At 65.4% G+C, this 55,786-nt stretch carries 55 protein-coding genes and 1 tRNA gene (1 of these 56 cut by a window edge); 21 read left to right on the top strand and 35 right to left on the bottom strand.

Annotation, left to right across the window (positions count from 1 at the left end; genetic code table 11):
- A protein-coding gene (locus tag CVO77_RS10465; protein WP_106000775.1) for an SDR family NAD(P)-dependent oxidoreductase crosses the window boundary here: on the bottom strand, positions 1-651 show its 5' portion. It extends 111 nt beyond the left edge of the window; 651 of the gene's 762 nt are visible here — the first part of the coding sequence; it begins with the start codon at positions 649-651; its stop codon lies beyond the left edge, outside the window.
- A 254-nt stretch (positions 652-905) separates the two neighbouring features.
- Here CVO77_RS10465 and CVO77_RS10460 point away from each other — a divergent pair, with 254 nt between their 5' ends.
- From CVO77_RS10460 to CVO77_RS10450, 3 genes are all read left to right on the top strand, one after another.
- Positions 906-1,670: an enoyl-CoA hydratase/isomerase family protein gene (locus tag CVO77_RS10460; RefSeq protein ID WP_105998999.1), complete on the top strand. Its 765-nt coding sequence runs from the start codon at positions 906-908 to the stop codon at positions 1,668-1,670.
- An 11-nt stretch (positions 1,671-1,681) separates the two neighbouring features.
- Positions 1,682-3,277 (top strand): AMP-binding protein, encoded by a 1,596-nt coding sequence (locus CVO77_RS10455; protein WP_105998998.1) that lies wholly within the window; start codon positions 1,682-1,684, stop codon positions 3,275-3,277.
- 87 nt (positions 3,278-3,364) lie between these two features.
- The gene (locus tag CVO77_RS10450; RefSeq protein WP_105998997.1) at positions 3,365-4,987 is read left to right on the top strand and encodes a flavin-containing monooxygenase; all 1,623 of its coding nucleotides are present in this window, start codon (positions 3,365-3,367) and stop codon (positions 4,985-4,987) included.
- Positions 4,988-5,628: 641 nt separating this feature from the next.
- Here the strand turns inward: CVO77_RS10450 and CVO77_RS10445 are convergent.
- A complete protein-coding gene (locus CVO77_RS10445) occupies positions 5,629-6,375 on the bottom strand; it encodes a TetR/AcrR family transcriptional regulator (RefSeq protein ID WP_105998996.1) in 747 nt (248 codons plus the stop codon).
- 226 nt (positions 6,376-6,601) lie between these two features.
- Here CVO77_RS10445 and CVO77_RS10440 point away from each other — a divergent pair, with 226 nt between their 5' ends.
- On the top strand, positions 6,602-7,561 hold the full coding sequence (locus CVO77_RS10440) for an MBL fold metallo-hydrolase (protein WP_105998995.1): 960 nt from the start codon (positions 6,602-6,604) through the stop codon (positions 7,559-7,561).
- Here the strand turns inward: CVO77_RS10440 and CVO77_RS21275 are convergent.
- On the bottom strand, positions 7,534-7,836 hold the full coding sequence (locus CVO77_RS21275) for a hypothetical protein (RefSeq protein WP_158258036.1): 303 nt from the start codon (positions 7,834-7,836) through the stop codon (positions 7,534-7,536). The two genes, CVO77_RS10440 and CVO77_RS21275, sit on opposite strands and share 28 nt — an antisense overlap.
- 42 nt (positions 7,837-7,878) lie before the next feature.
- Between CVO77_RS21275 and CVO77_RS10435 the strand changes: the two genes are divergently transcribed.
- The 4 genes from CVO77_RS10435 to CVO77_RS10420 are packed head-to-tail and all read left to right on the top strand — an operon-like array spanning position 7,879 to position 12,407.
- On the top strand, positions 7,879-8,499 hold the full coding sequence (locus CVO77_RS10435) for a fumarylacetoacetate hydrolase family protein (protein ID WP_158258035.1): 621 nt from the start codon (positions 7,879-7,881) through the stop codon (positions 8,497-8,499).
- Entirely contained in the window at positions 8,496-8,879 is a 384-nt protein-coding gene (locus tag CVO77_RS10430; protein ID WP_105998993.1) for a carboxymuconolactone decarboxylase family protein, read from the top strand. The genes CVO77_RS10435 and CVO77_RS10430 overlap by 4 nt, the downstream gene beginning before the upstream one ends.
- Positions 8,880-8,901: 22 nt before the next feature.
- Entirely contained in the window at positions 8,902-11,133 is a 2,232-nt protein-coding gene (locus CVO77_RS10425; protein WP_105998992.1) for a TonB-dependent receptor, read from the top strand.
- Positions 11,133-12,407: an MFS transporter gene (locus CVO77_RS10420; RefSeq protein WP_105998991.1), complete on the top strand. Its 1,275-nt coding sequence runs from the start codon at positions 11,133-11,135 to the stop codon at positions 12,405-12,407. The genes CVO77_RS10425 and CVO77_RS10420 overlap by 1 nt, the downstream gene beginning before the upstream one ends.
- Before the next feature lie 398 nt (positions 12,408-12,805).
- Here CVO77_RS10420 and CVO77_RS10415 read toward each other — a convergent pair whose 3' ends face one another.
- The gene (locus CVO77_RS10415) at positions 12,806-13,531 is read right to left on the bottom strand and encodes a DUF6118 family protein (protein WP_146130848.1); all 726 of its coding nucleotides are present in this window, start codon (positions 13,529-13,531) and stop codon (positions 12,806-12,808) included.
- A gap of 65 nt (positions 13,532-13,596) precedes the next feature.
- Entirely contained in the window at positions 13,597-16,584 is a 2,988-nt protein-coding gene (gene traA, locus CVO77_RS10410; protein WP_105998989.1) for a Ti-type conjugative transfer relaxase TraA, read from the bottom strand.
- Between the two features lie 173 nt (positions 16,585-16,757).
- On the opposite strand from traA, the gene CVO77_RS10405 reads away from it, so the two are divergent.
- Together CVO77_RS10405 and CVO77_RS21480 are read left to right on the top strand one after the other, a co-directional pair.
- Positions 16,758-17,063, top strand: a complete 306-nt coding sequence (locus CVO77_RS10405) for a conjugal transfer protein TraD (protein ID WP_105998988.1) — start codon at positions 16,758-16,760, stop codon at positions 17,061-17,063.
- A 37-nt stretch (positions 17,064-17,100) separates the two neighbouring features.
- Entirely contained in the window at positions 17,101-17,322 is a 222-nt protein-coding gene (locus tag CVO77_RS21480) for a conjugal transfer protein TraD (RefSeq protein WP_105998987.1), read from the top strand.
- 6 nt (positions 17,323-17,328) lie between these two features.
- Here CVO77_RS21480 and CVO77_RS10395 read toward each other — a convergent pair whose 3' ends face one another.
- From CVO77_RS10395 to CVO77_RS10385, 3 genes are read right to left on the bottom strand one after another with little or no spacing between them, the layout of a single operon-like run.
- Positions 17,329-18,234 (bottom strand): NYN domain-containing protein, encoded by a 906-nt coding sequence (locus CVO77_RS10395; RefSeq protein WP_242445891.1) that lies wholly within the window; start codon positions 18,232-18,234, stop codon positions 17,329-17,331.
- Positions 18,235-18,243: 9 nt separating this feature from the next.
- Positions 18,244-18,831: a hypothetical protein gene (locus CVO77_RS10390; protein WP_105998985.1), complete on the bottom strand. Its 588-nt coding sequence runs from the start codon at positions 18,829-18,831 to the stop codon at positions 18,244-18,246.
- A gap of 2 nt (positions 18,832-18,833) precedes the next feature.
- Positions 18,834-19,382, bottom strand: a complete 549-nt coding sequence (locus tag CVO77_RS10385; protein WP_242445890.1) for a hypothetical protein — start codon at positions 19,380-19,382, stop codon at positions 18,834-18,836.
- 205 nt (positions 19,383-19,587) lie between these two features.
- Here CVO77_RS10385 and CVO77_RS10380 point away from each other — a divergent pair, with 205 nt between their 5' ends.
- Entirely contained in the window at positions 19,588-19,833 is a 246-nt protein-coding gene (locus CVO77_RS10380) for a hypothetical protein (RefSeq protein ID WP_105998983.1), read from the top strand.
- A 27-nt stretch (positions 19,834-19,860) separates the two neighbouring features.
- Here the strand turns inward: CVO77_RS10380 and CVO77_RS10375 are convergent, their stop codons facing one another.
- On the bottom strand, positions 19,861-20,142 hold the full coding sequence (locus CVO77_RS10375) for a type II toxin-antitoxin system YafQ family toxin (protein WP_105998982.1): 282 nt from the start codon (positions 20,140-20,142) through the stop codon (positions 19,861-19,863).
- The gene (locus CVO77_RS10370) at positions 20,129-20,392 is read right to left on the bottom strand and encodes a type II toxin-antitoxin system RelB/DinJ family antitoxin (RefSeq protein WP_105998981.1); all 264 of its coding nucleotides are present in this window, start codon (positions 20,390-20,392) and stop codon (positions 20,129-20,131) included. The genes CVO77_RS10375 and CVO77_RS10370 overlap by 14 nt, the downstream gene beginning before the upstream one ends.
- A 524-nt stretch (positions 20,393-20,916) precedes the next feature.
- Between CVO77_RS10370 and CVO77_RS10365 the strand changes: the two genes are divergently transcribed.
- Complete coding sequence (locus CVO77_RS10365) at positions 20,917-21,120, top strand: helix-turn-helix transcriptional regulator (RefSeq protein WP_105998980.1); 204 nt, start codon at positions 20,917-20,919, stop codon at positions 21,118-21,120.
- 11 nt (positions 21,121-21,131) lie between these two features.
- Here CVO77_RS10365 and CVO77_RS10360 read toward each other — a convergent pair whose 3' ends face one another.
- The 4 genes from CVO77_RS10360 to gyrB form a co-directional block, all read right to left on the bottom strand.
- Positions 21,132-22,364 (bottom strand): tyrosine-type recombinase/integrase, encoded by a 1,233-nt coding sequence (locus tag CVO77_RS10360; protein ID WP_105998979.1) that lies wholly within the window; start codon positions 22,362-22,364, stop codon positions 21,132-21,134.
- Between the two features lie 164 nt (positions 22,365-22,528).
- A tRNA-Glu gene (locus CVO77_RS10355) sits at positions 22,529-22,603 on the bottom strand.
- 263 nt (positions 22,604-22,866) lie between these two features.
- Positions 22,867-23,271, bottom strand: coding sequence for a septal ring lytic transglycosylase RlpA family protein (locus CVO77_RS10350; RefSeq protein WP_105998978.1), 405 nt, complete (start codon positions 23,269-23,271; stop codon positions 22,867-22,869).
- Between the two features lie 193 nt (positions 23,272-23,464).
- Complete coding sequence (gene gyrB / locus CVO77_RS10345) at positions 23,465-26,005, bottom strand: DNA topoisomerase (ATP-hydrolyzing) subunit B (protein ID WP_105998977.1); 2,541 nt, start codon at positions 26,003-26,005, stop codon at positions 23,465-23,467.
- Positions 26,006-26,111: 106 nt separating this feature from the next.
- On the opposite strand from gyrB, the gene CVO77_RS10340 reads away from it, so the two are divergent.
- Positions 26,112-26,558, top strand: coding sequence for a hypothetical protein (locus tag CVO77_RS10340; RefSeq protein ID WP_105998976.1), 447 nt, complete (start codon positions 26,112-26,114; stop codon positions 26,556-26,558).
- A 196-nt stretch (positions 26,559-26,754) separates the two neighbouring features.
- On the opposite strand, the gene CVO77_RS10335 is transcribed toward CVO77_RS10340, so the two are convergent.
- The 8 genes from CVO77_RS10335 to CVO77_RS10300 form a co-directional block, all read right to left on the bottom strand.
- Entirely contained in the window at positions 26,755-27,258 is a 504-nt protein-coding gene (locus CVO77_RS10335) for a hypothetical protein (protein WP_242445889.1), read from the bottom strand.
- A gap of 26 nt (positions 27,259-27,284) precedes the next feature.
- Positions 27,285-27,977, bottom strand: a complete 693-nt coding sequence (locus tag CVO77_RS10330) for a nitroreductase (protein WP_105998975.1) — start codon at positions 27,975-27,977, stop codon at positions 27,285-27,287.
- Complete coding sequence (locus CVO77_RS10325; protein ID WP_105998974.1) at positions 27,964-28,830, bottom strand: RDD family protein; 867 nt, start codon at positions 28,828-28,830, stop codon at positions 27,964-27,966. Before CVO77_RS10325 ends, CVO77_RS10330 begins: the two co-directional genes overlap by 14 nt.
- Positions 28,827-29,849, bottom strand: coding sequence for a stage II sporulation protein M (locus CVO77_RS10320; protein ID WP_105998973.1), 1,023 nt, complete (start codon positions 29,847-29,849; stop codon positions 28,827-28,829). The genes CVO77_RS10325 and CVO77_RS10320 overlap by 4 nt, the downstream gene beginning before the upstream one ends.
- Positions 29,846-31,165: a DUF58 domain-containing protein gene (locus CVO77_RS10315; protein ID WP_105998972.1), complete on the bottom strand. Its 1,320-nt coding sequence runs from the start codon at positions 31,163-31,165 to the stop codon at positions 29,846-29,848. The genes CVO77_RS10320 and CVO77_RS10315 overlap by 4 nt, the downstream gene beginning before the upstream one ends.
- A 138-nt stretch (positions 31,166-31,303) precedes the next feature.
- Positions 31,304-32,266, bottom strand: coding sequence for an AAA family ATPase (locus CVO77_RS10310; RefSeq protein ID WP_105998971.1), 963 nt, complete (start codon positions 32,264-32,266; stop codon positions 31,304-31,306).
- Complete coding sequence (locus tag CVO77_RS10305) at positions 32,256-33,488, bottom strand: DUF4350 domain-containing protein (protein ID WP_105998970.1); 1,233 nt, start codon at positions 33,486-33,488, stop codon at positions 32,256-32,258. Before CVO77_RS10305 ends, CVO77_RS10310 begins: the two co-directional genes overlap by 11 nt.
- Complete coding sequence (locus tag CVO77_RS10300) at positions 33,485-34,186, bottom strand: DUF4129 domain-containing protein (protein WP_242445888.1); 702 nt, start codon at positions 34,184-34,186, stop codon at positions 33,485-33,487. The genes CVO77_RS10305 and CVO77_RS10300 overlap by 4 nt, the downstream gene beginning before the upstream one ends.
- A 166-nt stretch (positions 34,187-34,352) precedes the next feature.
- Between CVO77_RS10300 and CVO77_RS10295 the strand changes: the two genes are divergently transcribed.
- Complete coding sequence (locus CVO77_RS10295) at positions 34,353-36,563, top strand: dehydrogenase E1 component subunit alpha/beta (RefSeq protein WP_242445887.1); 2,211 nt, start codon at positions 34,353-34,355, stop codon at positions 36,561-36,563.
- A gap of 64 nt (positions 36,564-36,627) precedes the next feature.
- Positions 36,628-37,677 (top strand): acyl carrier protein, encoded by a 1,050-nt coding sequence (locus tag CVO77_RS10290; protein WP_105998968.1) that lies wholly within the window; start codon positions 36,628-36,630, stop codon positions 37,675-37,677.
- Positions 37,678-37,827: 150 nt separating this feature from the next.
- Here the strand turns inward: CVO77_RS10290 and CVO77_RS10285 are convergent, their stop codons facing one another.
- Genes CVO77_RS10285 through CVO77_RS10255 form a run of 7 tightly spaced genes read right to left on the bottom strand, consistent with a single transcriptional unit; the run spans position 37,828 to position 44,832 of the window.
- Positions 37,828-38,514 (bottom strand): response regulator transcription factor, encoded by a 687-nt coding sequence (locus CVO77_RS10285; protein WP_105998967.1) that lies wholly within the window; start codon positions 38,512-38,514, stop codon positions 37,828-37,830.
- A gap of 59 nt (positions 38,515-38,573) precedes the next feature.
- Positions 38,574-39,947, bottom strand: coding sequence for a sensor histidine kinase (locus CVO77_RS10280; RefSeq protein ID WP_105998966.1), 1,374 nt, complete (start codon positions 39,945-39,947; stop codon positions 38,574-38,576).
- 6 nt (positions 39,948-39,953) lie between these two features.
- Positions 39,954-40,640 carry a winged helix-turn-helix domain-containing protein gene (locus CVO77_RS10275; RefSeq protein WP_105998965.1) on the bottom strand — a complete coding sequence of 229 codons (687 nt, stop codon included), beginning with the start codon at positions 40,638-40,640 and terminating at the stop codon, positions 39,954-39,956.
- Entirely contained in the window at positions 40,609-41,007 is a 399-nt protein-coding gene (locus tag CVO77_RS10270; RefSeq protein ID WP_106000772.1) for a PDZ domain-containing protein, read from the bottom strand. The genes CVO77_RS10275 and CVO77_RS10270 overlap by 32 nt, the downstream gene beginning before the upstream one ends.
- Before the next feature lie 33 nt (positions 41,008-41,040).
- Positions 41,041-43,647: a bifunctional lysylphosphatidylglycerol flippase/synthetase MprF gene (mprF, locus tag CVO77_RS10265; RefSeq protein ID WP_105998964.1), complete on the bottom strand. Its 2,607-nt coding sequence runs from the start codon at positions 43,645-43,647 to the stop codon at positions 41,041-41,043.
- Positions 43,644-44,042 carry a DUF2147 domain-containing protein gene (locus tag CVO77_RS10260; protein WP_105998963.1) on the bottom strand — a complete coding sequence of 133 codons (399 nt, stop codon included), beginning with the start codon at positions 44,040-44,042 and terminating at the stop codon, positions 43,644-43,646. The genes mprF and CVO77_RS10260 overlap by 4 nt, the downstream gene beginning before the upstream one ends.
- 13 nt (positions 44,043-44,055) lie before the next feature.
- Positions 44,056-44,832, bottom strand: a complete 777-nt coding sequence (locus CVO77_RS10255) for an AcvB/VirJ family lysyl-phosphatidylglycerol hydrolase (protein ID WP_105998962.1) — start codon at positions 44,830-44,832, stop codon at positions 44,056-44,058.
- Between the two features lie 309 nt (positions 44,833-45,141).
- On the opposite strand from CVO77_RS10255, the gene CVO77_RS10250 reads away from it, so the two are divergent.
- Positions 45,142-47,430 carry an FdhF/YdeP family oxidoreductase gene (locus tag CVO77_RS10250; RefSeq protein ID WP_105998961.1) on the top strand — a complete coding sequence of 763 codons (2,289 nt, stop codon included), beginning with the start codon at positions 45,142-45,144 and terminating at the stop codon, positions 47,428-47,430.
- Positions 47,427-48,074 carry a DUF1345 domain-containing protein gene (locus CVO77_RS10245; RefSeq protein WP_105998960.1) on the top strand — a complete coding sequence of 216 codons (648 nt, stop codon included), beginning with the start codon at positions 47,427-47,429 and terminating at the stop codon, positions 48,072-48,074. The genes CVO77_RS10250 and CVO77_RS10245 overlap by 4 nt, the downstream gene beginning before the upstream one ends.
- A gap of 206 nt (positions 48,075-48,280) precedes the next feature.
- Here CVO77_RS10245 and fdhD read toward each other — a convergent pair whose 3' ends face one another.
- Complete coding sequence (gene fdhD / locus CVO77_RS10240; protein WP_420822545.1) at positions 48,281-49,144, bottom strand: formate dehydrogenase accessory sulfurtransferase FdhD; 864 nt, start codon at positions 49,142-49,144, stop codon at positions 48,281-48,283.
- 172 nt (positions 49,145-49,316) lie between these two features.
- Here fdhD and CVO77_RS10235 point away from each other — a divergent pair, with 172 nt between their 5' ends.
- Genes CVO77_RS10235 through CVO77_RS10220 form a run of 4 tightly spaced genes read left to right on the top strand, consistent with a single transcriptional unit; the run spans position 49,317 to position 51,175 of the window.
- Positions 49,317-49,796 carry a response regulator transcription factor gene (locus CVO77_RS10235; protein WP_242445886.1) on the top strand — a complete coding sequence of 160 codons (480 nt, stop codon included), beginning with the start codon at positions 49,317-49,319 and terminating at the stop codon, positions 49,794-49,796.
- Between the two features lie 48 nt (positions 49,797-49,844).
- A complete protein-coding gene (locus CVO77_RS10230) occupies positions 49,845-50,219 on the top strand; it encodes a hypothetical protein (RefSeq protein ID WP_105998957.1) in 375 nt (124 codons plus the stop codon).
- A gap of 20 nt (positions 50,220-50,239) precedes the next feature.
- A complete protein-coding gene (locus CVO77_RS10225; RefSeq protein WP_105998956.1) occupies positions 50,240-50,653 on the top strand; it encodes a hypothetical protein in 414 nt (137 codons plus the stop codon).
- A gap of 30 nt (positions 50,654-50,683) precedes the next feature.
- Positions 50,684-51,175 (top strand): MarR family winged helix-turn-helix transcriptional regulator, encoded by a 492-nt coding sequence (locus CVO77_RS10220; RefSeq protein ID WP_105998955.1) that lies wholly within the window; start codon positions 50,684-50,686, stop codon positions 51,173-51,175.
- 15 nt (positions 51,176-51,190) lie between these two features.
- On the opposite strand, the gene CVO77_RS10215 is transcribed toward CVO77_RS10220, so the two are convergent.
- The 5 genes from CVO77_RS10215 to flgM form a co-directional block, all read right to left on the bottom strand.
- Entirely contained in the window at positions 51,191-51,937 is a 747-nt protein-coding gene (locus CVO77_RS10215; RefSeq protein WP_105998954.1) for a sigma-70 family RNA polymerase sigma factor, read from the bottom strand.
- Positions 51,927-54,047 carry a flagellar biosynthesis protein FlhA gene (gene flhA / locus CVO77_RS10210; protein WP_105998953.1) on the bottom strand — a complete coding sequence of 707 codons (2,121 nt, stop codon included), beginning with the start codon at positions 54,045-54,047 and terminating at the stop codon, positions 51,927-51,929. The genes CVO77_RS10215 and flhA overlap by 11 nt, the downstream gene beginning before the upstream one ends.
- On the bottom strand, positions 54,044-54,877 hold the full coding sequence (locus tag CVO77_RS10205; RefSeq protein WP_106000771.1) for a transglycosylase SLT domain-containing protein: 834 nt from the start codon (positions 54,875-54,877) through the stop codon (positions 54,044-54,046). Before CVO77_RS10205 ends, flhA begins: the two co-directional genes overlap by 4 nt.
- 78 nt (positions 54,878-54,955) lie before the next feature.
- Positions 54,956-55,261 (bottom strand): hypothetical protein, encoded by a 306-nt coding sequence (locus CVO77_RS10200; protein ID WP_105998952.1) that lies wholly within the window; start codon positions 55,259-55,261, stop codon positions 54,956-54,958.
- Positions 55,261-55,566 carry a flagellar biosynthesis anti-sigma factor FlgM gene (gene flgM, locus CVO77_RS10195; protein WP_105998951.1) on the bottom strand — a complete coding sequence of 102 codons (306 nt, stop codon included), beginning with the start codon at positions 55,564-55,566 and terminating at the stop codon, positions 55,261-55,263. Before flgM ends, CVO77_RS10200 begins: the two co-directional genes overlap by 1 nt.
- Positions 55,567-55,786: the final 220 nt, after the last annotated feature.

Below are 55,786 nucleotides of genomic sequence, written 5' to 3'. Positions count from 1 at the left end.
CGCGCCGAGCCGGCCGAGGGGCGTGCTGGCGACGCGAGCCTCGAATGTGGCCTCGTCGAGCATCGCTCGCACGCCTTCGGTCGCGACAGTCGAAGGGGCGACGGCGTTGACGCGGATTCCCGCAGGTGCCAGTTCGATCGCCGCCGATCGCGTCATTCCCTCGACCGCGGCTTTGATCCCACAATAGACCATCGCTTGGGGAAGGCCCAGTCGCGCCGACACCGATGCGATGTTGACGATCGATCCGCCGCCTTGCTGTCGCATCGCGGCGGCGGCCGCTTGCGTGCCCCAGATGATCCCGGCGACGCCGACACCGAGCATCCGGTCGAGGCTTTCCTCGTCGATATCCTCAATGGCGGCATATTTGGTCCACATCGCGTTGTTCACGACGATGTCGAGGCGACCGAGCGCCGAGACTGCGCTTTCAAAGGCCGCGGTCAACGCTTTGCGGTCGGAGACATCGCTGCCGAGCGCGACGGCCTTTCCTCCCGTTGATTCGATTTCGGCCACAAGATCTTCCGCCCAATGCGCCTTGCGATCGAGGAGGGCGACGGACGCGCCATCCTGAGCAAGTCGCTGTGCGATTTCGCGGCCGAGGCCGCGCGATGCGCCGGTTATGAGCGCAACGCGCCCTTCGAGTGATTTCGTCATGCTTGCCACCAGATAAGGGGTCCGCATTTTGCGGGCTCCGGCATTTTCATCGCTCGTCAAGGAGGCGACAATCTCTCGATCTTGCGTCGCGGTTCAAAGGGCAATGCGGACGGCATCGAGGGCGCGGATAATCACAAGCGCGATTTCCCCGGCGGACGTTCAATCCAGAATGAGATTTTCGGGGCGCTTGATGGCTTTCACGCCCAGATCCGGCGCCCCCGATGCCATGAGGCGGATAACCGGGAGGCAAGATCATGAGCCGTATTCATACCGAAATCGACAACCATGTTGCGCTCGTCACGCTCGACAATGCACCAGTCAACGCCGCCGCGCTGGATATGCTGCAGGAACTCACCGACACCTTCGACAGCTTCAACGATCGCGATGATGTAAGGGTCGTGGTGTTGACCGGCGCGGGCCGTTGTTTCAGCGCGGGCGCCGATCTCAAGAACCGGCCCGATCTGACGATCCCGGGGACGCGCTGGAACCGGAACCGCGTCGTGCGCGAGGTCGGCTACTCGATCGCCGATTGTGCGAAGCCGGTCATTGCCGCGGTCAACGGTCCGGCGCTGGGTGCCGGGCTCGGTCTCGTCGCGAGTTGCGATATCATCGTCGCCTCCGACACGGCGGTCTTCGGGCTTCCCGAAATCGATGTTGGCTTGATGGGTGGCGGCAAGCATGCGGCGCGTATCATTCCCCATTCCCTCGCACGGCGCATGATGCTGACCGGCTATCGCGCCCCGGCCGCTGAACTCTATCGCCGCGGCGTCATCGAGGCGTGCCTGCCTGCCGACGAACTGCTGCCCTATTGCATGGAGATGGCGGCGGTCATCGCATCGAAGAGCCCGCTGGCAACGCGGTTCGCCAAGGACAGCATGCGCACGATCGAGAACATGACGCTGCGCGACGGCTATATCTATGAACAGGGCAATACGGCGAAGCTGTCGACCTCGCACGACGCGCAGGAAGCCGTCGCGGCGTTCGTCGAAAAACGTCCTCCCCTATTTCTCGGTCGCTGAGGATAATCCCAATGGACTGGAATTTCGGCGACTTGCTGGACGCGACCGCGGCGCATGTGCCCGGCGATCGACCGGCGATCATCCGCGGCGATCATGTGACAAGCTGGGCGGATTTCGACGCGCGGACGAACCGGCTGGCGCGCGCGATGCTTGCCGCGGGGCTGCGCGCGGGCGATCGCGTCGCGATCCTCGCGCGCAATGTTCCCGAATTCATCGAGATCGCCGCGGCGGCGTTCAAGGCGCGGCTGACCCACGTCAATCTCAACTATCGTTACACGACATCCGAGATCGAATATGTGCTGCGCGATTGCCAGGCGGCGGCGCTCTTCTATCAGGGCGAGTTCGCGTCGGTGGTCGCACCGCTCGTCGGGGGAGCGATCGATCATCTGACATATGCGGTCCAGATCGACGGTGCGGGGGCTTATGACGGCATCGTCAAAGAGGGCGACGCTGCGCCGCTCGACATCGTCCGCTCGCCCGAGGACGGCTATCTTCTCTACACTGGCGGGACCACCGGCCGGCCGAAGGGCGTGATGTGGCGCTCGGTTGACGCGCGCTGGTCGCAGCTCGAATCCCCCGTGGCGACCACGACGCCGGCGAACATGGAGGATCATGTCGCTCAAGTGCTGAAGGGGGTGGCGGGGCGTGTCATGCCCGCCTGTCCGTTGATGCACGGGGCGGGGCTCAATAGTTCGCTCGCCGAATTGCTGGTCGGCGGCACCGCCGTGCTACTGCCGTCGGACCGGTTCAGCGCCGACGAATTGTGGAGCGAGGCCGAGCGCCACCATGTCACGCGCATTCTGATCGTCGGCGATGCCTTTGCGCGGCCGATGGCCGATGCGCTGCTTGCCAATCCAGGGCGATGGGACCTTTCTTCTTTGCGTCTGATTTCGTCGGCGGGGTTGATGTGGTCCGAACAGGTGAAGGCGGCGTTGCTCGACGCGTTGCCGCAACTGACCCTGCTCGACATCCTCGGTGCTTCCGAGGCCTCCGGTTTTGGCTATGCGATCACCAACAAGGATCGTTCGACCCCGACCGGGCTTTTCGAGCCGGGACCGCAGACCGTGATCATCGATCTGGAACAGGAACGCGTGCTCGCCGCCGACGAGGTTGGGCAGGGCTGGCTCGCACGGCGCCCACCGTTCGGGGCTGGCTATCATGGCGATCCTGAAAAGACCGCCGGCGTCTATCGCTCGATCGACGGCCAGGCCTATGCGGTCCCTGGCGATATGGCGGAACGCCTGCCCGATGGACGGTTACGCCTGTTGGGTCGCGGAAGCATGTGCATCAACACCGGCGGTGAGAAGGTCTTCGTCGAGGAGGTCGAGGAAGCGCTGAAGCGCGTCGATGGCGTCGTCGATGCCATGGTGTTCGGGCTGCCAGACCCTCAATGGGGCAGCGTCGTTACCGCGCTGATCGAGGGAGGCGAGGCCTTCGATGATCAAGCCCTGCGCGCTGCGCTGTCGCATGATCTTGCCGCCTATAAGCAACCGCGCCGGATCATCCGCGTCGCGGCCTTGCCGCGACATGCCAGTGGCAAGAGCGACTATCGCAGCGGCATGCACATGGCGCGTGCGGAAATTGCCGCCTTGCCGTCCACCGGCTGATCGCAACCGGTGCGCGGCGCCGTGCCCGCGGGGCGAAGGCGCTTTGCTCCTCAATCGACGACACGAAAACTCTCCCAAGGATTTCCAATGCAACAGGCCCATCCCTCTTCCGAACAAACTCCCCGCCGTATCGATGCGCTGATCATCGGAGCGGGTTTCGGCGGCATGTATGCGTTGCACCGCGTGCGCGGCCTGGGGCTTGATGTCCATCTGATCGAGGCGGGCGATGATGTCGGCGGCACTTGGTATTGGAATCGCTATCCGGGCGCCCGCTGCGACGTGATGAGCATTGATTACAGCTATTCCTTCTCGGACGAGATCCAGCAGGAATGGACGTGGAGCGAGCAGTTCGCCGCGCAACCCGAAATACTGTCCTATGCCCGCTTCGTCGCCGACAAGCTGGATCTCAGGCGCGACATTGGCTTCGAAACGCGCGCGACCTCGGTGCGCTATGACGAGGAAGCAGCACTGTGGCGGATCGAAACCGATCGCGGCGATATCTTCGAAGCAAATTATTGCCTGATGGCGACCGGACCGCTTTCGGTGCCCAAACAGGTCGATATCCCGGGCGCGGCCAGCTTCAAAGGCGAACTCTGTCTGTCCGGGAAATGGCCGCATCATCCCGTCGATTTTGCGGGGAAACGCGTTGCGGTGATCGGCACCGGATCGTCGGGCATCCAGATCGTTCCGGTGGTGGCCGAACAGGCCGAACATCTCTATGTCTATCAGCGCACGCCCAGCTTCACATTGCCGATGCGCAACCGCACGCTCGACGACGACTATATCGCGCATATCAAGGCGCATTATCCGGGATTGCGCGCGGTGGCGCGCCATTCGCTGACCGGCGGCATCCGCCCGATCACGTATCGGCCGGTGTTCAGTGTGACGCCCGCCGAGCGCGAGAGGCTGATGGAGGAGGCGTGGCAGCACAGCGGGCTCGCTTTCCTCGGTCTCTTCTCCGACTTGCTCAGCAACCGCGAGGCGAACGAGGTCGTCGCCGAATTTGTCCGCGGAAAAATCGCCGAAGTGGTGAAGGATCCCGATACCGCGCGCCGGTTGACTCCGCAGGGCTATCCGATTTTCGCGCGGCGACCGTGCCTCGATAGCGGCTATTACGAAGCCTATAATCGCGCCAACGTAACGCTGAAAGACTGCCTCGAGCAGCCGATCGTCGAGATAACGGAAAAGGGCATCCGTACCGCCGAGGGTGAAGTCGAGGTCGATATCATCATCGCCGCGATCGGCTATGACGCGCTCACCGGGGCGATGCTGTCGATCGATATCGAGGGCAAGGATGGCCGACAGCTCAAGGATAAATGGGCCAAGGGCGGGCGCTCGCACCTTGGCCTGATGATCGAGGGCTTTCCCAATCTGTTCGTGATTGCGGGGCCCAACGGCCCCTCCGCGCTCGCCAATTTCATCCTGCTGAACGAGCAGAATGTCGACTGGGCTTGCGATTGCATCGAATATATGCGCGCCCGCGATCTGCGGTCGATTGAACCCGATGCCGATGCCGAGACCTGGTGGATGAACAAGGTGACGACACTGGGTTCCCTGTCGCTATATCCCACGGCGAACACTTGGTACACGGGTGCGAACGTGCCCGGCAAACCCCGCACCTTTCCCGTCTATATCGGCGGCCTCGGCCGCTATCGTGAAATATGCGCGGAAAGTGCGGCGGAAGGATATCGTGGTTTCACGTTTCGCTAACGTCGCGCCGTTGCTCCGCCACTAAATATCTGATCGAAAAGCTCCTTAGGGTCAGGCTTCCTTCGACATAGTCCAGCGCCGCGCCTCCTCGCCCCGAACAAAATCGTGCAGCGCGCTGGTTTCGCCGCTTGAATGACCTGCTGCTCGCAAGCCGCGATCGCTTCGCGGTTGTTGTGTCGCATTTCTGCAGAGTCGGAGATCGCCAAAAGCTCTTGCGCGAAGATAGAAGCGACGGGGCGTTTGCCGATCGTTTCGTCGCTGAAGCTGCCTGTGGGAACGCGCCGCTTCGGCTTTCCCGTCTGCGCGCTTAGCTGCAGACTTCCGCCGCTGGTGACCCCTACGGGCACGCTGCTGTCGTGGCAAGGTATTGAAATTACTTTGAAATTTTCTCAAAGCAAAACGTCCATACCATCACAAATGCCATCTGTCTATTGGGCTCGTATGGGTCGAAATGACATTGTGCAACCGTTGGGCAGACCAACTATCACCCGGGCCATAAATTCAAGGTCATCGGCATCGACAACCGAGCGTGGTTCGGGCCTGAGGATGTATCTGCACCATCACCAAACGCAGCAAAGCGCCATGCGTGATCCGCAATGGCACTGCCTATCATGTTCCAATGATGTGTCACAACCAGACAGCTAGGAGTTTACCAACTTTTGGTACGGAGATCCGTGCAAACCCCACATCAAGAACGACAGAATATGTTCTATGTTATCAAGGGGTTTTGAAAAGTCGAGCTTTCCGCCGCTCATGACGTCTATTCGGCCAGTGTCCGATTCAATATAAACCATGGCACCCAGCACGCAGTAATAGCGCCAGTAAAACGCTTCGTCGCTCAACTGCGGCATGATCTTGCGGAACGACTCCGGAAGGCCCGTTGGATATTTTGCGAAGACTTCGTTCATCACGGAACGAACTTCCGGATTAGGATCAATCGAAACCGATCCCAGCAGCTTAGTAAAGGATCGATGGGTTTGGGCCATTTCAAAGGTCGGGACGAGCAAGGCCTCCAGCAGGAGACGAGTGGAACCAGGATCGCCTGGCTCCAACTTGTCGATGGTGTGCAAACGGCGCGCGCGCTCGGCCTGTATCTGCCCCAGCCTCCTGTCGAGAACCTGAAACAACAACTCGCGCTTGGATCCGAAATGATAGGGAAGGGCGCTCAGGCTGACCCCCGCGGCGGAAGCGATCCGGCGGGTCGTGACGGTCGCGAACCCCTGCTCCGAAAAGAGGGCTTCGGCTGTGTCCAGAATTCGCGTCCGCGAACCGTGCTCCGTCGATTTGTTCCGCCGCTGCTTCATATGGCTTGCCTGCTTCGCTTTCTGCTTCGAAAAATTCTCAAACGCCGCTGCTCGCATCGCAGGCGCTCGTAGCGACTTTTCCATCCAGCTTAGCAACGCTGTGTCCAAATCGCCATCTTCTTGCCTTCACCGATATGGCCGAGAGTGCGCATCGGTCGGGCTCGATCGCAAGACCCATAGATAGCGAAATCAAGTTCCTTGCCGGCGGTCCAGGGCGTGTGCCGCTCCGGATTTTGCCCTCACACTTGACAGTCAGTTATTGGAGTCGTACGTACGTACTAGATTGATTAAATGCATTGGGGAGGGCGGTTTGGGCATCGACACGCTTTCGAAAGACGATCCGCGGCTGTTTCGGATGGGAGACGCTTATGCGTTCGTGACCTATCCGACGGCTGGAGCGGTGATCACCAGGGAAGGAGCCGTTCTCATCGACGGCCCGATGGCCCCGGCTGTCGCTCTACGATGGCGTAACTTCGTCCGCGAGCATGCCGAAATTCGCTATCATGTCATTTGCGAACACCATGAGGATCACACGGCCTGCGGTTCGGTAATCGAGGCCGACCTGCTCGTGACGAGCGAAGTCACCGCCCTGGAAATGTCCTCGACCTCGGCCCGCTCGGACGAGCAAATGCGTCGCACATTACGGGGGTGGGGGCGCAACTGCGATTTCGACGATGCGTTGGTCGCCGGTTATCGCATTCGTCGTCCGAACCTGACGTACTGCAACCGCTTGTCTTTCGATCTCGGCGGCAAGCGCTTCGTCATATTCGAAGCTCCGGGCCATACGCGCGGTTCGTCCATTGTCCATGCTGTCGACGATCGGGTCGCCTTTGTGGCGGATAACGTCTTTCCTGGCACCTGCGCGCCTCCCGCCCAGTCTGCCAATCCCTGGGCGTGGCTGCAAACGCTCGGAACGCTGGAGGCGCTTGACGTCGATTGGTATGTACCAGGTCACGGCGATCCGATGACGCGCGATTGTATCGGTGACCAGCGCTCGGCTCTCCTCGAATTGATCGACCGGGTTCGCGACCTGCGCCGCAAGGGTTGGTCGAGGGAGCAGGTGGTCGCCGAGGGGCTCGGAGAGCGCAGGCTGCGGCCGAGGCACAGTGGTTCGGACGACACGCCGCAGGCGTTGCCGCTCGTTGCGGAACTGATCGCGCGCAATTCGCTTGGCAATATCTATGATTATCTTGATGAGCATCCGTCGGGCCATCCTTTCGCGCGGCGTGACCCCTGTGTGGATTATGATTCCGAGATCGAGGAATGCTGAGGCTCGGCAGTGCCCTGCACGCCAATCGGGCAATCCTGGTCGCGCAATATGCCGGCCAGGAAGGCTTTCTCGATGCGACGTGCGCCGTGCGGTCCATCGCCGCCGTTGCAACGCTCGACGACCTGCTCGACCTTCGCGACGCGGAGCTTCGGCGATGCCTTGGCTATATTCGCGGCGCCGCGCATTGCAGCGATGTGGCCGGGAGTGAAATCCGTCTGCTTTGCCCGCTCACGCGCCCGACGCGCATTCGCGATTGCGGAATGATCACGACCCATTTGCGGCCCGCCTTTGCCCAGATGATCGGACGGTTGCGGCAGATGGACGACGTGGACACCGGCCCCGCCTTACAAGCGCTGGAAAGCCGCCTGCTTGGCGCCGGGAAGCGAACATTGAGCTGGGGCGAGCGCGATCCGGCTACCCTTTCCGCCTCATGTGATCCTATCGCAAATCCCGGTGGAGAGCTGGATTTCGAGCTCGAGATGGCGGTCGCCGTCAGGCGTCGGGACAATGGCGATCCGGAAATCTTCGGCTATACCCTGTATAACGATTGGACCCTTCGCGACGTCCAGGTTCAAACCTTTGCACGGACGCTGAACCTCCATGGTCCGGCCAAGAACTTCCGCGGCTCGAACAGTTTCGGACCGATGATCGTGATGGCCGACGATGTCGCCGATCCGATGAACCAGATCTTGCGGATCGAGGTCGATGGGCGGCTTTTCGCAGAGGGTACGTTGGCGGCTGCGGATTGGACCATCCCCGAGGCGGTGGCCGAGCTTTATTCGCGCGAACCGATTTCGGGCACCGAACTGCTCGGTTCGGGTACCGTTCTTGGAGGGTCCATGTTCGAGCGGGGGCTTGTGCTCAGGCCCGGCAGTAGCGTCGTCCTCAGCAATCCGTCGATCGGAACGCTCGAGAATCGTGCCGGAGAGGCGGCATGACGCGGCGCCGTTCGCCCGCCCACGCGATCGACCCCGACGGCATTCGCCTCATGGAGGACATGTTCGGCCCTGAGCGGGCCGAGCGGCGGAGCCATCCGGAGCACGCCGCCGACGGGCGGATGAATTCGCTTCTGGTGGAGTTTGCGTACGCTCGCGTCTGGGCCAACGAAATTCTGACCCGGCGGGAGAGGTCCTTGATTACGGTTGCCCTGCTCGCGGCGGCGGGGCGGGAAAACGAGCTGTCACTCCATCTCGAAGCCGCCGTCAAGAACGGCGCCAGCCATGATGAGCTCAGAGAAGTCATGGTTCATCTCGCTCTATATTGCGGTTTTCCCGCGGGACTGACGGGCCAGAGGCATTTGCAAAAATTGAATAAATAGATTTATCCGGAGGGGGTTATTCATGAAGAATCATGCTTTTATTTTTTCTCTGCTCGCCAGCACGTGTTATGTTGTTCCGGCTGCAGCCCAGTCCACACCCACGCAGGCAGCGGCTGTCCCCGCTGGCGGATCCGACGATGGCTCCAATGACATCATCGTCACTGCGACTAAGCGCGAGACGACCCTGCAGGACACGCCGCTCGCAATCTCGGCATTGGGATCCGACGCATTGCAGCAGCGTAACCTGACGAACCTCGAAGCGCTGTCGGGGGCGGTGCCCAATTTGAGCTTCAACCGCTATCTCGGGCAGGCGCGCATCGGCATCCGGGGCCTCGGAAATGACGCCTCCACCCCAACAGCCGAGGGCCGCGTCGCCTATCATGTCGATGGAATCTATGTCAGCCGAAATTCGGTCGCCATGGGCACGTTGTTCGACGTCGAGCGCGTCGAAGTCGTGCGCGGTCCACAGGGCACGCTCTATGGACGCAATGCGACGGCGGGCGCGATCAACGTCATAACCAAGAAGCCGTCCGACGCTGCGGAAGGATATGCGGCGGCTGGTTTCGGCAACTATAATGCGCGGACCGTGGACTTTGCGATCGGGGGCGGCATCGCGCCCACCCTGTCTGCTCGCGTCGCCCTTCAATATGTCAATCGCGACGGTTGGGGCACCAATGAAGTCACAGGCAATGATATTGACGACGAAAATGCTTATTCCGGAAGGCTTTCGCTCCGCTGGCAACCCAGCGACGCTGCGGATGTCATCATCACGGCGGATCATCACCGTGAAAGCGACAGCAATTACGCGGCGCACTACAATGGCACCTCGACCGAGCAGACGCGCGACCCATATGCGCTGGCGATAACCTACGGCGGGGTCTTCGCGCAGGATCCCCGGAACATCAACAGTGAGCGCGATCCGAGAAATCGCCGCAAGACGTCCGGCGTGGCTATCGACGCCACTTTTGACATCGGTGCGCGGTGGACATTCAAGTCGCTTTCCGGATACCGCTTCTCGCAATATGTCTGGGATACGGATCTGGATGGCACCCAAATCTCTCTCGCACCTTATGGACAGGCTGAGAGATCAAACCAGTACAGCCAGGAATTCCAGCTGCAATATAGCTCCGATCGCGTCGAAGGCGTGCTTGGCCTTTATGGCTTCAAGGAAAATGCCTATGGCGAGGTCTATATTCTCGTCCAAAGCGGCTTGGTGCCTCCCACCTTCCTGACACAGGGCTATCGTGTCGCGGGTGACGCGAAGACAAGGGCGGGCGCCGCTTTTGGGGAATTCAAGTTCAAGCTGACGGACCGGCTGTCGCTGATTGCCGGTGGACGGTTCAGCGCCGAGAAGAAGTCGATCGTGGACAATTACCAGTTCCGGCGTGACCAGCCCTATACCGCGCCGGTCAATGGACCGCATCTTCCGGGAATTCCCATCCTGTCGGCAGCTGGCTATCCGCGCTCGGATTCGGAAAGCTGGAACTCCTTCACACCGAAGGCGGGGGTGACCTACCAGGCGTCCGATAGTCTTTTCCTGTTCGCCACCTACAACAACGGGTTCAAAAGCGGCGGCTTCAGCCCGGGCGTAAACCAGCCGGCATTCAAGCCCGAAAAGGTTGAAAGCTACGAAATTGGCGAGCGCGCGAAGCTGTTCGACGGGCGATTGACGCTCAACGCCACGGCTTTCCACTTCAACTATGACGATATGCAGGTGAGCCGGGTTACCGGGACCGTTGTGACGGTGGACAACGCTTCCTCGGCAAAGGTCGCCGGGATCGAGGTTGAGACGGTGCTCAAGCCCCTCGACGGCGTGAGGCTGGATTTTTCGGGCTCGTATCTGGACACCGAATTCGGCGACTTCTTTCCCGTCACCGGCGGAGGAAATGTCAAGGGTAACCGCCTGCCCAGCGCGCCGCGGTGGCAAGGGCTGGTCGGGCTGACCCTGGAGCGAGACCTGTCGTCGACGGTTCACGCGACGTTGAGAGGAGAGGCGGAGTACAGGTCCTCTCAATTCTTTTATCCCGAAAACACCGGACGCTTCCGCGAGCCGGGGAGAGCCAAGTTCAATCTGTTCCTGACGGTCGATCTGGCCGAACCCGATCTTACCGTTTCGCTTTATGGTCGCAATCTGACCGACAAGCTTTCGTGGTCGGCGTTCCGCGTTGGGTCGCCAGCTTATGGGGCGCCGGTCAATGGCGTCATCGAGGCGCCGCGGACCTTCGGAATACGCATCGCAAAGAATTTCTTCTAATGATGGTCACGGCAAATACCGCGGATCGAATGCCCTGGGCGCTGCTGGCGTCGCTCGCGCTCGCCTACTCGCTCGCCTTCGTAGATCGGGCGATTGTCGGCCTGATGATGAGCGACATCAGCCGCGATCTCGGCATTTCACGGGAATATACCTCGTTGCTCGTCGGTACGGGTTTCGCGCTGGTCTATGCCGTGGCCGGCGTGTTGGCGGCAATCCTGCTGTCGCGAATGCATCCACGCAATACCATCGCGCTCGGCATTATCGTGTGGAGCCTGGCGACTGCAGCGTGCGCGCTCGCACGAGGCCCCGACGAGTTTCTCCTGGCGCGGATGCTGGTGGGCGCCGGCGAGGCGACTCTCGTCCCGGCGGCCTATGCCTGGATTCCGGCGCGCACGCCCTATCACCGGGTGGGCATCGCCATCGCATGTTTCACAGTGGGCGTTGCGCTCGGCAGCGGGCTGTCGCTCGGGTTCGGTGGACATTTGATCCAGGCGATTTCCGAGAGCTTGCAAAACGGCGTTTGGCTCGGGCTGTCGTCCTGGCGCATCATCCTGATTGCATTGGCGATTATTGGACTTCCCATTGCCCTGTTGGTCTGGAGGGTCGATCCCGCGCCGGTCGGATATGCCGCGAACGACGTTCGTTCCCCTTGGCCGGATCTACGAGCGCCTGCCTGGCTTTTCCTCGGCTGCGCCTGCGTTATCAGCACGATCTATCTGCAGCTCTTCTGGGCCCATAATTTCTTTGCGGAGAAATTCGGCATGGATCTGGCGAGTTCCGCGCTGGTCGTCGGGATCGCGGTAGCGCTCGGGGCGGTCGGAGCGATCGGTGGCGGCATCGTCGGTGACCGTCTTGCCAGGGCGGCTGTGGTTTTGCCGCACGTCGCGATGATGATCGCGATGAACATTCTGCAGATCGCGATGTTCCTGGCGGCCTTTCTGGTCCCTTCGGTATCGATTTCAGCCGGCGCATACATGATTGCGATGGCGGCGAACGGCGCGATCGGAGCCACAATGGGACCCGCTATTTCTCAGATATTTCCGAGTGACCGGCGAGCCGTTGCCGCCAGCATATGCCTGGCAGCGGGAACCGGCCTTGGACTGGGCGTCTTCATGCCGCTGGTCGGGGCGATTGCACGGCAACTCGGGATCGGGATTGCCCTGCTCGGCGGAACGACCGGGCTGCTCGTCATGTCTTGTGTTTTTCTGTGGTCGGCGCGCGCACAGAGGTGTCCGGCGCCTACGTCGCCGGCACATTCCAGGATTCGGGCCTGATCATCAATCGTGTCCGAACCAACCGTTGATGCAAAGGATCGGCTCAAGGCTCCAATCCCGACATCGTCGATAACGCGGGGCCGATCCGGCTGATGCTAACGCTCTATCCTGATCCGGCTCCTTGGCTTTGGCGGCGGGTCGCTCGCACGCGGCGACGGTGTCGCGGTTCGACGGTTCAACCGGGGGCCTTCGGCGACGTCGCGCTGAATTATGATCCCCTTTCGCGACGGGCCATCCGCCCATTCCTCTTACATGAGCGGGCGCGGCGTGGCTTGTGATCTTCCATCGACATCAATCGTGCTGGCCCACTTTGCTGAAGCGATTGCTGGCTTCGTGGACGGAGGTACCGATATTTCCGAACTGTGTTTCGACGATTCTGCAACGGCGCTGCGCGATATTCATTTCGTTCCAGTGCGTGAATCAATCATAATGCAGGCGGAAGCACTACTCCGGTCGGCTTTCGTTACTGGCGGCCGGATCAGGATTTGGGGATTCCTGATTCTGATCGTGCAGCGCACGAGCTTCCGCGCCTTCACGGCAGCCCGTCCGCATTTGGCGACGGCATCGTAATTATCGCGCCGCATCTCGTCGGCGGCGACCAGCGCGCTCCACGCCTCGGGATTGCCGGCCTGCATGAGGCGAGACCCAGCTTCCCACAACGACAGCTCACCGATGATATGGCGGGCCATATTCTCGGGCATATGCCAGCCCTGCGGCAAGGCGCGCAGGACCATGCCGGGCAGGAACGACCACAGCAGCATTCCCGCGAGCAGGCTGCCGCCTGCGGCCCACAGAAGCCTGCGACGCTGGTCGCGGATCGTGACGACCGTGCCCGCAAGTCGCTCCATCCGGTATGCGGCATTATCGAACTGCGCGCGCGCCTTCTCTATAGTGGCACTATCCGACGCACGGGCCTTCGTTCCGGCGGCTGCGATCTGCTCGGCCATCTCGTCGGGGGTGAGCTTTATCGCCGGCGATCGGGCAAAGTCATTGATCGCCACGCGCATCTTTTCGAGCAGTGCGGCGATCTCGCCGAGTGTCTGGCTGTAATCGGGCGCGGCATCGCGTTTTGCGACCAGCCCGGTGACGGCCGCTTCGAGCAGATCGACCTTTTGCCCAAGCACAGCAAACGCCCGCGCGGCGGGATCGGTGTCGGGGGTGTCGGCTGGTTGCTTGTCCATGATGTCTCCTATCGGCTCATGCCCATGTCGCGGCCCCGCTCGATACCGACGCTGCTCGCAAGGTCGTGCGCGAGCTGGCGCCCGGTATCGATCGAGATGCCAAGCTCCGCCTTGCGGCCGCGCAGGACGGACTCCATCTGCGCGTCGCGTTCGAGGCTCTTCGCCATCCCCGCCATCTGTTCGGACATCTTGCGGACACCCCGATAATCGCCGCCCTGCTGGTATTCTTCGCGCTGCTGGCCAAGCTCGCGCCACCCTTCGACGAAGCGGCCAGCGCGCTTGTCGGGATCGGTGCGGATATCTGCTTCGCGTTGCATCGCCTGGACCGCTCCGCCGGTGCGGCCACTCGCCGCCTCGGTGGCCAGGGCAGGGTCGCGGGCGTAGGCCTCCTCCATGTCCTTGGCTGCGTGTCTGTCGATCCGCCCCATCGCTTCGCGCGCCTTGTCGAGTTCGGCGCGCTGGTGCGGCAGGACGGGCAAGTCCTTGTCCTGCATCTTCCAGATGTCGGCGACGGCACGTGCATGGCGTTCGACTGCAAACCGCCGGACATGCTCTCGATCGGCCTGCGCTTCCATCGCCGGGTCGGCGGCAGGCGCGGGAGGCTTGAAGTCCGCGAATATGCTTCTCGACCGATTGGACGCGGTCGATGCACCACGATCCTGCCCGCCGATCGACAGGCGCAGGCCGTCGAACATGCCGCGCGCTTTCTCGGGCACGGCCTTGACGATCTCGATGATACGTTCGCCGAAGCTGATGCCGCGCCGTTCGGCAAACTGCTGCGCTGGATCGGCGCGCATATGGTCACTCGCCATGTCCTTGGAGCGGTCGCGCGATAGGGTGCGAACGAGCTTGCCCTGATCCCTGAAGTCATCGCGGCCATAATGAAATGCCACGCCGTCCCGGTGCCGCGATAGAGCGACATAGGCGCCATGCCGATCCATTCCCGGCGTTGCCAGCACATGGGCGCGATCGACGGTCATGCCCTGCGCCTTGTGAATCGTCGCCGCATAGCCATGATCGAAGTCGCGATAATCTTTGATGTCGAATGCGATGCTGCGCCCGTCATCGGTGCGAACCGCCATGCTCTGTTCGCTGACCCGCTCGACCCTCCCGAGCGTCCCGTTCTTCACCTCCAGGCTGTGCTCGTTACGCAGGAACATAATGCGGTCGCCGGAGGCGAAGTCCCGGTCGCCGCGCTCAACCTTCAGGCGAACATCCTTGGCCAGATCGCCCGCCGCGTGCATCCGGTCGCGCGCCGCCTCGTTCAGTTGGCGCACCTCGGCATTGGTGTGGGTAAGGATGATGCGGCTGGCGCCGGGGTTCGCCTGCCGGTCACGATCCCAGCGATCGATCAGCTCGCCCTGTGCCGCCTCGCGCGTGTCGGCGGCATGAACCATATCCCGGTCGGCATAGGCGTGTATCGCTTCGCCAGTCCTGCCGGTCGCAAGTTGGCGGGTGGCGTCCTGCTGCCAACCGTCATGCTGGCGGCGGACCTTGGTGATCTCGACGCCGCCATGCCGCTCGTGGATCGCACGGAACGCCGCGCCCGCCTCGATCGCCTGCAGCTGCTGCGAGTCACCGACCAGCACGACCTTGGCGCCGGCGTGAGCGGCATGGGACAGCACGCGCTCCATCTGGCGCGTGCCGACCGTGCCCGCTTCGTCGATCACGAGCACATCGCGCGAGGTCAGAAGATCGCGGCCCTGCGCCCAGCCATGTTCAAGACTGGCGATGGTCCGCGAGGCCATGCCGGAGCCGTTCTCCAATCCCTCCGCTGCGATGCCCGACAACGCCGCGCCGCGCACCTCGTATCCGCTGCGCTCCCATGCCTCCCGCGCCACGTCCAGCATCGCGCTCTTGCCGGTCCCAGCGTAGCCGATCACGATTGCGAGATTGCCCTCGCCGGTTATATGCTCCAGCGCCGCCTGCTGCTGATGTCCCAGTATCAGGCCGCCAGTGCCGGTGGCATCCAGCCCTCCCTGGTATGATGCTGCCGGGACATTGATGTCGCGATGCTCGGCGAGCCTTTCGACGGCGCGATCGAGCCGCTGTTCGGTCTCGATCATCTCGCGCGAGGTGAACCGGTCCTCGCCGTGGCCATCCTGGCCGAGCGCGATCAGGTCGGGCGAGGACCGGACCGCGCCCAGAACCGCATCATATTGTTCGCGCCCATCGCTGTGGCGATGCGCGAACATGGCGAGGTCGCGGTTCGTGAACGTCGCTTGCCCATGCGTGATTGCGTCCAAGGCGAGACGCGGTTCCGCGATGATCCGCTCGCCGTTGCGCTGCGCGATCTCGCGGTGCTGCTCGATCCGTTCGGCTTCGAGACCGCGGCCCTCCATGCGCGAGGCCGCCGGACCGATCTTGTCTTGCGGTTCGAGATCGATCCCCTGCGCATCGAGGCTGCGATGATCGATGCGCGCGTCGATATCGAGCCCGGCAAGCCGTTCGTTGACATGGCTTGCCCAGCGCTCGCGCCATTGCTCGACTTGGCTTGTGCTATTCCACTCGCGGACCTTCGCGCCGAACCCCGCTTCGCCGTCGGCATCGATGACGATCTCGCGCATCGTCAGCATGACATGGGCATGGGGTTTGGCGAGGCCGTCCGCACCGATGTCCCAATGGACATTGAGGTCGGCGACCATGCCGGCATCGACGAACTCTTGGCTAACAAAGTCGCGGGCGAGATCGATGCCCTGCGCCTGATCCATCTCGCGCGGGATCGCGAACTCGACCTCGCGGGCAAGCTGCGCGTCCTTGCGCTTCTCGAACGCCTCGACGTCGTTCCACAGCCGTTCGCGGTCGTGCCATTTGTCGGGCGCATTCTCGGAAAGCAGCACTTCGCTGTGGACGACGCCCGACTTGTTGGTGAAGTCATGCGCCCGGTCGAGCCGCTCATCGTGCAGCCGGTCGGCCGAGCGATAGGCGGCCGCCGCGACCGCGCTCCGCCCGGCGGCGCGGCCGATGACTTCGACCGAGAGATGGAAGATCGCCATGACGGCCAACCATCTACACTTCAAAGAGCACGTCGGCACGACGTATAAGCGCGCCCTCCTCGAATAAAATCCGGGCAGGGACTAGGCGGTGTCACCACGTCCCGGCGACTCTACTGCATTACCGCTGCCGTTCTTTTATCATAGCCGCATCGTCACTCAATGGAGACTTTGCGATGCGTAAACCACGCGACTTTGATTCGGAACTCAAGGTGCTTGCCGACAAGGCGAAGGCGCTCAAGGAACGGCGGGTGCGCCAGCTTGGCGAACTGGTGACGGCAACCGGGGCCGATGCGCTCGATGCCGAATTGCTGGCGGGCGTGCTGCTCGATGCCGTCGCCAGCAAAGATGCCGCGACAAGGGAGGGCTGGCGCAAAGCGGGCGCGGCCTTCTTTCGCGGCAAACAACGCAAGCCTGCGCCGCGATCTGAACGCAACTCGGAAGGCGCTCTACCGCTCGAAGGCGGCGCGGCATCGCATTGAGGCAAGGAAGGCGAGAACCGACACGCGGGAATGGGTGATGAAACGACGCGAGCGCACACGGCATTTAATCGAGCTGGGCGGCCTCGTCGTCAAGGCAAGGCTGATCGACCTGACGGACGATGATCGCGCCACGATCTATGGCGCGTTCCTCACGATTGCGGAGAGGCTACGAGGCGATGAACGCGATAACGCGCTTGCCCTCTGGCAGCGCAAAGGCCGACGCGCGTTCGAGGCGGAACAAGAGGCAAGGAATAGCTGACCCCGCCTATCGGCTCGGTTGTGGCGTTCGGTCCCTGTTGCGCTTGTCAGCAACGTAGCTTTGACCGCTTTCGGTTTTCACAATCTCGAACAAGCCGGTGGCCGCAAAGAGTGCGGGGAAATTCTTGACGCCATAATTGCGCGGGTCGATGGGCGCTTGCCGCTTGGCCGCGCTTCCCGCCGCCGACATCGCCGCCCATCCATCCTCGCGCACGGCGGCGTCAACCGCGCCCCGCAATATCGTCACAAGCGTCGTGTCCTGCGACAAGGGTTTGCTCGCCGGTTTATCGCTTGCCTTGTCGGCGGGTGTTGCCTTCGCCTTGGTCGCCGGTTTGCCTGTGGTCTTTGGCTTTGCGGCCGGTTCGGAAATGGCAGCGGGTTGCGTCGGTTCATCAAGCGTATCAAGATAGAGAAAGGTCGTGCAGGCATTGACGAAGGGAGTGGGCGTCTTGCGTTCCCCAAAGCCGTAAACCTCATGGCCGTTGGCTTTCAACTGCATCACCAGCGGCGTGAAATCCGCATCGCTCGATGCAAGGCAAAAGGCATCCGGCTTCTGCGTGTAGAGCAATTCCATTGCGTCGATCACCAGCGCAATGTCGGTCGCATTTTTCCCTGTCGAATAGCTGAATTGCTGAATCGGCCGGATTGCAAAATCGTGCAGCTTGTCCTTCCATCCCTTAAGGTCCGCGCCCGCCCAATCCCCATAAGCACGGCGAATATTGGCCGCACCGTATTTGGAAAGCTCCGCCAATATCGCAGCGATCTTGCTATGCGAAACATTGTCCGCGTCGATCAACAACGCAATCCTGCGATCCGGGCCGTTCCGCGCGCGGTCGTCTATTTCCATTGGCCGTTTTCCTCCAATCGCCACGTTACTGCGGTCATCATTGCGCGGAAGCGAGGTAAACGCCATCGACAATAGCTAGACGACTGCCGGTTTCTGCAACGGTGCGGGCTTTGCGTCCGTGCAATCGCGCGGCTTCCATTCCTGCCGCGCCCATGCCTCGTTTGATCTGCTGAAAGGTGCGTTCGATCCGTGGCAGTAATTGATGCCAATCCCATTCCTCATATCGATGGCGCATAGACCTGCATCCCCTGCCAGCAGGCGCACGGCATCAAACGGCCTGAACCAGCCGCGCAAGGCGCGTGACCGCTTTCCCGTCAAGGAATCCGTCGCCATTATTATTTCGCGAAAGTGGGGCCGCGCGGCATGATATATCCGGTGTATTGCCGGGCCGGGCTTTATGTCGAAGTAGTGATATTCGGCGGGTGCGTTCGGGTCGCATATCTCGCCCCTAAGACGGGGCGGCTTGCTTTGCTGCGGCGGAGGCTCGTCCAATAGATCGACCGTCAAAGCGTCTGGCTCTTTCGGCCGTTCCGCTTGATCTTCCGATTGTTGCGAAATCGAGCAACCGGGAATCGAGAGCGGCACCAACAGCGCAATGTGCGCCAGCGCCGAAAGCAGCAAGGGACCGGCCCCGTTCTGCCTGCCGCGCCGATCATCCGTCATCGCTATGTCGTCAAATGCGCCGTCCGCGCGCGCGGTCGGGGATGGCCGGTCACGTCCCGCACGCGGTCCAGCAGGGCGCGGAGCAGCGCGCAGACTTGCGGAGCGGTCAGTCCGCCGTCATCGGGTTCCGGCTCGCCAAACAGGCGGCCTTGGTTCCATCGCCAATAGGGGGTGAGGACAGCAGCGAGCCGCGCCATGTCGGGACAGTATGCCCCCAATCCCGTCGCATTGGCGTAGGCGAGCGACTTGGCGACACGCAGGCCGATATGACGGGCGCACCACTGATCGGCAAAGCCCATGTCCAGCAAGTGAGAGGACAGGGCGAGTTGGGCGGTTATCCCGGCCCTATACAGATAGCCGCGCCAGTCCGCCCGCTCATGCTCGGCGGGAAAGAATCCCTCCGCGACATGATAGCGGCGGCGGCTCAAGGCCCGCCCTTCTTTCGTTCGGATGATCGCGGCCGGATCGTCGCCATAATCCGCATGGAGCGACGCCAGCGCCTCGCCCCAGGGCGAGGCGATCACCGGAACCATGACCGGTGCGGCGGTCAACGCTCTCAAGAGCGCACGGCGCGACGTGGTAGGGACGACACGGCCCATATGCACCTCCGTTCCGCATCCTTGGCGGCTGGACGGAAGCGACGGGGCGGATGCGGCACGGTCCCGGCACTCCCGCGATTCGCGATGCCGGAGTGCTGACGGGCCAGAGGGGGCAGGACCATTGCAGCAATATACGCCATCGTTTATCACATAAACGATGGCGTATATTCAAATAAACGGTGGCGTCAACGTGTTTGGCTTGGAGTTGGCAGACGTGGCCGATAGCGACAGCATAATGGGACGCCCGCCGCTTGGAATGAAGCCGACAACGATCAGGCTATCAGCCGATATGATCCGCCGTATCGAGGCGCTGGTTGGCAACCGGCGTTTGGCCCTGTTCATTCGCGAGGCGGTGGAGAACGAATTGCAGCGCCGCGAAAGCCCGGAATCGTCCAAGGAATAAGTTGCCAGCGGACCATTAGATTCCGCGTCACCACCCCAATTCGGCGTGTGACCCCAAGCGCACAAGCTGCAATGTCTCGCCGTCGGGCTTGCGATAGATCAGCACGAGGTCGGGCTTGACGTGGCAATCCCGATGATCACGCCAGTCGCCGGTAAGCGCATGGTCGCGATGGCGCGGTTCAAGCGGCTCGTCGGTCGCCAGCGCCTCGATGACGGGAATCAGGGCAGCGTCCAGCGTCTTGGCGTGCTGCCCCTTCTTCTCCCGCTTGTAGTCGCGCTTGAATTGCCCGGTGCGCTCAATCGTCCGCATTCAGGTCGGCTATCAGATCGGCAATCGTGGCGGAACGCTTCCCCTTGCCTTCGCGGGCTTCCTTCATCGCGGCAATCGTCGTTTCGTTCGGGGTCAGCGGCTCGAACGGCAACGCCTTGTCGCGGGCAACGCGGGTGAGCATCAGCCGCACGGCATCCGAGACGGTAAGCCCCATCGCCGCCAGCACGGTCGCGGCTTCCTCCTTCACGGCCCCGTCGATACGGGTCTGGACAAGTGCGTTTGCTGCCATCTCGATTTCCTTTCTGCATGACAATGTAATGCAAGAGGTCGCTGAACGCAATGCTGGCGACTGCCGAAAGCGACTATGTTGGCGCATCTACGACTAAGTTGGCTGCGAGCGGCACTGTAGTGCCTCCCCTTTTGCGCGGCGGGGCAAAGCGATACAGCATGGAAATGTGGCGGACGGACTGGGCGTTTTGAAAGGTCCGCCATGTCGTGCGAATCGGAATCGGGCTGGATTCATCCGGCCGCTTCTTCCCACCACAAACCGGGCAATGCCGTGGCTTATTTGTCACGGTCGGCAAAGAAACGTGCAAGAGTAGATCGCAACCTAATACCCTACTCCGTAGTCCGCTGCCGTGCGCCGCAGTATTCCGAAGTGCGCCGCCGTTCGCCGCAGCAACCCCCATTTATACCGCCGTAAGCATCATCTTCACCACATAGCGACCGTGACGCCCTTGCGGGCAGCGTCAAGGTCGCCAATTCTATTCGCAGGGGAGCTTTGTCAACCGCTACCAACCGAAAGTTACCTCAATGTCCAACCCTGAAAGGATCATCCGTCTCAAGACCGTGCTGACCCGCACCGGGCTTTCCCGTTCCACTCTCTATCGCAAGATCGCGGAAGGCAGCTTTCCCCGGCAAATCTCAATCAGCGTCCACGGCACCGGCTGGCATGAGTCCGCCGTGGATCGCTGGATCGCCAACCCCGCCGCCTACCGCGAGGATCGCGCCGAATGACGCAAGGCCGGTTACTCCCCGGCCTTCGCCTTGCGGAACGTGCCCTTGATGACCTTCGCGCCGTCGCGGAGGAAATCGAGATGGTCGGACCAATGCTGCATCATGCGGACGCGCTCGTCCCAATACTCGCCCCGCGTGTAGGCACGGCGCACCGCGTTGTTGTCGCAATGAGCAAGCTGGCGCTCGATGGCATCGGGATGCCATAGGCCCATTTCGTTCAAGAGGGTGGCCGCCATTGCCCGGAAGCCGTGGCCGGTCATTTCGTCCTGGGCGAAGCCCATGCGCCGCAAGGCCGCGTTGATGGTGTTCTCCGACATGGGCCGATCCACCGAACGCAGTGACGGGAAAAGGTAGCTGCTATAGTCCTCGTCATGCTCGATGGTTTCTAGGATCGCCAGCGCCTGCCGGGAAAGCGGGATGCTGTGGACGCGGCGCATCTTGGTCTTATGCGGTGGGATCGTCCAAAGCGCCTTGTCGAAATCGAAGTCGGCCCATTCCGCATAGCGAAGCTCGCCGGGACGGACAAACACATGCGGAAGCAACTGCAACGCCGCCTTGGTGTTCGCAAAGCCGTCGAACGCCTCGATGGCGCGGAGCAAGCCGCCCGCTGCATTGGCGTTGGTGATCGCCGCGCGGTGGACGGGTTGCGGCGCAATCAGCGCGCCGCGAAGGTCCGCCGCCACGTCACGCTCTGCGCGGGCCGTGGCGATGGCATAGCGGAATATCTGGCTGGCCGTGCTGCGAAGCCGCTTCGCTGTCTCGTAGCGGCCTTTGCCCTCCATCTTGCGGAGCATGATAAGAAGCTCCTGAGCGGTGATGGAGGCGACAGGCCGCTTGCCGATGGACTCGTTGATGAAGTCCAGCAACCAGCGCAGTTTCTTCATGGTGACTGCGGAGCGGCCTTCGCGCTCGACCTTCACAAGCCATTCGTCCGCAACGGCCTTAAAGCTGTTGGAAGCCGCGACCGCTGCCGCGATCTTTTCCAGCTTGACCTGCTCGGCGGGATCGTTGCCCTTCGCCAGAATCTTGCGCGCCGCGTCGCGCTGCTCGCGGGCTTCGGCAAGGCCGGTGTCGGGATAGACGCCGAACGCCAGCGTCTTTTGCTTGCCGTGGTGGCGGTAGTTCATGCGCCAGTAGCGGCCACCGTTGGGGGTGACATAGAGGAACAGCCCGTCGCCATCGGTAAGCTTGTAGGGCTTTGCGCGGCCCTTGGCCTTGTTGATCGAAACAACGGTAAGCGCCATGATGGTATCTCCTTTTGGGGGAGGACCGCGCTACCATCAGATATACCATCAAACCGCTGGTATCCGGTGGCACTCGGCCGCTCCGTATGGGATACCTATACCACGAAAAAACCGCAGAAATCAGCCACTTGTGGCATCTTCTGGAACCCTCTGGGAGAGGATTTTGGTGACCCCTACGGGAATCGAACCCGTGTTTCAGCCGTGAGAGGGCCGCGTCCTGACCGCTAGACGAAGGGGCCTTAGGTCGGTTGTCTGAAGAGCGCGAGCCGACCGCTCGCTCCGCCGGCGGTGACCCCTACGAGCGTAGAACTTTTGTGTCAAGAAGGTTCAGGTTGCCCCTAACTACATTGTAAAATCAGCGATTTACCTTGTAAGATGTTCGCGGCCGGATGGCGTGCCGAAGGTCGGGCAACGCATGAAACGTCAGCCCCGCGCGCCCGTGCAGGCGGGGACGGTCAGCGATCGATGGCGCCATGCCCGACGACAGGGGCCGTCCGGCTCTTCAATCGTCGTTGAGCAGGGCCAGTTTCACCCGCGCGATCCCGCTGCGCTGCAGGCCGATTTCGCGCGCCGCCGCCTGGCTGACGTCGATCACGCGCCCGCGGGAGAAGGGCCCGCGATCGTTGATGCGGACGATGACGCTGTCGCCGTTGGACGTGTTGGTGACGCGCACCTTGCTGCCAAAGGGCAGCGACCGATGCGCGGCGGTGAATTGGCTGGGGTCGAAACGCTCGCCGCTCGCGGTGCGGTTGCCGGCGAGTTCACTGCCGTAATAGCTCGCCATTCCGCCATCGATTTCTGTTTCCGCATCGATTCCGATGGCGCTGTCGTCGGCGATTTCCACCTCCTGCGCAGCGGCCGAGACCGTGAGCAGAAGCGGCATGAGCATCGCTGAAAAGGCCCGCATGACACCATCCCCTTTCGGTGGATGCGTCAAAAGCAGCGGTTGCCCGCCAAGGCAAGCCGCCCGCGCCGACCCGAACCCTATCCGCGCCCGGATGTGAAAAAACGCACGGATGCACGCCACGCCACCTTTCGGCGGGCATCGGCGCCGGCCGCATCAACGACTGTTATCCTGCCGTGATCCGCAACCGCGGCGATCAGACGTCGAGGTTGGCGACGCTCAGCGCGTTGGTCTGGATGAATTCGCGCCGCGGCTCGACCTCATCGCCCATCAACTGTTCGAAGATCAGCTTGACGTCGTCGGCCTGGGCGCCGTCGACGCGCAGCAGCGTGCGGTTCGCGGGGTCGAGCGTGGTTTCCCAAAGCTGTTCGGCATTCATTTCGCCCAGCCCCTTGTAGCGGCTGATCGACAGCCCCTTGCGGCTGTGCGCGAAGATCGCGTCGAGCAGTTCGGACGGGCGCGTGATCGGGGTCGCCTTGGCGTTCGAGGCGGCCGGAGCCTCCTCGTCCTCGCCATCGGGGGCTTCGATTTCGACGGTCGCGCCGGTTGCCTTCACCAGGCGGCCGGGGCGCGCATAGGTTTCGGCCTGCTCGCTCGCCAGCGTGTGGAGGCGGCGCGCTTCCTGGCTTGCGAGGAAGGCCGCGTCGACGACATGATGATCGCTGACCCCGCGCCAGCGGCGTTCGAGCGTATAGCCGCCGCCTTCGACCGCCTGCACGGTCCAGACGGCCTCGGCGCCGCCGGTCAGCGCGCGCTCGGCGGCGCCGAGCCAGGTCGCGGCGGTCGCGGCGGCGCTGTGGCGGCCGGCGGTGTCGAGCGCCGGATCGAGCGCGCCGGTAAAGGCGAGCGCCTCGACCAGCCCGTGGTCGAGGCTGCGCGGCACATAGCGCATCAGCGCGCGCAGCCGCCGACCATGTTCGATCAGCGCACGCAGGTCGTTGCCCGATCGCGCGCCGCCCGGCGTTTCGAGCAGCAGCGCGTCGATCCCGGCATCGACGAGATAATTTTCGAGCGCCGCGTCGTCCTTGAGATAGACTTCGCTCCGTCCCTTGGCGACCTTGTAGAGCGGTGGCTGGGCGATGTAGAGATGGCCGCTCTCGATGATCTCGGGCATCTGGCGATAGAAGAAGGTCAGCAGCAGCGTGCGGATATGCGCGCCGTCGACGTCGGCGTCGGTCATGATCACGATCTTGTGATAGCGCAGCTTTTCGAGGTTGAACTCGTCGCGGATGCCGGTGCCGAGCGCCTGGATCAGCGTCCCGACTTCCTTCGACGAAATGATGCGGTCGAAGCGCGCGCGTTCGACGTTCAAAATCTTGCCCTTCAAGGGCAGGATCGCCTGAATGTGACGGTCGCGGCCCTGCTTGGCCGATCCGCCCGCCGAATCGCCCTCGACCAGGAAAAGTTCGCATTTGGTCGGGTCGCGTTCCTGGCAGTCGGCGAGTTTGCCGGGCAGCGAGGCGATATCCATCGCGCCCTTGCGCCGCGTCAGCTCGCGCGCCTTCTTCGCCGCCTCGCGCGCCGCGGCGGCGTCGATGACCTTCTGGATCACCACCTTGGCATAAGCGGGATTTTCCTCGAGCCATTCGGTCATCCGGTCGGCCATCAGGCTTTCGAGCGGCTGGCGCACTTCGCTGCTGACCAGCTTGTCCTTGGTCTGCGAGCTGAATTTGGGGTCGGGCAGCTTGACCGAAACGATCGCGGTCAGCCCTTCGCGCATGTCGTCGCCGGTCAGGCTCACCTTTTCCTTCTTGAGAAGGCCCGATTTGTCGCCATAGCCGTTGATCGTGCGGGTCAGCGCGGCGCGGAACGCCGCCAGATGGGTGCCGCCGTCGCGCTGCGGGATATTGTTGGTGAAACACAGCACATTTTCATAATAGCTGTCGTTCCATTCGAGCGCGACGTCGATGCCGATCCCGTCGCGCTCGCTGCTGATCGCGATCGGATCGGGCAGCAGCGCATTCTTGTTGCGGTCGAGATATTTGACGAACGCCGCGATCCCGCCCTCATAGAACAGGTCGTGGACGACATGCTCGGCGTGGCGCGCATCGACGAGCTTGATCCGCACGCCCGAGTTCAGGAACGCCAGTTCGCGATAGCGATGTTCGAGCTTGTCGAAGTCGAATTCGAGGACGTTCTTGAAGGTCCCGGTCGAGGCCTGGAAGGTCACGCGCGTGCCCTTCTTGCCGGCGGGCGCCGGGCCGTTGACCTTGAGCGGGGCGACCGAATCGCCATGCTCGAAGCGCATCCAATGTTCTTCGCCGTCGCGCCAGATCGTCAGTTCGAGCCATTCGCTGAGCGCGTTGACGACGCTGACGCCGACGCCGTGAAGGCCGCCCGACACCTTATACGCATTATCGTCGCTGGTGTTCTCGAATTTCCCGCCGGCGTGGAGCTGGGTCATGATGACCTCGGCCGCCGAAATGCCCTCCTCGGCATGGATGCCGGTCGGGATGCCGCGGCCATTGTCCTCGACGCTGACCGACCCGTCGCTGTTGAGCGTGATCAGGACGAGGTCGCAATGCCCGGCGAGCGCTTCGTCGATCGCATTGTCGCTGACCTCGAACACCATGTGGTGCAGGCCCGACCCATCGTCGGTGTCGCCGATATACATGCCGGGGCGCTTGCGAACCGCGTCGAGGCCTTTCAGCACCTTGATCGAATCGGCGCCATAGGCGTTTGTGTTGGGCTGCTTGGAGGCGCTTTCGCTCGCGCCATTCTCATGGGGTTCTGTCATAGCGATTATATAGGGTCGAGGGGCGCAAAACCCAAGCGAAAATGCGCCTCTTGGCGTTTTCGGATGGGCCGTTGCGCGCGCGCGGCGCGGCGGCTAGTTTCGGGGCATGAAACACCGTCTCCGGGCCCCCGTCGCCGTCCTCCTCGCCCTTTCGCTCGCCCCCTCGCTCGCGGCGTGCAGCCAGCCCGCGCCCCCCGCCGACAATGCGCCCGCGGTCGCGGGCGAACCGATCGCGACCCGCGCGGTGATGATCGGCACCGAAGGTGCGAGCCTGCCCGCCTGTTCGAGCATCAGTCGCGTCAAGGCCGGCGGCACCGACGTCTATTGGGCGCCGGGCGAAACGCGCGCGGTGAAGGCAAAGCTGGCGGGGGCGATGAAGGTGTCGGTATGCGAGGCAACCGACGACGACGCCTGGTTCGGCATCGTCTTCGCGGGGCCGGGGATCGACGAAGATATGTGCGGCGTCGGCAGGTCGGTGCAAAACGCGCGCGAATATCAGGGACCGTGTCGCTGGGGCTGGATCCGGGGCGGAACGGTGCAACTGGGGGCCTAAAGCCCCAAAAGCCCCGCATGTTCGCGTCCGAATTGTGTCCTTTGGGGCTTTAAGGCGGGGTGCGGGAGACAGGTCCGCGCCAGCAATGATCGACGATTCAAAGAGCCGAGCCTGAAGGTCGCACAGCCGGATAATGTAGGAAAGCGGCCTTTTCGGGCGATCCTCTCTTTGTGAAGGAAGGGGGGGGAATGACGGCTTACCCCCGGCAATCCTCGATCACCCGCCCGATCTCCGACTGCACGGGCAGGGTCAGCGCGCCGCTGCCCGATTCGAGCGCGAAGCGGCCGCGGCTGAAGGCGATGCGGTCGAGCCTGAGGTCGCGGCTCGGCACCGTCGCGGCGCCGCCGTCGAAGCGGATCTGGTCGGTCCCGGCGCTGGTGCGGAGCGCGACAGGGCCGTCGAGCGGCGCGGTCAGGTGGAGCGCGCCACCGGCGCAGCGCAGCGTCAGTAGCGGGCTTGGGCTCCCCGCCTGGACGAAGGTCGCGGAGCGGCTGTCGGCGTCATAGCGCCACGCGCCGGGATTGAGCGCCCGGTCCTCCCACGACTGGCTGGCGGTCGGCAGCGGGGCCGGTGTCGGCGCGGGGCGCGGGGCCGGGGCGGGCGGCGGCGTCTGCGGCGTCGGCACCGCGGTGCAGCCCGCCATGACCAGCGCCATCGCCGCTGCGACCGCATAGGCCGCCTGTTTGCGATCGATCCTCAAAACCCCACCTTTCAAAACTCTGCCTTTCAAAACCCTTGCCAGTCGATCACCTCGTCCAGTTCGACGCGCGGGACCGGCCATTGGTTCACCGCCTGACCATCGTCGGCGTGGCCGATCGCGAGGCCGGTGAACAAGATCTGGTCCGCGCCCAGCCCCAGCGTCTCGCGCACCGTCTGCCCATACATGGCCCAGCATTCCTGCGGACAGCTCGCGAGCCCCTGCTCGACGAGCAGCAGCATCACCGATTGCAGCCACATCCCCATGTCGGACCATTGCGGCGGCCCCATGATGCGCGAGCAATGGAGGAAAAGCATCACCGGTGCGCCGAAACCCCGGTAATTTTCCATGAACCGAGCGAGCCGCGCCGCCTTGTCCTCGCGCGGGATGCCGAGCGAGGCATAGAGCGCTTCGCCGACGCCGAAGCGGCGGCTTTCCCACGGCTCGGTCAGCCCCTTGGGATAGATGTCATATTCGGGCTGATAGCCTTCGCGTCCCAGCGCGATCCGTGCCGCGACGGCAGTCTTGACCCGGTCCCACGGCTCGCCGGTGACCAGTGTCACCTGCCATGGCTGGAGATTGCCGCCCGACGGCGCGCGCTGCGCCGCCGCGAAAATCGATCGCAGCACCGCGGGGTCGACCGGCGCGTCGGTGAAGGCGCGCACCGAGCGGCGGCGGTGGAGCGCGTCCGCAACCGAGGGGGAGAGATTATTCGCTGGCATATTTATCCTCACGTCGCTTGCCGAACAGCAGCCCGCGTTCGAGCCGGGCCTTGAGCTGCCGGTAATAGGAAAGCAGGAAGACGTCATCCTCTTCGGCGACCGGGCGGCCGATCTTGGCGCGGATCGTGTCGGCGACCTCGCGCATCGCACGCGGATCGCGGCCGCGCAGGATGCGCTCGAGCTCCTGAAGCTCATAGATGCCATAGACTGCGAGTTCGGCGTCGGCGAATCGGATCGCCCCGGCCTCCGCCGCCGCCGCGATGTCGCTGTCGAGCTTGACGCGCGCGGCCATCACGACCCAGGTGCCCGCGATCAGGTCGCCCATCCGCATCCGGTCGCGGTTGAAGAGCAGGAACAGGCTGAGCGTCAGCGACCAGATCACCCCCGCGAGGATCGTCCAGCCCGACACCATATCCTCGGCGGCGCCGACCCCGAGCATCATCAGCGGCAGGAACAGTTCGAGCTCGCGGATCAGGTTGCGCGCGACGACCGCGTCGGCGGTCAGCCGCCCGCCGTCGCGCGCGACGACGCGGATTCCCATCATCCTTTTGCCCGGCGTCGCGGCGCGCGAGCTTAGCTCGAAGCCGATGAACCAGAAGGTGCGCAGGATGAAAGCGCCGAGCATCCAGATGACGAAGGTGACATCACGCGGCGTCGCATGCCCGATCCAGTCGACCAGGAGATTGAAGATGAAAAGCGTGACGGTGATCGCGGTCAGGTCGACGATCAGCGCGCCGAGCCGCAACCCCGAACTCGCGATCCGCAGTTGTAGGTCGACGCCTTCGGGGGTCACGAATTCGCGGATTTTCTTTGCCTGCGCCGTGCGCAGCTTGGCATTTTGCGCGGCGGTCATGCGACATCCTCGCGCCGCGGGATATAATAATAGGCAAGCCAGACCAGCAGCATCACCGTGCCGATCGCATAGCGCAGCATCGTGTCGGTGATGAGCTGGCGCCCGAAGCCTTCGAGCACGCCGGCGACGAGCAGCATCAGGATGACGCCGACCATCACCTTGCCCGCGGTCCGGCCCGCGTCGGATGCCGCCTCCAGCCGGCCGCGCGCGCCGGGGAACACCACCGCCGCGCCGATCCGGAGGCCCGCGGCGCCCGACAGCGCGGCGGCGAACAGCTCGGTGGTGCCGTGGATGAACAGCCAGCCGCCGAAATCGACCCCCAGCCCCTTGCCCGCAAACAGCGCGAGCATCGCGCCGAGCCCGATGCCCTGATAATATTCGAGCATCATCGTCGGCACCCCGAAGGCAAAGCCCAACGCGAAGGACAGGATCGAAACCTGGCTGTTGTGGGTGAAGAGATAGGTGGCAAAGACGTGGAGCCCGCTTTGCTGTTCGTCCGCCGCCGCCTCCTTGCCATGGCCGAGGGTCGATCGCAGAAATTCGACGGTCGCATGCGGGTCGCGGCCGCCCGACATTTCTTCGGGGACGAAATTATAATACCATTCGGGGTTGCTCGCGACGAGCGAATAGCTGGTAGCCACGCCGAGCGTGATGATCAGCGCGATGATCAGCGTCTCCTTCCACAGCGCGCGCACCGCGGCGGGCCAGTCGTAGCGGAAGAAGCGGCGGATACGGCTCAACCGCGTTTCGCGCACGCCATAGACGAGGAAATAGCCGCGGATCGACAGCGCCTCAAGATGGTCGAGCAGAGCCTTGTCGAGGCTGGTCGCGCGCGCGATCGACAGCGAAGAGAGCGTCGCGCGATACAGGATCGGGAGCTGGAGCAGTTCGTCGCTGGTCAGCGCCGCCGCGCCCTTTTTTTCGAGCCTGGTCAGCAAGAGGTCGAAGGCGATCCAGTCGGCCTCGCGCTCGGCGCGAAAGCGGCTGGTCGAAAAGCCGGGAAGCTCGGCCGCGCTCACAGGCTGCCGCCGCGTTTGATGCCAAGATAGGCCTCGACCACCGCGGCGCCCATCGCGTCGGCGGGAACCTCGATCACGTCGGCGCCGAGCCGCTGGAGCCGCGCGATCACCAGTTGGCGGTCGCGCAGCATCGCCGCGGCGACGTTCGACCGGGTGACGTCGGCGGCGCTTTCGGGGCGCCTTCGTTCGACCGCCTCGACCTCGTCGTCGCGGATGACGACGAACAGCAGCCGGTGCTTCTGCACCAGCCGCCCCGCGGCGCGGATCATCAGGTCGGCGCTCGTCGCGTCGGTGAATTCGGTGAACAGGATGATCAGCGAGCGGCGGTTGAGCGCGGCGCCGAGACTGCTCAGCGCGAGCGTGAAATTGCTCTCGACCGGCGCATAGTCGATCAGGCTCGCGGCGCGCTGTAACGCCGGGAAATCCTGAACATGCATATAGGCGGGGGTCAGCGCCTGCGGCTTGGCGGCAAAGGAGAAAAGGCTGATGCGGTCGCCAAGCTTCAATCCGGCATAGGCAAGCAGCAGCGCCGCCGACACCGCGCGGTCGACGCGCGGCATCCCGCCGACCGGCTCGGCCATCGTCCGTCCGCCGTCGATCGCGAGGACGACGCGATTGTCGCGCTCGACCCGATATTCCTTGGCGAGCAATTTGACGTGGCGCGCCGAGGCGTTCCAGTCGATCGCGCGCCGATCCATCCCCGGCTGATATTCGGCGAGCGCCTCATATTCGCTGCCTTCGCCGCGAAGATGCTGCTGGCGCAGGCCAAACCAGCTATCGCGCTGGAACAGGCGGCGCCCCTCCTCGGCGACCGAGCGCAGGCTGGGGACGACCGCGATGCTGCGGCCCAGCGCGAAGCGGCGCTGTTTCCAGACGAGGCCGAACGGCCCCGCCCAGCGAATCCACAGCGCTTCGATCAGCGCCTGTCCGCGCCGCGACGCGGCGAGCGGCACGGTGCGGACCAGCGCACCCTCGGCGTCGCTGACGCGCAGCATGTCGCCCGCGAGCCGCCCGCCGGGGGCGAGCCGCTCGTCGAGCGCGAGCGCCATTTCGGCGCGGCGCGGCACCGCCTTGCCGGTCGCCGACAGGCGCAGCGCGAAGGCATCGCCGACCCCGACCTGGTGCGGCGCCTCGGCCGCGAGCGCGAGGCGGCGCGGACTCGCGCCCAGCATCGCGTCGAGCAGCAGGCCGATCAGGATCAGGCCGATCCACGCGGGCGCGACGATCCACAGCCCCGGCCGGATCAACCCGAGCGCCAGCGCCACGGGCGCGCCGAGCAGCAGCAGATAGATGGCGCGGCGGGTGGGATAGATCATGTCAAACCACCCGCCGCTTTCCCGAGCGAAGACGAGCGACTATGCCGAGCGACGTCGAGGCGGCGGTGCGGCTCTCGCTCCGCTCGAACGCGCCCCTCGTCTTCGCTCGGGGAAAGCTCTTTGTGCCGCCGCGCTCGATCACCGCGGCACGTCCTCGCGTTCGACGAGGTCGGCGACGACCTGCTCGACGCTGCGTCCCTCGATCTCGGCGGCGGCCGACAGGATGACGCGGTGGCGTAGCACGCCGGCGGCAAGGCGCTGGACATCGTCGGGAATCACATAGTCGCGCCCCTCGAGCGCTGCCGCGGCGCAGGACGCGCGCGCGAGCAATGTCGCGGCGCGCGGACTCGCCCCGCACTCCAGGTCGGCGCTCGCGCGCGTCGCGCGGATCAGGCGGACGATATAATCGACGATTTCCTCGGCCAGGCGGACGGTCGCGATCGTGTCGATCGCGGCGCCGATCGCCTTGGCGTCGGCGACCCGCGCAACGCCGAAATCGGCGACCGCGGGGCTCTTGAAGCGCCCGCCATGGTCGGCGACGATCCGCCGCTCCTCGGCGGCGTCGGGATAATCGACGACGAGCTTGAACAGGAAGCGGTCGAGCTGCGCCTCGGGCAGCGGATAGACGCCCTGCTGTTCGATCGGATTTTGCGTCGCGAGCACGGTGAAGCGCGGGCTCATCACATGCGCCTCGCCGTTGATCGTCACACGGCGTTCCTGCATCGCCTCGAGCAGCGCCGCCTGCGTCTTGGGCGGGGTGCGGTTGATCTCGTCGGCGAGCAGCAGCTCGGTGAAGATCGGCCCCTTGGTGAGGGTAAAGCTCGACGTCTGGAAATTGAAGAGGTTCGAGCCGAGGATGTCGCCCGGCATCAGGTCGGGGGTGAACTGGATGCGCCCGAAATCGAGCCCCGTCGCGCGCGCGAACGCCTGCGCGAGCAGGGTCTTGGCGGTCCCCGGCGGGCCTTCGAGCAGCACATGCCCGCCCGCGAGCAGCGCGATCGTCACCATGCGGGTCAGCGGCCCCTGGCCGAACACCGCCTTGGCGACCTCGCCCTCGATCGCGGCGCCCAGCGCCTCGACGCTCTCGATATCAGCCGTCACGGAGTAATTCCTTCCTGATGTCACTCAGCGCTTGCGCGCCCTCCAGAAACTCATGTTTGTTGCGCGCGAGCGGCAGGCGCCGCGCGAGCGCGGAGAATGGATCGCCCTCCGCCTTCAGCCGCCGGTCGATCCAGTCGTCGGTCGCCGCCGCGTCGATCCCGGTCGGGGCGTGCAGCCGCCGCGCGATCGCGCTTCTCTGGCTCGCCACATAGGCGGCGGCGCCGTCGAGCTCGCGGCGCGCCTGGCGGACGAGGTCGGCGCTGTTCGCGATCAGCGCCGCCTTCGACACCGCAATCGCGCGGCCGGGCTTCAGCGCCGGGCCGAAGCGCACCCACGCCTGCCACAGCGCGAGCAGCCCCGCCGCGATCAGGCACAAGGTGATGCCGATGAAGGGCGGCACGAACGCGAAGCGGAGCAGCGAGCGCTGGCCGCCGAAGCCGTTCAGCGTCAGGTCGAAGGCGAGGCCGTCGGCATCGGCGTCTTCGCCGATCGCGTCGATCAGCAGCGCTGCGGCGCGTGCCTTGTCGCGCGACGCGAAGGCGAGATTGTCGATCAGGTCGGGATCGGCGAGGATATAGACGTCGCGCTTCTTCGCACGCGCCAGCACCGCGCCGCCGTTCGCGCCCGCGATCAGCGGCTCGATCGCGTCGCCGTCGACGACCTGCGCATCCGCGGGAAGATAGGCCGAAAAGCGCCGCCCTCCGACCTCGGCGGCGATCGCCTGTGCCTTGGCCCCCGGTGCGCGGACGCCGACCTTGCCGAACAAGGGTTCGGGGAGCAGCGCGCCGCTGGGAGCGATCGGAATGCCATTGCTGACCCAGCCCGGCTTCGGGGTCCGGCCGGGAATGCGAAGAGTCTGCCATTTGGGGAGTATGATCAGGACGCGGTCGTTCTGGCGGGCCAGCAGTTCGGCGATCTTCTCGGGCTTGCTATCATGCTTGGGGGTGAGGATCAGCAGCGGTCCCCGCTCTTCGGAGCTCGCGAAATCGACGCGGCGGCGCAGTTCGACATCGGCGCCCGCGCGCTCGGCGAGGTCGACGATCGCGGCATAGCCCGGCGCCGCCTTCGACAGCGCGTGGCCGCCGCCGTCATTGCCGCTCGACAGCTCGGGCGCGAGCGCGACCAGCGCCCACAGCGCGATGAAGGCGACCACGCCGGTCAGGACCAGCCCCGCGATCAGCAGCGGGTTGAAACCATGGCCGGTTTCGCGCGCCCCGCTCATGCCTGCGCCCAATTTTTCGGCACCGTCAGATCGGCATAGGCGCCGCGACATTCCTGCCACGCCTGCTCGTCGATCGATCGCCCGCCGAACAGGCTGATCTCGACCGCGCGCGCGATCCGGCTGAAGGCGCGGCGCGCGACCGCAGGCAGGTCGGCGGCCGCCGCCAGCTCGCGCGAGGTCATCGCGGGGCGGACGAGGCCGGGGCGGCGGCCCGCGATGTCGTCGACGCTGCGATAGAGGAGCAGATGCACCGCCTCGGCAAAGCGCCCGGCGGCGGCGAGCGCGTCGGCGTCGGCGAGCCGCGCGCGCGCGGCGCCCGCCTCGGCCTCCCCGACGCTCTCTTCGGCCGCTTCGGCGCGATGCTTGCGGCCAAAGCGCAGAGTGTCGACCCAATCGGCGAAGACGGGGACGAAATGATAGAGGATGAGCAGAAGCAGCACCGCGGCGCCGATCCACATCAACGGCTTCAGCATCGGCGCCGTCCAGTCGAAGAAATCGCGCAGCCAGGCGAGATTCCATGGCGGATCGCTTTGCGGCGGTGGTGGCGGCGGCGGTGGAAAGCTCGTCTGGATCGTGCCGCCCGCGATCGTCCGGCTATAGCCTGGGCCGACGAGTTCGGGATCGAGGAGCCAGCCCGCGCTTGCGTCGGCAGCCGGGGCCGCGGTCGCGGCCGATGCCTGCGCGATCCACAGCGACATCATGTTGAAATCTCGGCCCCGCCCTGCTCGTTCATCGCGAAGGTGGTAGCGTGATGCGGCGCAGCAAGGCAAGAGATGCTTGCGCGACGACCGGCCGGGTTCTAGCGCGCAGGCGATCGGGAGCCGATGGTTGCATCCGCAACCGGTTCGGCCGGGCAGACGGAGGATGTCGGTGGACGCGGCGCAGGCAGTACATGAAAAATTCCTCGCCGCGCTGGCGGGCGGTTCGCTGGCGCGGCGCGGCGATGCGCCCGACCCTGCCGCCGCCGGCCTGGCGCGCGCCGAGGCGACCGATATCTTCCTGTCGCAGCTCACCAGCCGCCAGATGGACCGGCTGTCGCGTACGCTTCAGGCGCGCGGCGAGGGCTTCTATACGATCGGGTCGTCGGGGCACGAGGGCAATGCCGCGGTCGCCGCGGCGCTGCGCGTCACCGACATGGCGTTCCTTCACTATCGCTCGAACGCCTTCCAGCTTCATCGGTCGCGCCAGCGTCCGGGTGGGACGCCGACCTGGGACATGCTGCTGAGCTTCGCGGCCTCGTCCGATGACCCGATTTCGGGCGGGCGGCACAAGGTGATCGGGTCGAAACCGCTGAACATCCCACCGCAGACCTCGACGATCGCCTCGCATCTGCCCAAGGCGGTCGGCGCCGCCTTCTCGATCGGGATCGCGCGGCGGCTGGCGATGACGGACTGCCCGCTGCCCGATGACGCGGTGGTGCTCGCGAGCTTCGGCGACGCCTCGGCGAACCATTCGACCGCGCAGGGCGCGTTCAACACCGCGGGCTGGTCGGCGTTTCAGGGCTCGCCGATGCCGCTGATCTTCCTCTGCGAAGATAATGGCATCGGCATTTCGACGCGCACCCCGACGGGGTGGATCGAGGCGCAGTTCGAGCGCCGCGCGGGGCTGCACTATATAAAATGCGACGGCACCGATCTCGTTTCGGCTTACGCCGGGGCGAAAGAGGCCGCGGATTATGCGCGCCGCACCCGCAAGCCGGCCTTCCTCCACATGGGCACCGTCCGCCTCTATGGCCACGCCGGGTCCGACGTGCAGGGCGCCTATCTGCCCAAATCGTGGATCGAGGCCGACGAAGCGCGCGACCCGCTGCTCGGCGGGGCGGCGCTGATGGCCGAGCAGGGCTGGATGACCCCCGCCGAGATCGCCGACGCTTATGGAGAGATTGGCGCCACGCTGGCGCGGCAGGCCGAAGCGGCGATCCTGCGTCCGAAGATCATGACCCCGGCGCATGTGATGGAAAGCCTGGTCCCGCCGAAGCGCGAACTGGTGCGCGCGAACACGCCGTCGGCCGAGGACCGCAGGGCGATGTTCGGCAGCGATGCCGCGCAGATGGACAAGCCGATGCACATGGCGCGGCTTTTGAGCTGGGCGCTCGCCGACCTGATGCTCGCGCATCGGGAGATCATCGTCGCGGGCGAGGATGTCGGGCCAAAGGGCGGCGTCTATAATGTCACCGCAAAGCTCCACCAGCGCTTCGGGTCGGCGCGCGTCGTCAATACGCTGCTCGACGAACAGGCGATTTTGGGGCTCGCGATCGGCATGGCGCACAATGGCTTCGTGCCGATGCCCGAAATCCAGTTCCTCGCCTATGTCCATAATGCCGAGGACCAGATTCGCGGCGAGGCCGCGACCCTCAGCTTCTTTTCGGACGGGCAATATACCAACCCGATGGTCATCCGCATCGCCGGGCTCGGTTACCAGAAGGGCTTTGGCGGCCATTTCCACAACGACAACAGCCTCGCGGTGTTCCGCGACATTCCGGGGGTGATCCTCGCGGTGCCGTCGAACGGCCGCGACGCCGTGCATATGCTGCGCGAATGCGTGCGGCTGGCGCGCGAGGAGCAGCGCGTCGTCGTCTTCGTCGAACCGATCGCGCTCTACATGACCCGCGACCTCCACGAGGAGGGCGACGGGCTGTGGACCAGTATCTATGAAGCGCCCGGCGACGGCGCGCCGATCGGGCTCGGCGAGGTCGGGCTATATGGCGACGGCACCGACCTGGCGATCGTGACATACGGCAATGGCACATATTTGTCGCGTCAGGCGGAGAAGCTGCTCGCCGTCGACGGGGTGAAAGCACGCGTGATCGACCTGCGCTGGCTCGGCCCGGTGAATGAGGACAAGCTTGTCGCCGCGGTCGGCGAGGCGCAGCGCATCCTGATCGTCGACGAATGCCGCATCACCGGATCGCAGAGCGAAGCGCTGATGGCGCTGTTCGTCGAGCGCACGCCGGACAAGGCACTCGCGCGCCTCGCCGCCGACGACAGCTTCATCCCGCTGGGCAAGGCGGCGACGCTGACCCTGCCGAGCCGCGACAGCATCGTCGCGGCGGCGAAAGCGTTGCTGGCACGATGATGATGTCCCGGCCCGTGCCCCTGCGAAGGCAGGGGCACGGCGATTTTTGCGATAGGGGTTTGTGATGACCGTAGCAAAGAAGACCGCGATCGTCGTCGCGCCCGGCCGCGGCACCTATGGCAAGGGTGAGCTTGGCAGCATCGCGCGGCTGCACGGCGCGCGCTTCGCCGACCGCATCGCGGGTTTCGACGCCCAGCGCCGGACACGCGGTCAGCCGACGGTAAGCGAACTCGACGGCGCCGAGCGTTTCAGCGTCGCGACGCATATGCGCGGCGATGTCGCGGCGCCGTTGATCTACACCGCCACCGCGCTCGACTATCTGTCGATCGATCGCGAACAATATGACGTCGTCGCAGCCCTCGGCAATTCGATGGGCTGGTACAGCGCGCTCGCGCTCGGCGGCGCGGTGTCGATCGAAGACGGCTTCCGCATCAGCAATGCGATGGGGCTCAACAGCCAGACGCATGGTCCCGGCGGGCAGATCTTGCTGCAGATCGTCGACGAGGATTGGCGGCCGGTGCCGGGGCTGCGCGAGACCTTGCTGGCGCTCGTCGCCGCCATCGCCGCGCGGCCCGATCATGCGCTGGCGCTGTCGATCGACCTCGCCGGGATGCTCGTGCTCGCGGGCAATGAGGCGGGTCTCGTCGCGCTGCTCGCCGAAGCACCGCCGACGCCGGGGCGCGATCCGCTGCGGCTCGCCGGGCATGGACCGTTCCACACCCCGCTGATGGTCGGTAGCGCGGACAAGGCAAAGGCCGAATTGCCGCCCGCGCTCTTCGGCCGTCCGGCGATTCCGCTGGTCGATGGGCGCGGCCACATCTGGCGCCGTTTCGCATCCGATCCGCACGCCATCTGGGATTATAGCTTCGGCCACCAGATTCTCGCGCCCTATGATTTCGCGCTGTCGGTGCAGGTGGCGGTCAGGGAATTCGCGCCCGACGTCATCATCTTGCCCGGCCCCGGCGATACGCTGGGCGGCGCGATCGCGCAGGCGTTGATCGGCATCGAATGGCAGGGGATCGCGGGCAAGGGCGATTTCATGGCGCGGCAGGGATCGGACCCGATCCTGCTGTCGATGGGACGCGCCGAACAGCGCGCGCGCGTCACCGGATAGAGGGCGTCACCGGACAATATGGAACCGGCGGAGGTGGAACATCCTCCGCCGGTCCCGCTTGAAATCCCGCGATCAGGTGGGGTTGATCGCGGGCACGAACGGCGACGCCGATGGGGACCAACTCAAAGGCGTCCGTCCGTTCGTTATCCCTTATAGGCGGAGCGGCGCATCGATGGCCGCGCCAAACCGGGCACCCGCTCCGTTATGGAGATGATTGTTCGCCCCCAGCTCGGCGGTGAAGGCGAGGCGGAGCAACTCCGCCACGCTGCCCGCGTCGGTGCGCCGCATGATGTTCGCGCGGTGGACCTCGACCGTGCGCGGGCTGAGGTCGAGCCGCCGCGCGATCGCCTTGTTTCCGAGCCCGGCGGCGATCGCGTCCAATATGTCGCGCTCGCGCGGGGTCAGCGCCGCGAGCCGCGCCTCGGCCTCGCTCCGCCGCGCGAGCGCGCTCCGCCGCACCGCCCAGTCGGCGACCGCGCCATCGATCGTCCGGCGGACGCTGCGCGGGTCGAGCGGCGCGGGGAGCAGGTCGTGTGCGCCGCCGCGCAGGATCGCGCGGCTTTCGTCGATGGTCAGCCGGCTCGCGGCAACGAAGGCGGTGATGTCGCTTCGCCCGCCGATCCGGCCGAGCAGCGCCGCGCCGTCGGCGCCGCCGGGCTGGCGCCAATGAAACAGCAGGATTGCGCAATCGGCGTCGGCGCCCGCCTCGATCCAGGCGTCGCCGCTCGCAAAGCTGCGGACGATCCGTCCCGGCTGGTCGGCGAGGGTGCGAAAACAGGCCGCGCGCTCGACCGCGTCGGGAAGGATCAGGTGGATAGGCGCGTTCTGTTCGCTCACGGTCCCCAGGCTGGCCGCGATCGGGCGCCGCGCCTAGGAGGGTCCGGTCGGCTTCGGCGTCAATCCGAAGCGATCGGCAGGCACAGCGTCACGATCGTGCCGTGCGGATCGGCGCGCGCGATCGCCATGCGCCCGTCGTGCATATGCGCGATCGTCTGGGCCAGCGACAGGCCGAGCCCCGCCCCCGAACCGCCCCGCGCGGGGTCGAGGCGGACGAAGCGCTTGGCCGCCTCGCCGATCCGGTCTTCGGGAATGCCGGGGCCGTCGTCGGCGACCGACAGCATGACCTCGTTTCCGGCGCCGCGCACCGCCGCGAGCGCGATCACCGAACCGCCGCTGGCATATTTGAGCGCATTGTCGATCAGGTTCGACAGCGCGCGGAGCAGCATTTCGCGGTGCGCGACGACATCGAGCGCATCGGGGGCCTCGACACGGATCGCGAAGCCTTCGTCCTCGGCAAGCGGGCCATAGACTTCGGCGAGGTCTTCGAGCAGCGGCGTGAGCGCGAAGCGCGCGAACTGGTCGCGGCCGATCCCCGCTTCGGCGCGGCTGATCTCGAGCGCGGTGTCGAGCAGGCGGTGCAGGCTGTCGGCCTCGTCGATCGCGCTCGCGAGCGCGGCGGTCGCGCTCTCGTCCTCGGTGCGCCCGAGCGCCTGTTCGAGCATCGCTTTCAGCCGCGACACCGGCGAGCGCAAATCATGCGCCATCGAATCGGTGACCATCCGCAACTCGCCGACCAGCGTCTCGATCCGGTCGAGCATCGCGTTGATCGAGATGCCGAGCCGGTCGAAGGCGTCGCCGGTTTCGTCGCGGACGACGCGCGCGTCGAGCTTGCCGCCCGCGATCGCCGCGGCGGCGCGCGCGAAAGCGTCGACGCGGCGCGCCAATATCCACGCCGCCAGTGCCGCGACGATCGCCGCGAGCAGGATTCCCGCCGCGAGCGCATAGAGGAAGGCGGCCTGGCTCGCGCGCGCGAGTTGCGCCTGCGCTTCGAGCACCTCGCCGGTGAGCAGCACGCGGCCTTCGGGAAGCCGCGCCGTGACGATCCCCATCTCCTCGGCGGCCAGCCCGCCCTCGCGGAACAGGCTGATCCGCCGCCAGCGCTCGGCCGCGCCGACGGTCGCGGGCCATTGCGTGAGGTTCCCCGCGATCGTCGTGCCGTCGGGGCCTTTCAGCAGGACGACGAAATTCTGGTCGTCGCGCGCCGCGAGCCGGTCGCGGATCGCGCGGACGAGCCCCGCTTCGCCTTCCTGTCGATATTCCTCGGCGAAATCGTCGCGCGCGACCTCGGCGGCGGTGCGCGCGTCGGCGAGGATCGTCGCTTCGGTAAAGCGGTGGATGATCGTCAGGCCGAGCGCGAGTGCCGCGACCTGGACGAGCAGCAGCGCCAGCGCCAGCCGGACCGTCGTCGATTGGAAGAACCCCCGCCGCATCGGCGTCTAGCCCGTCTTGCCGAGCATATAGCCCGCGCCGCGGATCGTGTGGACGAGCGGCTTGTCGAAGCCGTCGTCGACCTTGCGCCGCAGGCGGCTGACATGGACGTCGACGACATTGGTGCCGGGGTCGAAATGATATTCCCAGACGCCCTCCAGCATCATCGTGCGGGTGACGACCTGCTCCTTGTGACGCAGCAGATATTCGAGCAACCGGAACTCGCGCGGCTGAAGCTCGATGCGCCGACCCGCGCGGGTGACGCGGCGATTGAGCAGGTTCATCTCCAGATCCTCGCAGGCGAGGATCGTTTCGACCTGGGTGCCGCCCGACGGCCTGGCGATCAGCAGCTTCAGCCGCGCGAGCAGTTCGGAAAAGGCGAAGGGCTTGACCAGATAGTCATTGGCGCCCGACGTCAGCCCCTCGACCCGCGCATCGACCGCGCCGAGGTTCGAGAGGATGAGCACCGGGGTCGCGACCTTCGCGGCGCGCAGCGCGGCGAGCACCGCCATCCCGTCCATCCCCGGCAGCATCCGGTCGAGCACGATCGCGTCGTAACTGCCATCGGTCGCGTGGAACAGCCCGTCGCGGCCGTCGGCGGCGTGATCGACGACAAAGCCTTCGCCGGTCAGGCTCTTGACGATGAAATCCGCGGTGGTCGGGTCATCCTCGACGACGAGTATCTTTTGCGACATGCGGTTCCTTCGCGTGGGCGGACGGCAGATGCTTATAACGGCTCTCGCCGGCATGGCGAATATGGAGCAGCGGGCCTTTTCGCGCGTCGCTTCGCATCGCGCGGCCGACCGATGCCACCGATGCGATCGGTCGGCCGTCGATGCGGTCGATCACGTCGCCCGCCGCGATGTCGGCTTTCGCCGCCGGACCATTATCCTGCACGCTGGTGACGACCAGCGCCAGCGGCGCGCGCGGGGTCGCCCGCTCGGCCTCATAGGTCAGGCCGGGAAGCTGGTCGCCGCGATGCCGGTGCGGCGGCTCGATCAGATGCACCGCGAGCGCGATCACCGCCGCCAGCGTCAGCAGCAGCGCGCCGGCGGGGGGCATCGGGCGGGGTGGCACGGGGTTGGACGGCACGGCCTAAACCAGCGCCGCGATCGCCGTCCCCGCCTGTTTCCGGGCGGGGGGGCGGCTGACGATGCGGTGGACGGCCGCCATGCTCCGCGCGAACGCCATGCCGCGCGGGCCGGCGATATAGCGCGGTTCCCAGTGAGTCGCGAATTTCGCCTTATAGCTCCTCAGCCCCCCGAAGCCATAGAGCATCTCGCCGTGCCGGAACAGAAAGGCGGCGCCGCGCGCCCACGCCGGGGCCAGCTTGCGCCCGTCGATCCCGGCGAGCGGCGCGATGCCGAGGGTGAAGCGGCGATAGCCCTGCGCGCGCGCATGTTCCATCAACCGGATGAAGAGGAAATCCATCACGCCATAGGGCAAGGCGGCGACATGGCGCATCAGATCGACCGACATTTCCTCGCGGTTCGGGGTGGCGAGGATATTGGCGAAAGCAATGATCCGCCCCTCCATCCGCACCACCGCGCACGGGAAATGCGCCATATAGGCGGGGTCGAAGCTGCCGAGGCTGAACGCCTTTTCGCGCTGCTGCTTCGCGCGCAGCCAGTCGTCGGACACGGCTTTCAGTTCGGCGATATGCGCGGGCACCGCGATGGCGGGAAGGATCGCGAAGTTTGCGCCGCCCTCGACCGCGCGGCGCTCGGCGTGGCGCAGGGTCTTGGCCTGCGGCCCGGCGAGCGTGAAATCGGCGAGATCGACGCGCGCCTCCTCGCCATATTTGACGATCGAAAGGCCCAGGTCGATCGCGTGCGGCAGGCAGCGCGCGCCGATCTGGTAGAGGAGGAGACGGCCCTGCGCCGCGTCGGCGCGCTCGCGCAATTTCCAGAGCAGGTCGGACCAGCGCGCCTCATTGCCGACGGGATCGCCCATCATGATCCAGTTCGCGCTCTCCACCCGGTACATCAAAAAGGCATCGCCCTCGTCGGCGAGCAGGAAGCGCTTGTCGCCAGTGAAGGCCAGGAAAGCGTCGGTCTGGTCGGCGAGCGCGAGCGCGGAGCCAAGCGCGTCGAAGCCGATCGCCTCGCTCGGCGCGGCGCGCGGCGATGGCGCGAACAGCCGCCAGAGCGCGAGCCCCGCGAGCAGCACCGCGATACCGAACAGCGCACGCAGGAAGCGCGGGGCGTCCCCTCTCAGGCTGAACTGCCACCACAGGCTGCTATCATAGGCGACATGTTTATAGGCGAAAAAGCCCGCGAAAACCGACGCGAGGATCGCGGTCAGCGCCGCCGCGATCCAGCCGGTCGATAGCGGCGCGGCGATCAGCGACGTCTGCCGGTAAAAGGCCGGGCGGCTCCATTGCAGCGCCGCCGCGATCCCGGTGAGGATCAGCGCTTCCTCATAATCGAACCCCTTGGCGAGCGAAAAGAGGATCGCTGCGACCAGCAGCGCGCGGGTCGCCACGAAAGCGCCGTCGAGCCGCCGCAGCAGCCCGGGCGCGAGGAACAGCAGCAGCGTGCCCGACAGGCTGGCGGCGAGGTGCGAAGCCTCGACGAAAGGCAGGGGCAAAAGATGCTTGAGGTCGTGCATCCGCGCGGCGTCGGCGGGGGTCGATCCCGACAGGAGGAGGATCAGCCCGCCGGCAAAGACGAGCGCGGCGAGCAGCGGCGGCGCCAGTTCGCGCAGCAGCGACTGGCCCGCCGCCGCGAGTTCCTTCGCCTGTCCGTGCCACTCCCGGCTCTCGTGCCACGCGAGCAGCAGCGCGGCGAGCAGCAGCGGCAGCAGATAATAGATCACGCGATAGGCGAGCAAAGCCGCAAGAAGCTGCGCCTTGTCGCCGGGGACGGCGGCGATCACCACTGCCTCGAACACCCCGAGCCCGCCGGGAACATGGCTGACCAGCGCCGCGATGATCGCCAGCGCATAGCCGAGGAAAAAGAGCGGCCAGGCCGACGGGTCGGGCGCGGGGAGGAGGATATAGAGCGCCGCGCTCGCCGCGGCGAGGTCGAGCGCGGCGACGAGCGTCATCGCCGCGCTCATCGCGGGGCCGGGGAGCGGCGTGCGCCAGCCGCCGATCTCGATCGCCCGGAGGCCGAAATGACGAAGCAGCGGCGGGACCAGGCACAGGGTGACGGTGACCAGCCCCGCGACATGCAGCCAGGGCAGCGACAGTCCCCAGCCGAGAGCGGGCGACAACTGCGTGCTCGTCGCGGCGGCGACGCCCGCGAGCAGGATCACCCCGTTCCAGAAGGCGAAGCTGGCGAGCGCGATGACGCTGCCGATCTCGCCGCCGCCGAGCCCCGCGGCGCGATAGACGCGGTAGCGCGCCGACCCGCCGGTGAGCAGCGCGAGCCCCAGATTGTGGCTGAGCGCATAGCTGGTGAAGGACGCGAGCGCGGCGGTGCGCCACGGCAGTCGCTTGCCGAGCACGCGCAGCGCGAAGCCGTCGTAGAGCGTGAGGAGCAGATAGCTTGCGGCGGTCAGCGCCAGCGCGCCAAGGATTTTCGCCGCCGACAGCGCGTCGAAGGCCTGGCGTATCGCGCGCGGGCGCACCGAATGGAGCAAAGTGAACAGCGCCGAAAAGCCGAGCATGGCGACCGCGAGCGCCGCGAGGATCGGCAGCAGCCGTCGGTGGGCGCGGCCCCACGCCATCGCGCCCGCGATGCTCGCCGCCGCGCTCATTGCCGGGTCCAGTCCTGCCGCTTGCAGAGCAGCCCGCCGAGGATGCAGCCCGAAATGCGCAGGCCGTTCGGCCCCTTCTGCTCGATCGTCGAATAAAAGCGGCGCCCCTGGTCGGGGACATAGACCTGCCCGGTCCAGCGCCCGCTGCCGGTGCGGCGATAGCCGCTGAGCAATTCGGTGCCGATCAGTGCGGTGACGCCGGCATCGCGTGCGTCGGCCATCGCCTGGGGGCTCGCCCAGACGATATTGCCGCAGAGCAGCTCGCCGCAGGGCCGGGTGCGGACGCGGATCGTCCCTTTCGGATTCTGCCAGATGCCGATCGGCGACGCCGCCGGTTGCGGCGGCGTCAGCCCGGACGATACCGCGAGCAGCAACGCCAGCGCCATTCCCTTCATTTCCGCCTCCTCGTCATCGGGCCTCTCCGATCGCGTGCAGGATCGCCGCCGCGAGCGCCGCGTCGTCGTCCTCCAGCCTATGGCCGCCGGGCAGCGCGATCCGGCGGACGTTCGGCATCGCCAGCTCGGGGCACAGGCTGCCGCGCTCCTCGGCGCCGCGGATGCAGGTGACCGGCGCCCAGGTCAGCCGCGACGCGGTGGGCCAGGCGAGCGCGTCGGGGGTCTCCCATCCCGCCAGTTCGACCGGCGAGGCGCGAAAGACGATGTCGTGGCCGGGCACGACAAGGATGACCGCGCGGATCGGGCGTCGCGCGGCGTCCGAAAACTCGGCGAGCCCGGCGTGGAGCATGTCGGCGCCGAAGGATTGGCCGATCAGCACGACATGATCGGTCCGGCCGAGTGTCATCGCGCGGCGCATCGCCCCCGCGACCAGCGCCGCCGCTTCGGCCGCGGTGCGGCGCGGCGAGAAATAGGACAGGCTGTTGACGGTGACGATCGCATAGCCGCGCGCGTGCAGCCGCGCCGCGACCTTCGGCGTCATGCCGATGCGGTCGCCCATGTCCCCCGACAGCATGACGATCGCGGGGCGCTCCGGTCCGGCCGCTTTCGCGGGCCGGTCGTGGAAGATGCCATGGGCGTACCAGCCGGCATGGGCATAAGTGCCGATCGCTCCGATCAGCACGATCAGCAGCACGAGCCCGATCGCCCGGACCCATGCCCTGGTCGCGGATGTCCTGGTCGCGGATGCCCGAAGCGCGGTTTGCCGCTCGCTGGTCGTGCCGTTCGCCATGCGCCGCTTTTAGGCGCCGGGGCCGCTCCGCAAGCTGACGCGCGGATTACGATATTGTCATGTGCTGGTCATGCCGCGGACGCGCGGCGGCGTGTAACAACGGGACGTCCGGGTTTGATTGCGTTCCCGGACGACCCTGACCGCAGGTGGGCGAGGGTTTCACCCGGCACCCGCTAGCCCGCGCCCGCCTGCACCCGGCCAGCCCTCGCCCCTGGGGGCTGGCCGTTTTTTGTGGGCCATAAAGGCGAGTGGCGTTGGCGCGGTCGCTATGCTTTACTCGGGGTCCCTGTATCGGACGGAGCCCGCGCCATGGCCGAGGATAAACCCCGCTATAAACATTATACCAGCCCCGCCGGCGGCTGGGGCGCGGCGGCGGCGACGGCGAAGGTGCTGCTCGAACAGAGCGTCGTCACCAAGGGGTCGCGCGCGCTTTTGTCGATGAACCAGCCCGGCGGCTTCAAATGCCCAAGCTGCGCCTTTCCCGACGCTGTCTGCACCAAGAAGCTCGAATTCTGCGAAAATGGCGCCAAGGCGCTCGCGCATGAAGCGACCAAATTTCGCGTCACCCGCGATTTCTTCGCGGCGCACAGCGTGACCGATCTGATGGCGCAATCGGATTACTGGCTCGAAAGGCAGGGGCGGCTCACCGAACCGATGCGCTATGACGCGGCGAGCGACCATTATGTGCCGGTGAGCTGGGACGACGCCTTTGCGCTGATCGGTCGGCATCTTCGCGGCCTCGACAGTCCGCACCACGCCGAATTCTATACCTCGGGCCGCACCCCGAACGAAGCGGCCTTCCTCTATTCGATCTTCGTGCGCGAATTTGGCACCAACAATTTTCCCGATTGCTCGAACATGTGCCACGAACCTACGAGCCGCGGCCTGCCGCCCGCGATCGGGGTCGGCAAGGGCACGGTGGTGCTCGAGGATTTCGACCATGCCGAGGCGATCTTCGTCATCGGGCAGAACCCCGGCACCAACGCCCCGCGCATGATGACGCAGCTCGTCGAAGCGCGAAAGCGCGGGGTGCCGATCGTCGCGGTCAACCCGATGCCCGAACGCGCGCTGATCCGCTTCACCGAGCCGCAGGATGTCGTCCAGATGGCGACCTTCGGCTCGACCCCGATCGCCAGCGAATTCGTCCATATCCGCATCGGCGGCGACCTCGCTTTCCTGAAGGGGATGATGAAGGCGCTGTTCGAACGCGAGACGGCGGGCGAGGCGATCCTCGACCATGATTTCATCGCCGAGCATACCGAGGGCTTCGCGGCGCTCGAGGCCGACATATGCGCGCAGGACTGGGGCGCGATGGTCGCGGCCTCGGGCATATCGGAGGAGCAGATCCGCCGCTGCGCCGACATCTATATCCGCTCGAAGGCGACGATCATCTGCTATGGCATGGGGGTGACGCAGCATCAGCTCGGGTCGCGCCTCGTCCAGCAGATCGCGAACATATTGCTGCTCAAGGGCAATTTCGGTCGGCCGGGCGCGGGCATCTCACCGATCCGCGGTCATTCGAACGTCCAGGGCGACCGCACCGTCGGGATCGACGAGAAACCGACCGCCGCCTATCTCGACCGCGTCCGCGACGTGTTCGGCTTCGATCCGCCGCGCGAGCATGGCCATCACACCGTCGAGTCGGTCGAGGCGATGGAGAGGGGCACCGCGCGCGTCTTCATCGGGCTCGGCGGCAATTTCGTGCGTGCGATCCCCGATACCGACCGCGCCTATGACGCGATGCGCAAACTCGACCTGACCGTCGGCATCGCGACCAAGCTCAACCGCGGGCATCTGGTGCACGGCAGGGACGCGCTGATCCTGCCCGTCGTCGCGCGGTCCGAACGGATCGAGACCGCGGCGGGCGAACAGTTCGTCACGATCGAGGATTCGATGTCGAACGTCACCGCCTCGCGCGGCGTCCTCGACCCCGCGAGCCCCGACTGCAAGCCCGAGGTCGAGATCGTCTGCCGCATGGCGATGGCGGCGCTGCCGAGCAGCCGCACCGGCTGGGCGCGCTACATCGACGATTATGGCGCGATCCGCGACAAGATCGCCGAGGTCTATCCCGCGCTGTATGAGGGGTTCGCCGAACGGATCACGGCGCCGCTGGGCTTCCACCTCGACGTCGCGCCGCGGCGGCTGGTATGGCTGACCCCGAACGGCAAAGCGAATTTCCTCGTCCTGCCGGGCCTTGCGATCAACGCGCCGGTCGACGATCCCGATATGCTGCGGCTCGCGACGGTGCGCTCGCACGACCAGTTCAACACGACGATCTACAGCTATAATGATCGCTATCGCGGCGTGTACAACGATCGGATGATCCTGTTCGTCAATGCCGAGGACCGCGCGGCGCGCGGGCTGGAGGCAGGGGCGAAGGTCGCGCTCGAAACGATCGCCGCCGACGGGATCGACCGCCGCGTCGACGGGCTGACGCTGATCGACTATCCGATGCCGCGCGGTGCGGTTGCGGGCTATTATCCCGAACTCAACCCATTGCTTCCGCTCGAACTTTACGACCGGATCAGCGGCTGTCCCGCCGCCAAGTCGATTCCGGTGCGGATCGTCGCCGGGCAAGGGAGCGGCGCGCCGCGATGACTCGCCGACCTTTCGCGCCGGGTCGGCATTTCGCGCCGCCGCGCTTCCTTCTCTTTGTAGGCGTGCTGCTTTTCGGCGGCGGCGGCGCGGCAATGCTCGGTGTCGAACCGCGGACCGGGCTGCTCGGCGGCTTCGATGTCGCCGCGCTCGTCTTTCTCGCCGCCGAAGTGCCGCTGCTGCGATTGAGCACGGCGCAGATGCGGCGCCGGTCGGAGGAGAATGACGCGAACCGCGCGGGGCTGCTGGCCATTTCGGTGTTGCTGTCGCTGGTGATCCTGTTCGCGGTCGGGACGCTGATCGCCAGCCCTGATCCGCTCGACCGCGCCGATATCGCGCTGATCGTCGCCACACTGGCCCTCGCCTGGCTCTTCGCGAACACCGTCTTCACGCTTCACTATGCGCATCTCTATTATCGGCAGGCTGATGGCCGCGACCGCGGCGGGCTCGAGGTGCCGGGGGTCGGCGAGCCCGATTATTGGGATTTCCTCTATTTCAGCTTCACGCTCGGCATGACCTTCCAGACATCGGACGTCACCATCGCGGGCGCGCATATGCGGCGTGTCGTGCTCGGCCATTGCATGGCGGCGTTCGTCTTCAACATGGGGATTTTGGCGTTTACGGTGAACGCGATCGGGGGATCGTAGCGGAACTGAACCCATGCCGCATTCATTGGTCTGGAGCGGCGTGCTGCCTTTCAAAATCGTCATGCTGAACTCGTTTCAGCATCCACGGACTGCGTTCGCGTTCGACGCTGCGTCGGAGGCAAGGGCAGGGTGACGAGAAATGGGAGATCGTCTCTCCGGCGTCTCCCGCCGCCCGGAATGCGTCCGCGCAGCCTGGAGGTCCGGGCCTAAGCCATGTCGCCGCTGATCAGCAGCGCCGAATCGCTCCGCGCCAGCGCGACAAGGGTGAGGCCAGCGGCGGCGGCGCGGTCGGCGGCGAGGCTGGTCGGCGCCGAAATGGTGACGAGCAGCGGACAGCCCGCGCGCACCGTCTTTTCGACCAGTTCATAGCTGCACCGCGCCGACAGCAGGATGAAGCCGTCGGCGGGGTCGATCGCGGCCCACGCCAGCGCCCCGATCAGCTTGTCGAGGGCATTGTGGCGCCCGACATCCTCGCGCACGCACAGGATTTCTCCGGTCGGCGCGCAAAAGGCGGCGGCGTGGACGGCGCCCGTCGCGCGGCCGAGCGGCTGGTGCGCCGTCAGCGCGGCGAGCGCCGCGGCGATCGCGGCGCGGTCGACCGCCAGCCGTGCGGTCAGGGGGGGCAGCGGGCGCAGCACTTCCTCGATATTCTCGATCCCGCACAGACCGCAGCTGCTTTCGCCGACCCGCCGCCGCACCCGTTCGAGCGCCAGCGCGGCGCGCTCGGCCACCAGCCAGAGCCGGAGCGCCCATCCGCCCTCGATCGGATGCGCATCGACGCGGTTCAATTGCGCGGGCGTGTCGACCAGCCCCTCGGCCAACGCAAAGCCGAGCGCATAATCGCGCAGGTCGGTGGGGGTCGCCATCATCACGGCATAGCCGATGCCGCCGACCTCGACCGACACCGGCGCTTCGACCGCGACGGTGCGGACCAGGTCGCCGTCGCCGGGCGCGCCGAGGCCGAGGCGCCGGACCGTCCGGTCCGTCGTCGCGGCGCCGCAGGTGGCGGCCGCGATCTCGTCCGGGGTGTCCTGGTCGGGGGTGCCCCGGTCGGCGGAGTGAGTGTCGATCGTCATTGCCGCCAGCCTATCCTGCGCCCGACAATCTTGTCCACCGGCCCGCCATCGCGCGGAGGAAAGAGGGCGCGCGGGCGCCATGTCGCGAAACAATCGGGTAACAAGATACGCCAATCGCTTGACCACGTAACTTGATTTCGACTCCTGATGCTCTATGCCCTCACGCGTGCAGGGTGACCCAGACAATTACATCAGTCTCCTTTCGGCCGCGCAAATTGAAACGTTGCGGCATGTTTTCGAGCACAAAAATTCCAAGGAAATCGCTCGCATTATGGATGTGTCTCCACACACGGTTGATGAACGTGTTCGCCGGGCGTTAAAAAAACTTAATGTTTCTAACAGAATAGAAGCTGCGACCGTCCTGGCTCGTAACGGTGTATTCAACCAGGTTACTCCATATCAGCCTTTGACATATCAATTGATCGACCTAGGCGAGGCCGCTCCCGCCGATGAAGCCGGTGGGGGGCAAGGTTCGATCCGGCGGTTTTTCGACATCGGTTCGCCATTTCCTACCGCGTCCCAGCCGGCCAACCGGCACGGATTGATGGAAAGGATCATCTGGCCGATCCTGATCGCTCTTGCGACCATATTGGCTTTTTCCGCTCTCTATTCGATCCTTGTCGGTCTTGGTCGTGTTTTGACCTGAATGCTGAGGGGGGGAACCGTCGGCATTCGCTTTCAAGGACCAGGAAACATGCTGAACGAACGACTTTCCGCAGCGAGGAAGATCGCCTCCGGACTCCATCAGGCCGAAGATGCCATCGACGAAACCATGATCCGCATCGCCCACCTCGCTGCGGCGCTTCCCGCCGCGCGCCGCGACACCAACATGTCGGCGATCGTCGGCCAGGAAGCGGTGGCGAAGGTCGCGAACGCGCTGGCGGCCGCCGGCGAAGTCCGCCAGCTGCTCACCGATGCCCATATCGCGCTGACCGCGACGCAGAAGCAGGTCGGCCTCGGCGCCCGCATGTTCGGCGCCGGCGTCAAGCCGCCCGCAAGCGCGTCGCTGGTCGACGATGACGGGCTCGGCGCCGAAGTCGCCCGCCTGCCGCTCGCCCGCGCGTCGTAACCGCGGATTGGACGATCCGGATGTGGACCGTGGCGAGCTATTATGCGGTATTGTTGCTCACGGTGGCGGTCGCGATGTGGCGCGGCGGCCCCCTGGAACGCTGGGCGGCCTGTACCGCGCTGCTTGCCTCGGTCTGCACCACGGTCCTGGCACCCCAACCGAATTGGTCGCATATTGAATATAATATCTTCGTGATCGATATCGTCGCCTTGGCGAGCTTTTGGTTTATTGCCCTGAAAACAAATCGTTTCTGGCCTTACTGGATCACCGGTTGGCAGTTGATCGCGATTTTCGGGCATGTCCAGAAGATGATGTTTTCGGAGATATTGGCGCGCCCCTATGCGCTGCTTTCAATGTATATTTCCTACCCGATCCTTTTCTTGATCCTATACGCATCGGGTTCGACCAAACGGCGGGGGAATGCCGCGGCCTGAAGATAAACGGCAGCCGGGGGGCGCCAACGCATGCAACCATTCGCGAATCCTGAAATCGCCGAAATCCGGTCGCGTATCGACCAGATTCACGACATGCTGGCGAAAAGCGCCGGCGACGGTCAGCCAAAATCCGATCCGGCCTTCGGCATCGGCGAAGCCGAGCCGCGGCTCGTCGACCAGCTGTCGCTCAGCATCCAGCTACGGCGGATACGCAAGAGCCATTTCGGCACCGCGCAGATGTCGGGCGCCATCTGGGACATGATGCTCGACCTGATGCTGGCAAACGCCAACGGCCGGAGCCTGAGCGCGAGCGATCTGGCGACCGGCGCCGGGGTGCCGCTGTCGTCGGGCCTGCGCATGATCGCGGCGATCGAGGCGGCGGGGCTCGCCAAGCGGTCGATCGACGAGCGCGACCGGCGCCGCTCGATCGTTCGGCTTACCGAAGCGGGTGCCGACAAGATGGCGAGCTATTTCGAGAAATTCCATGCGGCGGTGCGCGGCGGATACAGCCGCGCCGCGTGAGCCGCCTTTACCGGCTCATTCGATCATCCCGCGCATCATCCGGTCGATCTTCGCCATCGCGTCGCGCTTGATCTGGCAGACGCGAGCGGCGCTGACGTCGAGCGTCAGGCCGATCTCCTGCAGGTTGAGCTCCTCGAAGAAATAGAGCTGAAGCACCATCTGCTCGCGCTCGGCAAGGCGGCCGACGCACTGGCGCAGCGCGTCCAGCATATCCTCCTGCTCGCACGCCTCGCCCGCGCCGATCCGGTCGTCGGCGAACAGGAAGCTGCCGTCCTCCATCAGATCCTCGATCGAGATCGAGCGGCCATGGGTCGCATTTTTTTCGAGCGCGAAATAGGCCTCGGCCGAAAGCTCGAGCGCTTCGGCCATTTCGGCTGCGGTCGGCGCGCGCAGCAATTGCTGTTCGAGCATCCGGCGCGCCTGGTGCAATTGCCGCGCCGCGACCATCGCCGATCGCCCGACGTCGGCCTCGCGCCGCTGCTGGTCGATCATTGCGCCGCGGATCCGCGTGGTGGCGTAAGTGGCGAAGGCAAAGCCGCGTTCTTCATAGCTACGGCTCGCCTCGATCAGCGCGATCAGCCCGGCCTGGATCAGATCCTCAAGATCGCTCGTCCGCGACACGCGCGAATGGACCTGCCAGGCGATCTTGCGGACCAGCGGCGCATATTCCTCGACCAGCGCCTCGGCGCTTTCGCCATAGCCGTGGGGACGCGGCGCGCGGGCGCCTGCCGCCGCGAACTGCTCGGCGGGCTCAATTCTCATGGGGTTCGTCCTTCATCTGGGCGTCCTGGGCGCTGGTGAGGCGGGGGATTTCGGCGCCGATCGTCGCGACGATCTCGGTCGCCTTGTTCGCCGGGATTTCGAGGTAGGAAATGACCGCGACATCGGGGAAGGTCGCGCGCACGAGCCGCGACAGCGCCGACCGGCACAGCGGCGAGGCGACAAGCGCGAAGCTGCGCGTCGACAGGAGGAGCGGCTCGACCGCGTCGCCGATCTGCTCGACGATCTTCATCGCCATCCCGTGCTCGAACGGCCATTCGGCGCCCGGATTGGCGCGCACCGCCTGATTGAGCAGCACCTCGATCTCGGGACTGAAAGTGACGACGGGCAGCGGCATCCGGCTCGGCACGATCGTCTGGACGATCAACGCGCCGATGCGCTGGCGCACCGCCTCGACCAGATCGGCGTCGCCGAGTTGCTGGCTGCCTAGCGAAACCATCGCCTCGGCGATCTTGCGGACGTCGCGCAGGGGCACGCGCTCGATCAGCATCGCCTTGCACAGCGCGGCGACGCGCGGCAGCGGATAGCCTTGGACAAGCGACTGGGCGAGCTGCGGATAATGCGTTTTCAGCGTGTCGATCAGCGCCTGCGCGTCGTCGATGCCGAACAATTCGGTGGCCGATGCGACGATGCTGTTGTTGAGGTGGGTCGCGACGACGGTCGCCGGATCGACCACGGTATAGCCCGCCGCGATCGCGTCGTTCTGGGCGCTCTTCGCGATCCACAGCGCGTCGAGTCCGAAGGTCGGGTCCTTGCACGCCCGGCCGGTGACCTTCGTGACGATGTCGCCCGAATCGAGCGCGAGCATCTCGTTGGGGAAAACCTCGTCCTCGCCGACGATCACCCCGGCGATCGAGATGCGATAGACGTTTCCGGGCAGCGACAGATCGTCGGCGACCTTCACCGCGGGGACGACGAAGCCCAGTTCCTTCGACAATTGGCGGCGGATGCCGGTGATGCGCGTCATCAGCGGCGCGCCCTTGCGCTCGTCGACCAGCGCGACAAGCGCATAGCCGATTTCGAGCTGGCACGGGCTGGCGTCGCTGACGTCGGCCCATTCGATCAGATGCGGGTCGGGCGCGGGCGCCGCGGGCGGCGGCGCGGCCTCGGCAGCGGCGGCGGTCTTGCGCAGCTGCCAGCCGATCCCACCGGCGATCGCGGCGGCGGGCAGGATCAGCATCTGCGGCATCGCCGGGACGATCCCGAGGATGAACAGCACCCCGGCGACCGCAAACCACACATGCGGCGAGGCGAACTGGCTGCCGATCTGGCCCGACAGATTGTGCGGCGACGCGACGCGGGTGACGATCGCGGCGGCGGCGATCGACAGCAACAGCGCCGGAATCTGCGCGACGAGCGCGTCGCCGATCGCCAGCGTGACATAGGTGCTGCCGGCGTCGGAGAAAGACAGGCCGTGGCTGAACATGCCAAGGATTAGCCCGCCGACGATGTTGACGAACAGGATCAGGAGGCCGGCGACCGCGTCGCCCTTCACGAATTTCGAGGCGCCGTCCATCGAACCATAGAAATCGGCCTCGGTCGCGACTTCGACGCGGCGGGCCTTGGCTTCTTCGGGGGTGAGCAGCCCGGCGTTGAGGTCGGCGTCGATCGCCATCTGCTTGCCGGGCAGGGCGTCGAGGGTGAAGCGCGCCGACACTTCGGACACGCGCCCCGCGCCCTTGGTGATGACGACCAGATTGATGATCATCAGCACGAAGAAGACGAACAGGCCGACGACATAGTCGCCGCCGATCAGCACCTGGCCAAACGCCTCGATGACATGCCCCGCCGCCGCCGTGCCTTCGTGCCCGTGGACGAGCACGACGCGGGTCGAGGCGACGTTGAGCGAGAGGCGGAACAGGGTCGCGAGCAGCAACACCGTCGGAAAGGCCGAAAAATCCAGCGGCTTCGACGCCTGCAACGCGACCATCAGCACCAGCAGGCTGATCATGATGTTGGCGACGAAACTGATGTCGAGGATGATCGGCGAGACCGGGATCACCATCAGCGCGACGAGGATCAGCATCGCCGCGGGCAGCGCGGCGCCGCCGACGACCCGCATCAGGCCACGCGCATTGAGGCCCGCGATCATGCCGTGCCGCCCGACAGGGAGGCGAGGCGGCGATAGGCGCTTGCGGCGAAGTCCATCGACAATTTCCTTGGCATGGGCTGGATATCCATCATCGGCAGCGGCGGACGTCCGCCGCCGTTCGCGCCGCTGACGCTGGCCATCTGCATGCGCCAGCCGGGGGCGGTCGGCGCGGCGCCGGGCATCGCGCCCGGCGCGCCGCCGCCTTCGTCGAGCTTGGCGCGAAAGCGTTCGCGAATGTCGCCGAGGCTGCGCATGCTGCCGTCGGCGGCGTAAAAGACCGATCGGTTGGCGGCCGCCGCGTCGGGCATCATCGGCGCTCCGGCCTGTTCGGGATTGTCGGCCCAGGCGGTCAGAAAGCGCGCCGCCCCGGCCGAGCCGAGGAAGTGGGCGAGATAAAGGTCGACCGGCTCGGCGGCGCGGCCGATGCGGCTTTCGATATAATCCTGATTGTCGGAGGTCAGCGCCGCCGCCATGTTAGACGATGCGACCGGATCGTCGCGCAGGCCAAGGATCTGATCGCGCAGCGCGGGATCGGCGACCGAAAAGCGCCCCGATCCATTCTGGCTGATCGCATCGGCGGCCCAGGCGAGGCCGTGCCCCGCGCCGTGACGCCGCAGCGTCGCGAGCCAGGTCTGCTGGGTGAACTGATATAGCCCGCGCGCCGACGAGGTCGGCGCCTTGGCGGTCGGATCGAAGCGGCTTTCGACGCGCGCGACATCAACCAGATAGTCGAAATCGACACCGGTGCGCGCCGATGCGTTTTGGACCGCATCGAGCACGGGGACGGCCGAAGCCTGGGGGGATGTCGCAAAGGGGTTGATCGAGTTCATGCTTTGGTTCCGCCTGTTCAGCAGATCAAAAGCAATCATCGTGCCACTTTCCGGAATATTACCGGAACATATGGTTTATCAATAGTTTAGAGCAAGGCCTCGTGGGGCGGTTCCGCGGATTGCATGGGTCATGTCAATCCTCTGACGCGTCCAGTCCTTGAGGATATTGACGCGGATCGCGGCGGCTTCGAGCTGGGCGAGGGTCGCGGTGATCAGCGCCCGCGCCTGGCCTTCGCGGCCCGCCGGGATGGCGGTGCCGCGAAACAGGATCACCGCGGTCGCCAGTTCCTCGGTCGCCGCGATGATCGCGCCGGCGTCCTGCCCGTCGAGCGCGCCGATGAGCAGATTGAGCTTGGCCTGGATATCGTCCATCCGCGCCTGCATCAGTCGGCACTTCGGCCGAGATGGTCGATCATCGCCCCGGCGATCCTCGCCGGATCGACGGCATAGCGGCCTTCGGCGATCGCGCCGCGCAGCGCGGCGACGCGGGCGGTGTCGACCGGAGCCGGTTGGGCGGCGAGTTCGCCGGCAAGGCGGATCAGGCCGGCGGCAGGCATCGCGCCGGACGGCGCGGCGCGCGGCGCAGCGGCGCCTGACGTAGCGGCGGAGGCCAGGCTCACCGCGAGCTTGCGCACGGGGGCGATGCGGCCGACGCCGCCGACGATCCCGATCTTGCTGTCACCCGACATGATGGCCTCCTTGGCTGTCCGCGCATCGGCGGAAGCGGTTCAAGGGGTTTAACGGACGGCGCGGCGAGACATTAAGGGCTGGTTACCGGAAAAATGAAAAAGAAACCCGGCGGCGTCGGAAAATCGACGCCCGCCGGACCAGTGGGGCTTATCGTGCGAAAGCCGGAACCGGCCTTCCTTGTTTTGCTATCCCGGCCTGCGCCAGGATGACGATTTGAAT

It is taken from the genome of Sphingopyxis lindanitolerans, assembly GCF_002993885.1.
GTDB lineage: Bacteria > Pseudomonadota > Alphaproteobacteria > Sphingomonadales > Sphingomonadaceae > Sphingopyxis > Sphingopyxis lindanitolerans.
This window is presented reverse-complemented; position numbering and strand designations above follow the sequence as displayed.

Coding starts and splice junctions, on each gene's coding strand:
- CVO77_RS10460 (WP_105998999.1), top strand. CDS start 906: ATGAGCCGTATTCATACCGAAATCGACAACCATGTTGCGCTCGTCACG.
- CVO77_RS10455 (WP_105998998.1), top strand. CDS start 1,682: ATGGACTGGAATTTCGGCGACTTGCTGGACGCGACCGCGGCGCATGTG.
- CVO77_RS10450 (WP_105998997.1), top strand. CDS start 3,365: ATGCAACAGGCCCATCCCTCTTCCGAACAAACTCCCCGCCGTATCGAT.
- CVO77_RS10445 (WP_105998996.1), bottom strand. CDS start 6,375: ATGGAAAAGTCGCTACGAGCGCCTGCGATGCGAGCAGCGGCGTTTGAG.
- CVO77_RS21275 (WP_158258036.1), bottom strand. CDS start 7,836: ATGGGTCGTGATCATTCCGCAATCGCGAATGCGCGTCGGGCGCGTGAG.
- CVO77_RS10435 (WP_158258035.1), top strand. CDS start 7,879: ATGGACGACGTGGACACCGGCCCCGCCTTACAAGCGCTGGAAAGCCGC.
- CVO77_RS10430 (WP_105998993.1), top strand. CDS start 8,496: ATGACGCGGCGCCGTTCGCCCGCCCACGCGATCGACCCCGACGGCATT.
- CVO77_RS10425 (WP_105998992.1), top strand. CDS start 8,902: ATGAAGAATCATGCTTTTATTTTTTCTCTGCTCGCCAGCACGTGTTAT.
- CVO77_RS10420 (WP_105998991.1), top strand. CDS start 11,133: ATGATGGTCACGGCAAATACCGCGGATCGAATGCCCTGGGCGCTGCTG.
- traA (WP_105998989.1), bottom strand. CDS start 16,584: ATGGCGATCTTCCATCTCTCGGTCGAAGTCATCGGCCGCGCCGCCGGG.
- CVO77_RS10405 (WP_105998988.1), top strand. CDS start 16,758: ATGCGTAAACCACGCGACTTTGATTCGGAACTCAAGGTGCTTGCCGAC.
- CVO77_RS21480 (WP_105998987.1), top strand. CDS start 17,101: ATGAAACGACGCGAGCGCACACGGCATTTAATCGAGCTGGGCGGCCTC.
- CVO77_RS10395 (WP_242445891.1), bottom strand. CDS start 18,234: ATGGCGTTTACCTCGCTTCCGCGCAATGATGACCGCAGTAACGTGGCG.
- CVO77_RS10390 (WP_105998985.1), bottom strand. CDS start 18,831: ATGACGGATGATCGGCGCGGCAGGCAGAACGGGGCCGGTCCCTTGCTG.
- CVO77_RS10380 (WP_105998983.1), top strand. CDS start 19,588: ATGGCGTATATTCAAATAAACGGTGGCGTCAACGTGTTTGGCTTGGAG.
- CVO77_RS10375 (WP_105998982.1), bottom strand. CDS start 20,142: ATGCGGACGATTGAGCGCACCGGGCAATTCAAGCGCGACTACAAGCGG.
- CVO77_RS10370 (WP_105998981.1), bottom strand. CDS start 20,392: ATGGCAGCAAACGCACTTGTCCAGACCCGTATCGACGGGGCCGTGAAG.
- CVO77_RS10365 (WP_105998980.1), top strand. CDS start 20,917: ATGTCCAACCCTGAAAGGATCATCCGTCTCAAGACCGTGCTGACCCGC.
- CVO77_RS10360 (WP_105998979.1), bottom strand. CDS start 22,364: ATGGCGCTTACCGTTGTTTCGATCAACAAGGCCAAGGGCCGCGCAAAG.
- CVO77_RS10350 (WP_105998978.1), bottom strand. CDS start 23,271: ATGCGGGCCTTTTCAGCGATGCTCATGCCGCTTCTGCTCACGGTCTCG.
- gyrB (WP_105998977.1), bottom strand. CDS start 26,005: ATGACAGAACCCCATGAGAATGGCGCGAGCGAAAGCGCCTCCAAGCAG.
- CVO77_RS10340 (WP_105998976.1), top strand. CDS start 26,112: ATGAAACACCGTCTCCGGGCCCCCGTCGCCGTCCTCCTCGCCCTTTCG.
- CVO77_RS10330 (WP_105998975.1), bottom strand. CDS start 27,977: ATGCCAGCGAATAATCTCTCCCCCTCGGTTGCGGACGCGCTCCACCGC.
- CVO77_RS10325 (WP_105998974.1), bottom strand. CDS start 28,830: ATGACCGCCGCGCAAAATGCCAAGCTGCGCACGGCGCAGGCAAAGAAA.
- CVO77_RS10315 (WP_105998972.1), bottom strand. CDS start 31,165: ATGATCTATCCCACCCGCCGCGCCATCTATCTGCTGCTGCTCGGCGCG.
- CVO77_RS10305 (WP_105998970.1), bottom strand. CDS start 33,488: ATGAGCGGGGCGCGCGAAACCGGCCATGGTTTCAACCCGCTGCTGATC.
- CVO77_RS10300 (WP_242445888.1), bottom strand. CDS start 34,186: ATGTCGCTGTGGATCGCGCAGGCATCGGCCGCGACCGCGGCCCCGGCT.
- CVO77_RS10295 (WP_242445887.1), top strand. CDS start 34,353: ATGTCGGTGGACGCGGCGCAGGCAGTACATGAAAAATTCCTCGCCGCG.
- CVO77_RS10290 (WP_105998968.1), top strand. CDS start 36,628: ATGACCGTAGCAAAGAAGACCGCGATCGTCGTCGCGCCCGGCCGCGGC.
- CVO77_RS10280 (WP_105998966.1), bottom strand. CDS start 39,947: ATGCGGCGGGGGTTCTTCCAATCGACGACGGTCCGGCTGGCGCTGGCG.
- CVO77_RS10275 (WP_105998965.1), bottom strand. CDS start 40,640: ATGTCGCAAAAGATACTCGTCGTCGAGGATGACCCGACCACCGCGGAT.
- CVO77_RS10270 (WP_106000772.1), bottom strand. CDS start 41,007: ATGCCCCCCGCCGGCGCGCTGCTGCTGACGCTGGCGGCGGTGATCGCG.
- mprF (WP_105998964.1), bottom strand. CDS start 43,647: ATGAGCGCGGCGGCGAGCATCGCGGGCGCGATGGCGTGGGGCCGCGCC.
- CVO77_RS10260 (WP_105998963.1), bottom strand. CDS start 44,042: ATGAAGGGAATGGCGCTGGCGTTGCTGCTCGCGGTATCGTCCGGGCTG.
- CVO77_RS10255 (WP_105998962.1), bottom strand. CDS start 44,832: ATGGCGAACGGCACGACCAGCGAGCGGCAAACCGCGCTTCGGGCATCC.
- CVO77_RS10250 (WP_105998961.1), top strand. CDS start 45,142: ATGGCCGAGGATAAACCCCGCTATAAACATTATACCAGCCCCGCCGGC.
- CVO77_RS10245 (WP_105998960.1), top strand. CDS start 47,427: ATGACTCGCCGACCTTTCGCGCCGGGTCGGCATTTCGCGCCGCCGCGC.
- CVO77_RS10230 (WP_105998957.1), top strand. CDS start 49,845: ATGCTGAACGAACGACTTTCCGCAGCGAGGAAGATCGCCTCCGGACTC.
- CVO77_RS10225 (WP_105998956.1), top strand. CDS start 50,240: ATGTGGACCGTGGCGAGCTATTATGCGGTATTGTTGCTCACGGTGGCG.
- CVO77_RS10220 (WP_105998955.1), top strand. CDS start 50,684: ATGCAACCATTCGCGAATCCTGAAATCGCCGAAATCCGGTCGCGTATC.
- CVO77_RS10215 (WP_105998954.1), bottom strand. CDS start 51,937: ATGAGAATTGAGCCCGCCGAGCAGTTCGCGGCGGCAGGCGCCCGCGCG.
- flhA (WP_105998953.1), bottom strand. CDS start 54,047: ATGATCGCGGGCCTCAATGCGCGTGGCCTGATGCGGGTCGTCGGCGGC.
- CVO77_RS10205 (WP_106000771.1), bottom strand. CDS start 54,877: ATGAACTCGATCAACCCCTTTGCGACATCCCCCCAGGCTTCGGCCGTC.
- CVO77_RS10200 (WP_105998952.1), bottom strand. CDS start 55,261: ATGCAGGCGCGGATGGACGATATCCAGGCCAAGCTCAATCTGCTCATC.
- flgM (WP_105998951.1), bottom strand. CDS start 55,566: ATGTCGGGTGACAGCAAGATCGGGATCGTCGGCGGCGTCGGCCGCATC.